The sequence below is a fragment of the Rhodovulum sp. HP10 genome, from assembly GCF_047553435.1.
Taxonomy (GTDB): Bacteria; Pseudomonadota; Alphaproteobacteria; order Rhodobacterales; family Rhodobacteraceae; genus Rhodovulum.
In genome coordinates, this window is record NZ_CP180201.1 from 4,062,814 (window position 1) to 4,104,297 (window position 41,484).

The 41,484-nt window shown below is 66.3% G+C and carries 51 protein-coding genes and 1 tRNA gene (1 of these 52 only partly in view); 31 read left to right on the forward strand and 21 right to left on the reverse strand.

Translation table 11 applies throughout. The features are described 5' to 3' along the window. From uppS to ACK8CO_RS19100, 10 genes are all read left to right on the forward strand, one after another. Nucleotides 1–62 carry the 3' end of a polyprenyl diphosphate synthase gene (uppS, locus tag ACK8CO_RS19055; RefSeq protein WP_369822774.1) on the forward strand. The gene continues 664 nt to the left of window position 1, outside the view, so only the last 62 of its 726 coding nucleotides appear in the window; its start codon lies off the left edge, out of view; its stop codon occupies nt 60–62. After that, nucleotides 62–856, forward strand: a complete 795-nt coding sequence (locus ACK8CO_RS19060; RefSeq protein ID WP_080616404.1) for a phosphatidate cytidylyltransferase — start codon at nt 62–64, stop codon at nt 854–856. The genes uppS and ACK8CO_RS19060 overlap by 1 nt, the downstream gene beginning before the upstream one ends. A 5-nt stretch (nt 857–861) precedes the next feature. After that, nucleotides 862–2,046 carry a 1-deoxy-D-xylulose-5-phosphate reductoisomerase gene (gene dxr / locus ACK8CO_RS19065; protein WP_414897667.1) on the forward strand — a complete coding sequence of 395 codons (1,185 nt, stop codon included), beginning with the start codon at nt 862–864 and terminating at the stop codon, nt 2,044–2,046. A 22-nt stretch (nt 2,047–2,068) separates the two neighbouring features. After that, the gene (rseP, locus tag ACK8CO_RS19070; RefSeq protein ID WP_080616402.1) at nt 2,069–3,406 is read left to right on the forward strand and encodes an RIP metalloprotease RseP; all 1,338 of its coding nucleotides are present in this window, start codon (nt 2,069–2,071) and stop codon (nt 3,404–3,406) included. A 332-nt stretch (nt 3,407–3,738) separates the two neighbouring features. Beyond that, complete coding sequence (gene bamA / locus ACK8CO_RS19075) at nt 3,739–6,051, forward strand: outer membrane protein assembly factor BamA (protein WP_414897668.1); 2,313 nt, start codon at nt 3,739–3,741, stop codon at nt 6,049–6,051. A gap of 4 nt (nt 6,052–6,055) precedes the next feature. Further along, the gene (locus ACK8CO_RS19080) at nt 6,056–6,724 is read left to right on the forward strand and encodes an OmpH family outer membrane protein (protein ID WP_414897669.1); all 669 of its coding nucleotides are present in this window, start codon (nt 6,056–6,058) and stop codon (nt 6,722–6,724) included. An 89-nt stretch (nt 6,725–6,813) separates the two neighbouring features. Further along, nucleotides 6,814–7,284 carry a 3-hydroxyacyl-ACP dehydratase FabZ gene (gene fabZ / locus ACK8CO_RS19085; RefSeq protein WP_080616399.1) on the forward strand — a complete coding sequence of 157 codons (471 nt, stop codon included), beginning with the start codon at nt 6,814–6,816 and terminating at the stop codon, nt 7,282–7,284. 5 nt (nt 7,285–7,289) lie between these two features. Further along, entirely contained in the window at nt 7,290–8,090 is an 801-nt protein-coding gene (gene lpxA, locus ACK8CO_RS19090; protein ID WP_080616398.1) for an acyl-ACP--UDP-N-acetylglucosamine O-acyltransferase, read from the forward strand. Continuing rightward, on the forward strand, nt 8,087–8,923 hold the full coding sequence (locus ACK8CO_RS19095) for an LpxI family protein (RefSeq protein ID WP_080616397.1): 837 nt from the start codon (nt 8,087–8,089) through the stop codon (nt 8,921–8,923). Before lpxA ends, ACK8CO_RS19095 begins: the two co-directional genes overlap by 4 nt. Then, a complete protein-coding gene (locus ACK8CO_RS19100; RefSeq protein WP_414897670.1) occupies nt 8,920–10,116 on the forward strand; it encodes a lipid-A-disaccharide synthase in 1,197 nt (398 codons plus the stop codon). The genes ACK8CO_RS19095 and ACK8CO_RS19100 overlap by 4 nt, the downstream gene beginning before the upstream one ends. A gap of 8 nt (nt 10,117–10,124) precedes the next feature. On the opposite strand, the gene ACK8CO_RS19105 is transcribed toward ACK8CO_RS19100, so the two are convergent. Together ACK8CO_RS19105 and mnmA are read right to left on the reverse strand one after the other, a co-directional pair. After that, nucleotides 10,125–10,601 carry a DUF2059 domain-containing protein gene (locus tag ACK8CO_RS19105; protein WP_196774227.1) on the reverse strand — a complete coding sequence of 159 codons (477 nt, stop codon included), beginning with the start codon at nt 10,599–10,601 and terminating at the stop codon, nt 10,125–10,127. A gap of 55 nt (nt 10,602–10,656) precedes the next feature. Further along, on the reverse strand, nt 10,657–11,814 hold the full coding sequence (gene mnmA, locus ACK8CO_RS19110) for a tRNA 2-thiouridine(34) synthase MnmA (protein WP_080616394.1): 1,158 nt from the start codon (nt 11,812–11,814) through the stop codon (nt 10,657–10,659). A 128-nt stretch (nt 11,815–11,942) separates the two neighbouring features. On the opposite strand from mnmA, the gene ACK8CO_RS19115 reads away from it, so the two are divergent. The 5 genes from ACK8CO_RS19115 to ACK8CO_RS19135 all read left to right on the forward strand — a co-directional run bounded on the left by ACK8CO_RS19115 (nt 11,943) and on the right by ACK8CO_RS19135 (nt 17,583). Then, nucleotides 11,943–12,227: a DUF1153 domain-containing protein gene (locus tag ACK8CO_RS19115; protein WP_080616393.1), complete on the forward strand. Its 285-nt coding sequence runs from the start codon at nt 11,943–11,945 to the stop codon at nt 12,225–12,227. A gap of 130 nt (nt 12,228–12,357) precedes the next feature. Further along, a complete protein-coding gene (gene ctrA, locus ACK8CO_RS19120) occupies nt 12,358–13,074 on the forward strand; it encodes a response regulator transcription factor CtrA (protein ID WP_080616392.1) in 717 nt (238 codons plus the stop codon). 75 nt (nt 13,075–13,149) lie between these two features. Continuing rightward, nucleotides 13,150–15,270 (forward strand): NAD-dependent DNA ligase LigA, encoded by a 2,121-nt coding sequence (gene ligA / locus ACK8CO_RS19125; RefSeq protein ID WP_414897671.1) that lies wholly within the window; start codon nt 13,150–13,152, stop codon nt 15,268–15,270. Next, on the forward strand, nt 15,267–17,354 hold the full coding sequence (gene recG, locus ACK8CO_RS19130) for an ATP-dependent DNA helicase RecG (RefSeq protein ID WP_414897672.1): 2,088 nt from the start codon (nt 15,267–15,269) through the stop codon (nt 17,352–17,354). The genes ligA and recG overlap by 4 nt, the downstream gene beginning before the upstream one ends. A 73-nt stretch (nt 17,355–17,427) precedes the next feature. Further along, nucleotides 17,428–17,583: a hypothetical protein gene (locus tag ACK8CO_RS19135; protein WP_414897673.1), complete on the forward strand. Its 156-nt coding sequence runs from the start codon at nt 17,428–17,430 to the stop codon at nt 17,581–17,583. Between the two features lie 221 nt (nt 17,584–17,804). Here the strand turns inward: ACK8CO_RS19135 and ACK8CO_RS19140 are convergent, their stop codons facing one another. Beyond that, a complete protein-coding gene (locus tag ACK8CO_RS19140; protein WP_080616389.1) occupies nt 17,805–18,620 on the reverse strand; it encodes a ferredoxin--NADP reductase in 816 nt (271 codons plus the stop codon). 155 nt (nt 18,621–18,775) lie between these two features. Further along, nucleotides 18,776–18,997, reverse strand: a complete 222-nt coding sequence (locus tag ACK8CO_RS19145; RefSeq protein ID WP_414897674.1) for a hypothetical protein — start codon at nt 18,995–18,997, stop codon at nt 18,776–18,778. A gap of 552 nt (nt 18,998–19,549) precedes the next feature. Here ACK8CO_RS19145 and ACK8CO_RS19150 point away from each other — a divergent pair. The 3 genes from ACK8CO_RS19150 to ACK8CO_RS19160 all read left to right on the forward strand — a co-directional run bounded on the left by ACK8CO_RS19150 (nt 19,550) and on the right by ACK8CO_RS19160 (nt 22,730). Next, complete coding sequence (locus ACK8CO_RS19150; RefSeq protein WP_414897675.1) at nt 19,550–20,548, forward strand: TRAP transporter substrate-binding protein; 999 nt, start codon at nt 19,550–19,552, stop codon at nt 20,546–20,548. 88 nt (nt 20,549–20,636) lie between these two features. Continuing rightward, the gene (locus ACK8CO_RS19155; RefSeq protein ID WP_080616387.1) at nt 20,637–21,332 is read left to right on the forward strand and encodes a TRAP transporter small permease; all 696 of its coding nucleotides are present in this window, start codon (nt 20,637–20,639) and stop codon (nt 21,330–21,332) included. Nucleotides 21,333–21,335: 3 nt separating this feature from the next. Continuing rightward, the gene (locus ACK8CO_RS19160) at nt 21,336–22,730 is read left to right on the forward strand and encodes a TRAP transporter large permease (RefSeq protein WP_080616386.1); all 1,395 of its coding nucleotides are present in this window, start codon (nt 21,336–21,338) and stop codon (nt 22,728–22,730) included. Nucleotides 22,731–22,867: 137 nt separating this feature from the next. Here the strand turns inward: ACK8CO_RS19160 and ACK8CO_RS19165 are convergent, their stop codons facing one another. Beyond that, nucleotides 22,868–23,323 (reverse strand): iron-sulfur cluster assembly scaffold protein, encoded by a 456-nt coding sequence (locus tag ACK8CO_RS19165; RefSeq protein ID WP_080616385.1) that lies wholly within the window; start codon nt 23,321–23,323, stop codon nt 22,868–22,870. 67 nt (nt 23,324–23,390) lie between these two features. On the opposite strand from ACK8CO_RS19165, the gene hisI reads away from it, so the two are divergent. Continuing rightward, a complete protein-coding gene (gene hisI, locus ACK8CO_RS19170; RefSeq protein WP_414897676.1) occupies nt 23,391–23,750 on the forward strand; it encodes a phosphoribosyl-AMP cyclohydrolase in 360 nt (119 codons plus the stop codon). Here the strand turns inward: hisI and gluQRS are convergent. The 4 genes from gluQRS to gyrA all read right to left on the reverse strand — a co-directional run bounded on the left by gluQRS (nt 23,747) and on the right by gyrA (nt 29,398). After that, entirely contained in the window at nt 23,747–24,577 is an 831-nt protein-coding gene (gene gluQRS, locus ACK8CO_RS19175) for a tRNA glutamyl-Q(34) synthetase GluQRS (protein ID WP_414897677.1), read from the reverse strand. The two genes, hisI and gluQRS, sit on opposite strands and share 4 nt — an antisense overlap. 42 nt (nt 24,578–24,619) lie before the next feature. Then, nucleotides 24,620–24,814, reverse strand: a complete 195-nt coding sequence (locus tag ACK8CO_RS19180; protein WP_080616382.1) for a hypothetical protein — start codon at nt 24,812–24,814, stop codon at nt 24,620–24,622. Nucleotides 24,815–24,878: 64 nt separating this feature from the next. Then, complete coding sequence (gene trmFO, locus ACK8CO_RS19185) at nt 24,879–26,222, reverse strand: methylenetetrahydrofolate--tRNA-(uracil(54)-C(5))-methyltransferase (FADH(2)-oxidizing) TrmFO (RefSeq protein WP_414897678.1); 1,344 nt, start codon at nt 26,220–26,222, stop codon at nt 24,879–24,881. A 416-nt stretch (nt 26,223–26,638) separates the two neighbouring features. After that, the gene (gene gyrA / locus ACK8CO_RS19190; protein ID WP_414897679.1) at nt 26,639–29,398 is read right to left on the reverse strand and encodes a DNA gyrase subunit A; all 2,760 of its coding nucleotides are present in this window, start codon (nt 29,396–29,398) and stop codon (nt 26,639–26,641) included. A gap of 195 nt (nt 29,399–29,593) precedes the next feature. On the opposite strand from gyrA, the gene ACK8CO_RS19195 reads away from it, so the two are divergent. Then, entirely contained in the window at nt 29,594–29,863 is a 270-nt protein-coding gene (locus tag ACK8CO_RS19195) for an usg protein (RefSeq protein WP_414897680.1), read from the forward strand. A 17-nt stretch (nt 29,864–29,880) separates the two neighbouring features. Here the strand turns inward: ACK8CO_RS19195 and ACK8CO_RS19200 are convergent, their stop codons facing one another. Further along, nucleotides 29,881–30,357: a disulfide bond formation protein B gene (locus ACK8CO_RS19200; protein WP_414897681.1), complete on the reverse strand. Its 477-nt coding sequence runs from the start codon at nt 30,355–30,357 to the stop codon at nt 29,881–29,883. Next, nucleotides 30,354–30,932, reverse strand: coding sequence for a YqaA family protein (locus ACK8CO_RS19205; RefSeq protein ID WP_080616376.1), 579 nt, complete (start codon nt 30,930–30,932; stop codon nt 30,354–30,356). Before ACK8CO_RS19205 ends, ACK8CO_RS19200 begins: the two co-directional genes overlap by 4 nt. Nucleotides 30,933–31,248: 316 nt before the next feature. Between ACK8CO_RS19205 and ACK8CO_RS19210 the strand changes: the two genes are divergently transcribed. Together ACK8CO_RS19210 and ACK8CO_RS19215 are read left to right on the forward strand one after the other, a co-directional pair. Beyond that, nucleotides 31,249–31,332: transfer RNA gene (locus ACK8CO_RS19210), tRNA-Leu, on the forward strand. Nucleotides 31,333–31,469: 137 nt separating this feature from the next. After that, nucleotides 31,470–32,441 carry a tyrosine-type recombinase/integrase gene (locus tag ACK8CO_RS19215; protein WP_414897682.1) on the forward strand — a complete coding sequence of 324 codons (972 nt, stop codon included), beginning with the start codon at nt 31,470–31,472 and terminating at the stop codon, nt 32,439–32,441. Here the strand turns inward: ACK8CO_RS19215 and ACK8CO_RS19220 are convergent. The 9 genes from ACK8CO_RS19220 to ACK8CO_RS19260 form a co-directional block, all read right to left on the reverse strand. Next, complete coding sequence (locus tag ACK8CO_RS19220; RefSeq protein WP_414897683.1) at nt 32,438–32,665, reverse strand: helix-turn-helix domain-containing protein; 228 nt, start codon at nt 32,663–32,665, stop codon at nt 32,438–32,440. The two genes, ACK8CO_RS19215 and ACK8CO_RS19220, sit on opposite strands and share 4 nt — an antisense overlap. Nucleotides 32,666–32,826: 161 nt before the next feature. Further along, entirely contained in the window at nt 32,827–33,345 is a 519-nt protein-coding gene (locus tag ACK8CO_RS19225; RefSeq protein WP_414897684.1) for a hypothetical protein, read from the reverse strand. Further along, on the reverse strand, nt 33,345–34,058 hold the full coding sequence (locus ACK8CO_RS19230) for a hypothetical protein (protein WP_414899050.1): 714 nt from the start codon (nt 34,056–34,058) through the stop codon (nt 33,345–33,347). The genes ACK8CO_RS19225 and ACK8CO_RS19230 overlap by 1 nt, the downstream gene beginning before the upstream one ends. Continuing rightward, nucleotides 34,055–34,315 (reverse strand): hypothetical protein, encoded by a 261-nt coding sequence (locus ACK8CO_RS19235; protein WP_414897685.1) that lies wholly within the window; start codon nt 34,313–34,315, stop codon nt 34,055–34,057. Before ACK8CO_RS19235 ends, ACK8CO_RS19230 begins: the two co-directional genes overlap by 4 nt. Beyond that, the gene (locus ACK8CO_RS19240) at nt 34,312–34,539 is read right to left on the reverse strand and encodes a hypothetical protein (RefSeq protein WP_414897686.1); all 228 of its coding nucleotides are present in this window, start codon (nt 34,537–34,539) and stop codon (nt 34,312–34,314) included. Before ACK8CO_RS19240 ends, ACK8CO_RS19235 begins: the two co-directional genes overlap by 4 nt. Then, nucleotides 34,539–34,691: a hypothetical protein gene (locus ACK8CO_RS19245; RefSeq protein WP_414897687.1), complete on the reverse strand. Its 153-nt coding sequence runs from the start codon at nt 34,689–34,691 to the stop codon at nt 34,539–34,541. Before ACK8CO_RS19245 ends, ACK8CO_RS19240 begins: the two co-directional genes overlap by 1 nt. Nucleotides 34,692–34,748: 57 nt before the next feature. Further along, nucleotides 34,749–35,006 carry a hypothetical protein gene (locus ACK8CO_RS19250; protein ID WP_414897688.1) on the reverse strand — a complete coding sequence of 86 codons (258 nt, stop codon included), beginning with the start codon at nt 35,004–35,006 and terminating at the stop codon, nt 34,749–34,751. A gap of 57 nt (nt 35,007–35,063) precedes the next feature. Then, the gene (locus ACK8CO_RS19255; RefSeq protein WP_414897689.1) at nt 35,064–35,336 is read right to left on the reverse strand and encodes a hypothetical protein; all 273 of its coding nucleotides are present in this window, start codon (nt 35,334–35,336) and stop codon (nt 35,064–35,066) included. Between the two features lie 240 nt (nt 35,337–35,576). Next, nucleotides 35,577–35,906, reverse strand: coding sequence for a helix-turn-helix domain-containing protein (locus tag ACK8CO_RS19260; protein WP_060833349.1), 330 nt, complete (start codon nt 35,904–35,906; stop codon nt 35,577–35,579). A 474-nt stretch (nt 35,907–36,380) separates the two neighbouring features. Between ACK8CO_RS19260 and ACK8CO_RS19265 the strand changes: the two genes are divergently transcribed. The 9 genes from ACK8CO_RS19265 (at nt 36,381) to ACK8CO_RS19305 (ending at nt 40,818) form a co-directional block, all read left to right on the forward strand. After that, nucleotides 36,381–36,662 (forward strand): hypothetical protein, encoded by a 282-nt coding sequence (locus ACK8CO_RS19265; RefSeq protein WP_042456636.1) that lies wholly within the window; start codon nt 36,381–36,383, stop codon nt 36,660–36,662. After that, nucleotides 36,659–36,796, forward strand: coding sequence for a hypothetical protein (locus tag ACK8CO_RS19270; protein ID WP_414897690.1), 138 nt, complete (start codon nt 36,659–36,661; stop codon nt 36,794–36,796). Before ACK8CO_RS19265 ends, ACK8CO_RS19270 begins: the two co-directional genes overlap by 4 nt. 60 nt (nt 36,797–36,856) lie before the next feature. After that, on the forward strand, nt 36,857–37,039 hold the full coding sequence (locus ACK8CO_RS19275) for a hypothetical protein (RefSeq protein WP_196760181.1): 183 nt from the start codon (nt 36,857–36,859) through the stop codon (nt 37,037–37,039). A 229-nt stretch (nt 37,040–37,268) separates the two neighbouring features. Further along, on the forward strand, nt 37,269–37,553 hold the full coding sequence (locus ACK8CO_RS19280) for a DUF2312 domain-containing protein (RefSeq protein WP_414899051.1): 285 nt from the start codon (nt 37,269–37,271) through the stop codon (nt 37,551–37,553). Beyond that, nucleotides 37,553–38,035, forward strand: a complete 483-nt coding sequence (locus ACK8CO_RS19285; protein ID WP_414897691.1) for a hypothetical protein — start codon at nt 37,553–37,555, stop codon at nt 38,033–38,035. Before ACK8CO_RS19280 ends, ACK8CO_RS19285 begins: the two co-directional genes overlap by 1 nt. Beyond that, on the forward strand, nt 38,032–38,667 hold the full coding sequence (locus ACK8CO_RS19290; protein WP_414897692.1) for a hypothetical protein: 636 nt from the start codon (nt 38,032–38,034) through the stop codon (nt 38,665–38,667). Before ACK8CO_RS19285 ends, ACK8CO_RS19290 begins: the two co-directional genes overlap by 4 nt. Nucleotides 38,668–38,942: 275 nt before the next feature. After that, on the forward strand, nt 38,943–39,515 hold the full coding sequence (locus tag ACK8CO_RS19295; protein ID WP_414897693.1) for a hypothetical protein: 573 nt from the start codon (nt 38,943–38,945) through the stop codon (nt 39,513–39,515). Continuing rightward, nucleotides 39,512–40,159 carry a hypothetical protein gene (locus tag ACK8CO_RS19300; protein WP_414897694.1) on the forward strand — a complete coding sequence of 216 codons (648 nt, stop codon included), beginning with the start codon at nt 39,512–39,514 and terminating at the stop codon, nt 40,157–40,159. Before ACK8CO_RS19295 ends, ACK8CO_RS19300 begins: the two co-directional genes overlap by 4 nt. Next, nucleotides 40,156–40,818: a hypothetical protein gene (locus tag ACK8CO_RS19305; RefSeq protein WP_414897695.1), complete on the forward strand. Its 663-nt coding sequence runs from the start codon at nt 40,156–40,158 to the stop codon at nt 40,816–40,818. Before ACK8CO_RS19300 ends, ACK8CO_RS19305 begins: the two co-directional genes overlap by 4 nt. 78 nt (nt 40,819–40,896) lie before the next feature. Here the strand turns inward: ACK8CO_RS19305 and ACK8CO_RS19310 are convergent, their stop codons facing one another. Beyond that, nucleotides 40,897–41,358, reverse strand: coding sequence for a hypothetical protein (locus tag ACK8CO_RS19310; protein WP_060834806.1), 462 nt, complete (start codon nt 41,356–41,358; stop codon nt 40,897–40,899). Between the last annotated feature and the right edge of the window lie 126 nt (nt 41,359–41,484).

Below are 41,484 nucleotides of genomic sequence, written 5' to 3' on the forward strand. Positions count from 1 at the left end.
TCGCCGAGATCGTCGGCAATTACGGCACGCGCGAGCGGCGCTATGGAGCGGTATTGAGCTGATGGCTTCGGGTGGGTCCTGGGAAGATCTGCTGCCCCGTCTCGGGTCGGCAGTGGTGATGGCGACCATTGGTATCCTGGCGGTCTGGCTGGGCGGGGTCTGGTTCACCGGGCTGGCGGCGCTGGTCTCGGGCACGATGGTCTGGGAACTGACGCGGATGATGGTGCCCGGCGCGGCCGGACGGCTGCCGATCCAGATGGCGCTGGTCTCGGGCGCCACGGTGATGGTCGCCTGGCTTCTGCCCCCCTATGCGGCCTTCCCGCTTCTGGCCATTCCCTGCGTGATCGGCGCCTGGCAACTGCCACGCGATCGCGGCATCTATCTGGCCTTCGCGATGGCGATGCTGGTCACGGGCTACGGGCTTGCGAGCTTCCGCGCCGATCACGGCATCGTCTGGCTGGTCTGGCTGATCCTCGTGGTGATCGCGACCGATGTTGCGGGATATTTCGCGGGCCGTTTCATCGGCGGGCCGAAATTCTGGCCGAAGGTCAGCCCCAAGAAGACCTGGTCGGGGATTCTGGGCGGCTGGTTCGCAGCGATGCTGATCGGTTTGATCTTCCTCAGCTTCACCACGGCGGGTCCCGATCTGCCCTGGATCTCGATGGCATTGTCCTTCGCCAGCCAGATGGGCGATGCCGCCGAAAGCGCGCTAAAACGCCGCGTCGGCGTGAAAGACAGCTCCTCGCTCTTGCCCGGCCATGGCGGATTGTTCGACAGGTTCGACGGTCTGCTGGGCGCCTCCCTGTTCATGCTTCTGGTGGCTCAGCTTGTCTATGTCCCTGAAGTGAGGTTCTGAACGGCATGCAAAGACGGCGGATCACCGTATTCGGTGCGACCGGCTCGATCGGCGAGAACACCATCGACCTTCTGACCCGGCAGGGCGGGGCCGGGGCCTATGATATCGTCGCGCTGACCGGCGGTCGGAACGTGAAACGCCTGGCCGAGCAGGCCATTGCGCTGAAGGCCGATCTGGCCGTGACCGCCTTCGACGACTGTCTGGACGATCTGAGGGCCGCCCTGGCCGGCTCGGAGGTCGAGGCGGCGGCAGGTCCGGCCGCGCTGATCGAGGCGGCTGCCCGCCCCGCCGACTGGTTCATGTCGGCCATCGTGGGCTTTGCCGGGCTGGCACCGGGGCTGCGCGCCCTCGAACATGGCACGACGCTGGCGCTGGCCAACAAGGAAAGCCTGGTCGCGGCCGGGCCCTTGCTGCTTGGGACTGCCAAGGCCCATGGGGCACGGGTGCTGCCGGTCGACAGCGAGCATTCGGCGGTGTTCCAGGCGCTGCTGGGCGAGGATGTGGACGCGGTCGAGCGGGTGATCATCACCGCCTCGGGTGGCGCCTTCCGGGACTGGCCGATCGAGGATCTGGCCGGGGCCACGCCCGAGCAGGCCTCGTCGCATCCGAACTGGTCGATGGGGCGACGCATCACCATCGATTCCGCCTCCATGTTCAACAAGGGCATGGAGCTGATTGAAACCAAGGAATATTTCGGGATCGCGCCTTCGAAGATCGAGGCTCTGGTCCACCCGGAATCCCTGATCCACGCCATGGTGGGCTATCGCGACGGCGCGATCATGGCCCATGTCGGACCGCATGACATGCGCCATGCCATCGGCTATGCGCTGAACTGGCCCGAGCGCCGGGCGCTCCCGGTCGAGCGGCTCGATCTGGCCAGGATCGGCCAGCTCAGCTTCCGTCCGGCCTGCGAGACGCGCTGGCCCGCGCTCAGGATTGCGCGCGAGGTGATGGAGGCCGGCGGCATGACCGGGGCGGTGTTCAATGCGGCCAAGGAGGCTGCGCTCGACGCCTTCCTCGCGCGCGAGATCGGGTTCACCCAGATGTCCGACGTGGTGGCCGCGGTCCTGGACCGGCTTTCCGCCGATACCGCTCTGATGAATTCGGAGCTCGACCTTGAGAACGTGCTGCGGGTGGACCATCTGGCACGGGAAGAGGCCGCGCGGACCGTCCGGTCGATGCCGAACTGAACCAGAACAAGGCTGGAAGTCATTGGATATCGCTTCGCTGTTTCCCTCTTTCGGGAATGCCGCCTTCACCATCGTCGCCTTCATCGTGGCGCTGTCGGTGATCGTCACCGTACATGAATACGGCCATTACATCGTCGGCCGCTGGACCGGGATCCGGGCCGAGGTGTTCTCGCTCGGGTTCGGGCCGGTTCTGGCCTCGCGGGTCGACCGGCACGGCACCCGCTGGCAGATCGCGGCACTGCCGCTGGGCGGCTATGTGCGCTTCTGGGGCGATTCCGACGGGGCCAGCGGCAAGGATGCCGAGGCCCTCGACGCGATGGATCCGGAGAAGCGGCGCCATACCATGCATGGCGCGCCCCTCTGGGCGCGGGTGCTGACGGTGGCGGCGGGACCGGTCTTCAACTTCGTGCTGTCGATCGCGGTCTTCGCGATGCTGGCCGTTGTCGGCGGGGTCGCGATCGAACCGCCGACGGTGGGCAAGCTGACCCCCTTGCCCGCCGAGCAATCCGCGCTGCGCGAAGGCGACACGATCCTGGCGCTCGACGGCCGCGCGACGCCCGATTTCAATGCCTTCTACGACGCCGTGGCACAGCTGCCGATGGACAGCGAAACCGCCTATCTTCTGCGCCGCGACGGCGTCGAGCAGGAGGTCGCGGGGCCCTATCCCTTCCCGCCGGTGGTCTCGGCGATCCAGCCGAAATCGGCCGCGAAGGAGGTGGGGCTGAAGGTGGGCGACGTCGTGACCGCCATCGATGGCCAGCCGATCCGCGCCTTCAGCCAGTTGCAGGACGTGGTGACCGCCTCGGAGGGCGCGCCGATCGATCTGACCGTCTGGCGCGATGGCGAGACGCTGAGCCTTTCGCTGACGCCAAAGCGGATGGACATGCCCAATGCCGAGGGCGGATTCGAGACGCGCTGGCTGATCGGGATGACCGGCGGGCTGGCCTTCGAGCCCGCGACCCGGATGGCGGGCCCGCTCGAGGCGCTGTCCTATGGCGCCGAGCAGCTTGGCTTCATCGTCCAGTCGAGCCTGTCGGGCCTTTACCACATGATCGCGGGCAAGATCAGCTCGTGCAACCTGTCGGGGCCGCTCGGCATCGCCGAATCCTCGGGGGCGGCGGCCAGTCAGGGCCTGGAGAGCTTCGTCTGGTTCATCGCCATGCTCTCGACCGCGGTCGGGCTTCTGAACCTGTTTCCGATCCCGGTCCTCGATGGCGGGCATCTGGTCTTCTACGCCTATGAGGCCGTGGTCGGCCGCCCGCCCAGCGACAAGGCGCTGAGGGTTCTGATGGCCGCGGGGCTCGCGCTGCTGATCGGGCTGATGGTCTTCGCGCTTACGAACGACATCTTCTGCCCCTGACAGCGCCCCGCCAGACAATGCGGGGGGCTGATCGGCCTCTCTCTCTCTCTCTCTCTCTCTCTCTCTGTGGCGTGAATAAGGCCTGCGGCGCAGGCGCAAGCGATGCGGATGAAACAGGCCCTGCGCCCATGGCGCGGGCCAGCTCCGGGCAGTGGACGAAGCGCGCCGGGGCGGCGGGGCGACAATCGCGCCCCGGGAGCGCGCTGGCTTTCAGGCCCTTGCTTTGCGCAAGGGGCGGCAATCTTCGGTCATTTTCCTGTCCTCGGCCTTTTGACAAAGCCCCGTCCGCGGGCTAGCAAGGCGGAAACAAAGCGTCACCTTGGGACGGGCACATGACCAAAGCTTCGCAGGGATTTCTCGGCACCGGGCCGGGGGCTCGAAACCTCGCCTTCTCGGCCGTCGCGCTGGCCGTCGGGCTCGGCGCGGGGCTGCCGCAGCTTGCCCTTGCGCAGAGCTACAGTTTTTCCAATGTGCGGGTCGAAGGCAATGAGCGGGTCGATGCCTCGACCGTCGCCACCTATGCCGATATCGCCAAGGGCGAGACCATCTCGGCCGCGCGGCTGAACGATGCCTATCAGGCCATTGTCGGCAGCGGTCTCTTCGAATCCGTCGAACTGGTGCCGCAGGGCGGGACGCTTGTCATCAAGGTGACCGAATACCCGACGGTGAACCGCATCAGCTTCGAGGGCAATGCCCGGATCAAGGACGAGGATCTGCAGAAGATCATCCAGTCCCAGTCGCGCCGGGTCTATTCGCCCGCCACGGCCGAGGCCGATGTCGCCGCCATCATCGCCGCCTATGAGCAGTCCGGTCGTATCGCCGCCACGGTCACGCCCAAGATCATCGAGCGGTCTGAGAACCGCGTCGATCTGGTGTTCGAGATCGTCGAAGGCGACGTGGTCGAGATCGAACGCATCTCCTTCGTCGGCAACCGGGCCTATTCCGAAGGCCGTCTGCGCCGCGCGCTCGGCACCAAGCAGGCCGGCATCCTGCGGCGCGTGATCCGCTCGGACACCTTCATCGCCGACCGGATCGAGTTCGACAAGCAGGTGCTGAGGGATTTCTACATGTCCCGTGGCTATGTCGATTTCCAGGTCCTGTCGGTCACGCCCGAACTGACCCGCAACCGCGACGCCTATCTGCTGACCTACAATATCCGCGAGGGGCAGAAATTCGATTTCGGCAGCGTCACCGCCAGTTCCGACCTGTCCGAGATCGACCCCGACGAGTTTCTGGCCGCGGCCAAGGTCTCGGAGGGTGATACCTATACCCCGATGGCGATCGAGAACACCGTCGTCCGGATGGAGCGGCTTGCGGTCCAGAAGGGGCTGAATTTCATCCGCATCACCCCGCGCATCACCCGCAACGACCGCGATCTGACGCTCGATGTCGATTTCGTGATCGAGAGGGGGCCGCGGGTCTTCGTCGAGCGGATCGATATCGAAGGCAACGCGACCACGCTTGACCGGGTGGTGCGGCGCCAGTTCCGCACCGTCGAAGGCGACCCCTTCAACCCGCGCCAGGTCCGGCAGACTGCGGACCGCATCCGCGCGCTCGGCTTCTTTGCGAATGCCGATGTCTCGGCGCGTGAGGGCACCAGCCCGGATCAGATGATCATCGATGTCAATGTCGAGGAACAGCCGACCGGGTCGCTTTCCTTCGGTCTGAGCTATTCGCAGACCGACGGGGCCGGGGCCGCGCTTTCGTTCAGCGAGAACAACTTCCTCGGCCGCGGTCAGTATCTGAGTTTCCGGATCGACACCGGCACCGACAACTCGACCTCGCGCTTCGTCTTCGCCGAGCCCGCCTTTCTGGGGCGCAATGTCCGGTTCCGCTTCGCGGCCACCTATGCCCAGACCGACAGCGGCAATTATGACAGCAAATACGCCACGCAGAAGATCGAGATCGCGCCGTCGCTCGAATTCCCGATCTCCGAGAATGGCCGGTTCGAGCTGCGCTATGCCATCGGCGAGAACACCTTCAAGAATTACAAGGGCTCGTCGAGCTACCTTCAGGCCGAGGCAGAGGATCCGGGACAGACCTATTCCAAGATCGGTTACGGATTCACCTATGATACCCGCCGCAGCGGGCTCGACCCGAATTCGGGCATCGTACTGAAGTTCAACCAGGACTATGCCGGTCTTGGCGGCGATCTAGAATTCATCGAGACCACGGCGCTGGTCGGCGCCCAGAAGATGGTCTGGAACGAGGAAGTCACTCTGCGCGCCGAACTGGAAGGCGGCGTGATGTCGATGCTCGGCAACTCGAAAAGCCGGGTGACCGAACGCTATTTCCTCAACGGCAAGATCCGCGGCTTTGACGGCAACGGTCTGGGTCCGCGCGATGGCAAGGAGGCGCTCGGCGGCAACATGTATGCCGTGGCGCGGCTCGAGGCCGAATTCCCGCTGGGCCTGCCGGCCGAATACGGCATCACCGGCGGCGTCTTCGCCGATTTCGGCTCTGTCTGGGGGCTCGACGATGCGGGTGCCATCGATGACAGCTTCCATCTGCGCTCGGCGGTCGGCGTTTCGGTGTTCTGGAAGACCCCGATCGGGCCGCTGCGCTTCAACTTCTCGAATGCGGTGATCAAGGAAGATTACGACAAGGTGCAGAACTTCGACTTCACCGTCTCGACGAAGTTCTGATCCGATGCGCGGCTGTCTCGCGGCGAATGTGCTGGCCGCACTGCTCGGCCTTGCCGCCTCCGGCGCCTTCGCGCAGGAGGATCGCCCGGTCTTCCTCAGCCCGATCCTGACGCTCGATCAGGACCGGGTGTTCGAGGACAGCAAGGCCGGGCAGGCCGTCGAGGAGGAGCTTCAGGCCGCGACCGCAGCGCTTGCCGCCGAGAACCGCCGGATCGAGGCCGAACTCGTCGCCGAGGAACGCGCGCTGACCGAGCGGCGCGCCAATCTGCCGCCCGAGCAGTTCCGGCCGCTGGCTGCGGCCTTCGACCAGAAGGTCGAGACCATTCGCGCGACCCAGGACCGCAAGGCCCGCGAGCTGACCCAGCGGCGCGAGGAAGAGCGGCAGGCGTTCTTCCGGAAGGCGCTGCCGGCCCTGGCCGAGATCGTACGCGAGCGCGGCGCGGTCGCCGTACTGGCGCGCGACGCGGTGATCCTGTCGGCCGGTCAGGTCGACATCACCGATGAGGCGATCGAGCTTCTGGACGAGCGTGTCGTTTTCACCCCCGATGAGGGGCATGCGCCGGATGCGGACGGCACCTCGCCATCGGATCCCGCACCGGAGGCTGGCGGAGAGCTGTCGGCAGACGCGCCGGCACCGGCGCCGCAGTCAGGCGCGACAGAAAGCGGGGATTAGCCCGGCTTGTCTCGGGCCGGGGGAGTTGTTACTGCGCTCTCTACCGCGTGATCAGTTTGCAGTCGCTTCCTCGCAAGGAGACATGTCCGATGTCCGACGCCCAGGCCCTTGAGGCTGATATCGACGAAATCCAGAAGATCCTTCCGCACCGTTACCCGTTTCTCATGATCGACCGGGTCACGGATATCATCCCCGGCAAAAGCGCCGTGGGCCTCAAGAACGTCTCGATCAACGAGCCGCATTTCAAGGGACATTTTCCCTCGAAACCGATCATGCCGGGCGTGCTGATCGTGGAGGCCATGGGGCAGACCGGCGGTGTGCTGGTCGGCAAGTCGGTGGATCTGGCCGATGACGACCTGCTGGTCTATTTCATGGGAATGGACAAGTGCAAGTTCCGCCGGATGGTCGTTCCCGGCGATGTGCTCGAGCTGCATGTGACGGTCAAGCGCGGCGGCTCGAAGAAGGTCAAGATCTGGAAATTCGAAGGTGTGGCCAAGGTCGGCGGCGAGATCGCGGCCGAGGCCGAATTCACTGCGATGATGGATATCAACCCGGAGTAATCCGCATGGCGATCGACCCCAGTGCGACGATCCACCCTTCGGCCATCGTCGAGGCGGGGGCCGAGATCGGCCCCGGGGCCGTCATCGGCCCGTTCTCGGTGATCGGGCCCGAGGTGCGTCTCGGCCCCGGCGTGGTGGTGAAAAGCCATGCCATCGTGACCGGACTGACCGAAATCGGCGAGGGGACGGAGATCTTTCCCTTCGCCAATATCGGCGACATCCCGCAAGATCTCAAATTCCGCGGCGAGAAGACCCGGCTGATCGTCGGCAGGCGCAACCGCATCCGCGAGGCGGTGACGATGAATACCGGCACCGAGGGCGGGGGCGGCATCACCCGGGTCGGCGATGACTGCCTGTTCATGACCGGCAGCCATGTCGGTCATGACGTCCAGGTCGGCAATGGCGTCATCATGGCCAATCACGCGGCTTTGGCCGGGCATTGCATCATCGGCGACAATGTCGTGATCGGCGGGCTGTCGGGCATCCACCAATGGGTGCGCGTGGGCGAGGGCGCCATCATCGGCGCGGTGACCATGGTCACCAATGACGTGATCCCCTTCGGTCTGGTCCAGGGGCCGCGTGGCGTGCTGGACGGGCTGAATCTGATCGGTCTCAAGCGCCGCGGCGTCTCGCGCGAGGAGATCTCGGCGCTGCGCGCGGCCTTCCAGGAGCTCGCGACCGGCGATGGCACCTTCCATGACCGGGCCGAGCGGCTTGCCGCTGCGACCGACAGCGATCATGTGCGGCAGATGGTCGATTTCGTGCTGGCCGAAACCGACCGCTCTTTCCTGACGCCGAAGCCATGACCGGCATTCCGACTGCCCTGATCGCCGGAAGCGGCGCGCTGCCCGCCCATCTCGCCCGCGCCATGGAAGCCGCGGGCACGCCCTTCCTGATCGCCCAGGTCGAGGGCTACGAAATGGCCGAAGCCGGGCACTGGCCGGTCGAGACCTTCGCGCTGGAGCGACTGGCGCTGCTGTTCGATCTGCTGCACGAGCGCGGCATGCGCCGGGTGGTGCTGGCCGGGACGGTGCACCGGCCCCGGCTCGAGCCCGAACGGATCGATCCGCGCACCGCGCAGATGCTGCCCCGCATCCTGCCGCTGCTGGCCCAGGGCGACGATGGCGCGCTGCGCGCGGTGATCGCTCTGTTCGAGGAGGACGGCTTCGAGGTCGTCGGCGCCGATGAGGTGGCGCCCGGGCTGCTGCCGCCGCCCGGTATCCCGACCGCGGCCCAGCCCTCCGAGGCCGACCGGCGCGATGCCGCGCGCGCGGCCGCCATCGTGGCGGCGCTTGGCGGCTCCGATCTGGGGCAGGGCGCGGTGGTGGCGCAGGGGCTTTGCCTCGCGGTCGAGACCCTGCCCGGCACCGATGCGATGCTGGCCTGGGTCGCGGATGTCGCGGGCGCCTGCCGCCCCGACCCCAAGGGCGCTAAGGGCGTTCTGTGCAAGGCACCGAAGCCCGGGCAGGAACGTCGCATCGATCTGCCTTCCATCGGCCCCGCCACGCTCGAGGCGGCGCATCGCGCCGGGCTTGCGGGGATCGCGGTCGAGGCCGGGGGCGTGCTTGTGCTCGAGCCGGACGAGACGCTTGCCCGGGCCGATGCGCTGGGGCTGTTCCTCTGGATCCGCGAGCCGTGACCCGGATCTTCCTGATCGCGGGCGAGGCCTCGGGCGATGCGCTCGGGGCGGCGCTGATGGCGGGGCTGCGCCAGATCGATCCAAAGGTCGCCTTCTTCGGCGTCGGCGGGCCGCAGATGGCGGCCGAGGGGCTGGAAAGCCTGTTTCCGATGGACGAGTTGTCGGTGATGGGCATTGCCGAGGTGCTGCCGCGCTATTCGGCGCTGATGCGCCGGATCAACCAATGCGCGGCCGAGGTGGTGCGGCTCTCGCCCGATGCGCTGATTACCATCGACAGCCCCGATTTCTGCCTGCGCGTGGCACGCCGGGTGAAGGCGCAAAGCCATGTGCGGACCGTCCATTACGTCGCGCCGACGGTCTGGGCCTGGCGTCCGGGGCGCGCCGGGCGCATGGCCGGGGTGATCGACCAGGTGCTGGCGCTGTTCCCGTTCGAGCCGCCCTATATGGAGGCCGCGGGGCTGCGCTGCGATTTCGTCGGCCATCCGGTCGTGGCCGCGCCGCGCGCGACTCCCGAAGACGCGCTTGCCTTTCGCGCCCGCCACGGCATTGACCCCGAGGCCCCGCTTTGTCTGGTGCTGCCGGGCTCGCGCCGGGGCGAGGTCGCGCGCCTGGCCCCGGTTTTCGGGCAGGCGCTGCAGACGGTGCTGGCCCAGCATCCCGAGCTGCGGATCGTGCTGCCCGCCGCCCCGGGCGTTGCGGAGCTGGTGGCCGGGCTGAGTGCCGGCTGGCCCGGCACGCCGCTGGTGATCGACCCGCGCGCCGATCCGGCGGGCGCGGCTAGGGACAAGCGGGCGGCCTTTGCCGCGGCCGATCTCGCGCTGGCGGCGTCGGGCACGGTCTCGCTGGAGCTGGCGGCCACCGATACGCCCATGGTCATCGCCTATGACATGAACTGGCTCAGCCGCCAGATCATCGGCCGGATGCTGCGGCTGCCGACCGTGACCCTCGTGAATATCGTCAGCGAGACCCTAGCCGTGCCCGAATTCCTCGGTGCCGATTGCCAGCCCGGTCCGATCGCCGCCGCACTTTGCCTTCTTCTGGAAGATCCGGCCTACCGGGCGCCCCAGCTCGAGGCGATGCGGCTGACGATGGAGCGTCTGGGGCAGGGCGGCGAGAAGCCGGGGCTGCGGGCGGCGCGCGCGGTCCTGGACGGGATCGACAGCGACCGCCGAGAGCCGCGCGGCACCCCCTGACGGCCTCGTCAGGGCTTTTCGATGATTCCCTGCATCTGCGACAGGACTTCGGGCATCGTGCTTTTCACCAGCTCGATGATCTGCGGCTGCTGCGCGTTCAGGATTTTCGGCAGTTTCTGCATGACCGAACGCCCCTCGGGCGTGGCATAGAAATCGCGCAGGGCCTCGATTTCGTCCAGTGTCATCAGGTCGGCCATCAATTCATCCTGCTCCAGCATCAGCGCGCGCAGGCGATCCGTATATATATCGTAATACAGGGTTTCTATCCGGCGGAGCTGCGATGTCGTGAGCCGGTTGCCCGAGGCCTCGATACTGGCGACGGTCGGGCGCCACATCGAGCGCACGATCTCCTCGAGATCCATGTCGGACACGGCGCGATGGACATAGTCATGCGCCGCCTCGAGCCTCTCGTCGCGGCTCGCGTCGGCCCAGAGGGGCGGGGCCAGAAGAGCCCCGACAAGAGCAGGGGCAAGCCAAGAGCGCATCCGTGTATCCTCCATTCTATCTGACCGGGGCAGGATGCATGTCGCGCATGGCGCCTCAACCCCGATTGTGACCGCGCCAGATCCAGCCGCCGCCCAATACCCGACTGTTGCCGGTTTCATACAGAACGCAGGCCTGGCCGGGACTGACCCCTTCTTCCGGTGTCAGCAGCTCGACCTCGGCCTCGGTGTCCGAAAGCGGGCGCAGGATCGCACTGCGCGGCGGGCGGGTCGAACGGACCTTGACCGACACCTCCCATTCGGGCTCTGCGTTCAGCGGCCGGTCGCCCAGCCAGTTGATCTCTCGCACCGGGACGATCCGGGTGGCAAGCATTTCCTTCGGCCCCACCACCACCTGGCGGGCGTCGACATCGAGCCGCACGACATATAGCGGCTCGTCGAGACCGCCGATGCCAAGCCCCCGGCGCTGGCCGATCGTGTAATGGATCACGCCGCGATGGCTGCCCAGCACCCTGCCATCGACATGGACGATGTCGCCCGGCTCGGCCGCGCCCGGGCGCAGCTTCTCGATCACCGAGGCGTAATTGCCCTCGGGCACGAAGCAGATGTCCTGGCTGTCGGGCTTGTCGGCCACCGGAAGGCCGTATTTCGCCGCGAGCGCCCTGGTCGCATCCTTGTTGGGCAGATGCCCCAGCGGGAAGCGCAGATAGTCCAGCTGGTCGGGCGTGGTCGAGAACAGGAAATAGGACTGATCGCGCGCCGGATCGGCCGCGCAATGAAGTTCGGGTCCGTTCGGCCCGATCTTGCGCTGGATGTAATGGCCCGTCGCCATGCAGTCGGCCTCGAGATCTCTGGCCGTCGCCAGCAGGTCGCGGAACTTCACGCGCTCGTTGCAGCGGATGCAGGGCACCGGGGTCGCGCCGGCAAGATAGCTGTCGGCGAATTCCTCGATCACCGCGTCGCGGAACACGTTCTCGTAGTCGAGCACGTAATGCGGGAAGCCCACGCTTTCGGCCACCCGCCGCGCGTCATGGATGTCGCGGCCGGCGCAGCAGGCGCCCTTCTTGGCCAGCGCCGCGCCGTGGTCGTAAAGCTGCAAGGTGATTCCCACGACGTCATAGCCCTGCTCGGCCAGCAGCGCGGCCACGACCGAACTGTCGACCCCGCCGGACATGGCAACGAGGACGCGGGTTTCGGATTCGGGCTTCGCAAAGCCCAGCGAGTTCAGAGGGCGCGCGGCGCCGTCGAGAGGCATCTTGGGAACTCCAGGGAACAAGTCTCGGACAATATAGGAAAATGCGAGATACTCTCAAGTCCCGCCTTCACCCTCCTTTAAGCAGGAAAACGCCACCCTCACGCCGGATTTGCAAGGGATAAGTAGGCATGTTCCTGAAACGCATCGATGGACCGCGCACCGTTAACCTGCCCGACGGCAGCACGATGAGCCGGGCCGATCTTCCTCCGGTTGATACGCGGCGCTGGGTGGCCAGCCGCAAGGCGGCCGTCGTCAAGGCGGTTGCCGCAGGGCTCATTTCGGAGGAGGAAGCGCTTGACCGCTATAAACTTTCTTGTGAAGAATTCGGTAGTTGGAAGAAGGCGGTGCGCGATCACGGCATCGCCGGACTGAAGGTCACATCGCTGAAATCCACACGTCGAACCGAGCCGTGAAGTGGATGAGTCAGATTGCGTATGGACAACCATAAATTGCAAATGCTAGGGTAAATATTAAGGTAACGTGCAATTAACCATTGTTCGTCAGGTTTCGACAAAGTCCACGGTACTTAACGGAGACCTAGCCATGCGCGTTCTGTTGGTGGAAGATGATCCGTCCACAGCGAAGAGCATCGAGCTTATGCTGACCCATGCCAACCTCAACGTCTATACCACGGACCTTGGGGAGGAGGGCATAGATCTCGCAAAGCTCTATGACTACGATTTGATTCTTCTTGACCTCAATCTGCCCGACATGAACGGGCATGAGGTCCTGCGCCAGCTGCGGCTGGCGAGAATCGACACCCCGATCCTCATTCTGTCGGGGGCCGCCGATACCGAGAACAAGATCAAGGGCTTCGGCTTCGGCGCCGATGACTACATGACCAAGCCGTTCCATCGCGAAGAGCTGGTGGCGCGCATCCATGCCATCATCCGCCGCTCGAAGGGCCATTCCCAGTCGGTGATCAGCACCGGCAAGATCGAGGTCAATCTCGACGCCAAGACGGTCGAGGTCGAGGGCAAGCCGGTGCATCTGACCGGCAAGGAATACCAGATGCTCGAACTGCTCTCGCTCCGGAAGGGGACGACCCTCACCAAGGAGATGTTCCTGAACCATCTCTATGGCGGCATGGACGAGCCCGAGCTGAAGATCATCGACGTCTTCATCTGCAAGCTTCGCAAGAAGCTGGCCCAGGCCACCGGCGGCGAAACCTATATCGAGACTGTCTGGGGCCGGGGCTATGTGCTGCGCGACCCCGAGCCGGATCAGGCCATGTCAGGCTCTTTCGCGCTCGGCGCCTGAGGCGGCGAACGCATCCGCTGGAAATCCGGCCGCCGGCCCCCTATCACTCTGCAAGGGGCAATGCGGGGGGTCGGAATGACCGACGAACGTCTAGTCGAAACGCTGTCGGAGAGCGAAGCGCGGGCAGAGCTGGCCCGGCTGGCCGAGGCCATTGCCAGGGCCGATGCCGCCTATCACCAGGAAGACGCGCCCACGCTGTCGGACGCAGCCTATGATGGGCTCAAGCGGCGCAATGCGGCCATCGAGGCCCGTTTCCCGGCGCTCAAGCGTCCTGACAGCCCGTCGGACCGGGTCGGGGCCGCCCCCGCAGAGGGCTTCGCCAAGGTCGCGCATGTCCGGCGCATGCTGTCACTGGCCAACGCCTTCGACAGCACGGATGTGGCCGAGTTCGATGCCCGTATCCGCCGCTATCTGGGCTTTGCCGATGACGCGGCACTCCTCTACACGGCCGAGCCCAAGATCGACGGGCTCTCGCTGTCCCTGCGCTATGAAGGCGGTCGGCTGGTTCAGGCGGCGACACGGGGCGATGGCGAGGTCGGCGAGAATGTCACCGCCAATGCCCGCACCATCGCCGACATCCCGGCGACACTGACCGGCGCCCCCGACATCCTCGAGGTCCGCGGCGAGGTCTATATGGCCCATGCCGATTTCGAGGCGCTGAACGCGCGTCAGACCGGGGCCGGGGCCAGGACCTTCGCCAACCCGCGCAATGCCGCCGCCGGCTCGTTGCGCCAGCTCGACCCCTCCGTCACCGCCTCCCGGCCGCTGAAATTCTTCGCCTATGCCTGGGGCGAGGTCTCGGCGCCCCTGGCCACGACCCAGATGGAGGCGATCGGGCGGCTGAAAACGCTGGGCTTTCAGGTCAATCCGCTGACGGTGCTCTGCGATGGCCCCGAGGCACTGGCCGCACATTACGCCGGGATCGAACAGCGCCGCGCGACGCTGGGCTATGACATCGATGGCGTGGTCTACAAGGTGAACGAGCTTGCCCTGCAGGAGCGGCTGGGCTTCCGCGCGACCACGCCCCGCTGGGCCATCGCCCACAAGTTCCCGGCCGAGCTTGCCTGGACCCGGCTCGACCGGATCGAGATCCAGGTCGGCCGCACCGGGGCGCTGTCGCCGGTGGCGCGGCTCCATCCGGTGACGGTGGGCGGCGTCGTGGTCTCGAACGCGACGCTCCATAACGAGGATTACATCGCGGGCCGCGATTCGAAGGGCAACGAGATCCGGGGCGGCAAGGACATCCGCGAGGGCGACTGGGTGCAGGTCTATCGCGCGGGCGACGTGATCCCGAAGGTGGCCGATGTCGATCTCGCGAAACGCCCCGAGGGCACGGCGCCCTACCGCTTTCCCGAAACCTGCCCGCAATGCGGCTCGGAGGCGATCCGCGAAGAGGGCGATGCGGTCCGGCGCTGTTCGGGCGGGCTGATCTGTCCAGCCCAGGCGGTCGAGCGGCTCAAGCATTTCGTCAGCCGTGGCGCCTTCGACATCGAGGGGCTGGGCGCGAAACAGGTCGAGGCGCTTTACAAGGATGGCTGGATCAGGGAGCCCGCCGACATCTTCGAGCTTGAGGCGCATTACGGCGAGGGCTTGCAGCAGTTGAAGAACCGCGAGGGCTGGGGCGAGAAATCCGCCACGAACCTCTTCGCGGCAATCGAAGCGCGGCGGACGATCCCGCTCGACCGGCTGATCTTCGCGCTCGGCATTCGCCATCTGGGCGAGGCTGCGGCCGATCTTCTGGCCCGCAACTTCCAGACATGGGAGGCCTTCGAGGCGGCGGTCACCCATGCCACCGTCGGCGAGGGCCCGGAATGGGAGGCGCTTTTGTCCATTGACGGGGTCGGCACGGTGATGGCTACCTCGCTGATCACCGCTTTCCATCAGGAGGCCGAGCGTGCCTCGATCGACCGGCTGGTCGCGCATCTGACGGTCGCGCCGGTGGCGCCTAGGGCGGCCGTCGACAGCCCCGTTGCGGGCAAGACCGTGGTCTTTACCGGCACGCTCGAGAAGATGAGCCGGGCCGAGGCCAAGGCGCGGGCCGAGGCGCTGGGGGCCAAGGTCGCGGGCTCGGTCTCGAAGAAGACCGATCTGGTGGTGCTGGGTCCGGGCGCCGGGTCGAAGGCCAAGAAGGCCGAGGAACTGGGGATCGAGACCGTCGACGAGGACGGCTGGCTGGCGCTGATCGAGGGCGCATGAGCGGTCGGCCCGATATCCTGTTCCTGCTGTTCGGGGCGCTTGATAAGCTTGACGGCATCGGACCGAAATCGGCCAAGCTGTTGGCGCAGATGGGCATCGAGAAGCCGCGCGATCTGATTTTCACGCTGCCCCATGCCGGCATCGACCGCCGTCCGGTCGAGACGGTCGCGGGCGTCGCGCCCGGCGAGGTTGCGACGGTCGCGGTTCTGGTCGGCGCCCATATGCCCGCCTCCGGCAAGGGCCGGCCCTACCGCATTCAGGTGCAGGATGCGGCGACGGCCTTTCAGCTGGTCTTCTTCCATGCGCGCGGCGATTACCTGTCGAAGATCCTGCCGGAAGGCGCGCGGCGGGTGATTTCGGGCAAGGTCGAGATCTTCGACGGCATGGCCCAGATCGTGCATCCCGATCACGTTCTGCCGCTGGACGAGGCCGCCGAGATCCCGGATTTCGAACCGGTCTATCCGCTGACCGCCGGGCTTACGCTGAAGACGATGACGAAGGCCGTGGCCTCGGCGCTGACCCGCGCGCCCGATCTGCCGGACTGGATCGACCCCGCGCTTCTGGCACGCGAAGGCTGGCCGGGCTGGCGCGCGGCGGTGACGGCCGCCCATGCGCCGCAATCCGCGCGCGACATCGCGGCCACCGCACCCGCGCGGCAGCGGCTGGCCTATGACGAATTGCTGGCCCATCAGGTCACGCTGGCGCTGGCGCGGGCCGATCAGCGTCGCGGCAAGGGGCGGGCAAGCCAGGGCGACGGGCTGCTGCGGCAGAAGGCGCTGGCGGCGCTGCCCTTCCGTCCGACCGGGGCCCAGAGCCGTGCGATGGCGGAGATTGCCGCGGATATGGCGGCCGAGGCGCGGATGACCCGGCTTTTGCAGGGCGATGTCGGCGCGGGCAAGACGCTGGTCGCGTGGATGGCGCTTCTGGTCGCGGTCGAGGCGGGCGGGCAGGGCGTGATGATGGCCCCGACCGAGATCCTCGCCCGCCAGCATCTGGAAAGCCTGTCGCCGCTGGCCGAAAGCGCGGGCGTGGGGATCGGGATCCTGACCGGCCGCGACAAGGGGCGCGAGCGCGAGACCAAGCTGGCGGCCCTGGCCTCGGGCGAGATCCAGGTGCTGGTGGGCACCCATGCGGTTTTCCAGAAGGATGTGGCCTTCCGCGATCTCAGGCTCGCCATCGTCGACGAACAGCACCGCTTCGGCGTGGCCCAGCGGCTGGAGCTTGGCGCCAAGGGGCGGGGCGTCGACATGCTGGTGATGACCGCGACCCCGATCCCGCGCAGCCTCGCGCTGGCGGGCTACGGCGATCTCGACGTCTCGGTTCTGGACGAGAAGCCGCCGGGCCGGACCCCGGTCAAGACCGCGCTGGTCTCGGTCGAGCGGATGGACGAGGTGGTGGCGCATCTGCAGAAGGCGGTGGCCGAGGGGCGGCAGGCCTATTGGGTCTGTCCGCTGGTCGAGGAATCCGAGGTCTCGGACCTGACCGCCGCCGAGGAACGCTTCAAGCGGTTGCGCGCGGTCTTCGGCGAGAAGGTCGGGCTGGTGCATGGGCAGCTGCCGCCCGCCGAGAAGGACGCCGCGATGCGCGCCTTTCAGCAGGGCGAGACCTCGGTTTTGGTCGCAACCACGGTGATCGAGGTCGGCGTGGACGTGCCCAATGCCTCGATCATGGTGATCGAGCGGGCCGAGGGCTTCGGGCTGGCGCAGTTGCACCAGCTGCGCGGCCGGGTCGGGCGCGGGGCGGCGGCCTCGACTTGCCTTCTGATGTATCAGGCGCCCTTGGGAGAGGCGGGGCGGCGGCGGCTGGAAATCCTGCGCGAGACCGAGGACGGGTTCCGGATCGCCGAGGAAGACCTGGCGATGCGTGGCGCGGGCGATCTGATCGGCACGGCGCAATCGGGCCTGCCGCGCTTTCGCATCGCCGATCTGGAACGGCAGGCGGGGCTGATGGCGGTCGCGCAAAGCGATGCGCGCAGGCTTCTGGCCGAGGATCCGGCACTTGCCGGGCCGCGCGGGCAGGCGGTGCGCGTGCTGCTCTGGCTGATGGAACGCGACAAGACGATTCGTCTTATCAAGGTCGGTTAAAGACCTGATTCGGAAGGCAAATCAAAATGTTCCTAAAAAGTTCTTTACAGGCGTCCCTGAAAATGAGAACAAAATGGCAACACCGATCAAACGGGAGCCCAAACCCATGCTGACCGAGCTGAAATCCGTTCTGAGCCGCTGTCGCGCCACGCTTTGGCAGGACGCCGCGGGAGCTGCTGCACTGATGGTTCTGCTGATCGCGGGGCTGCATCTGCCGGGCCTCGTCTGAGACTGTTCCCTCTGCCTGCTGTCCAGTGCCGGACCCGTCCCCGGGTCGTTTCGAAGTCTGCCTCTTCCGTGCGCCGGACCGCTTCCTGACCGCCGCCTCCTGCCCGGGAGTGCGGCGGTTTTTTTATCTCGCCGCGCGGATCTGTGGCTCCGGATACGGAAACGCCCCGCCCGGGGAGAGATCCGGACAGGGCGCATCTGAAGCTGCCTGATGGCGGGATGTCAGCCGACGAAGGCCTTCTCGACCACATATTCGGCAGGCTCGGAATTGGCGCCCTCATTGAGGCCCCAGCCTTCCATGATCGCCATCACGTCCTTGTTGAAATCGAGCGAGCCGCAGACCATGGCGCGGTCGGTGGCCGGATCCATCTGCGTGCCCGCGAGGCCGAGATCGGCGAAGACCTTGCCCGAGGCGAGGTTGTCGGTGACCCGCCCCATCCATTTCGAGGTCTCACGGGTGGTCGTGGGGTAGTATTTCAGCTTGTTGCCGACGAATTCCCCGATCAGCGGGTCTTCGGGCAGGCTCTCGACCAGCTGGCGCCCGAATTCCAGTTCCGCCACCTCGCGGCAGGTATGCATCATGATGACCTCGTCATACCGCTCATAGGTATCGGGGTCGCGCATCAGGCTGGCGAAGGGGGCGATGCCGGTGCCGGTCGCGAGGAACCACAGCCGCTTGCCGGGCAGGAGCGCGTCCAAGACCAGCGTGCCAACGGGCTTGGGCCGCAGGATGATCTCGTCGCCGGGCTGGATATGCTGCAGCTTCGAGGTCAGCGGGCCGTCCTGGACCTTGATCGAATAGAAGTCGAGCCCGTCATCCCAGGAGGGCGAGGCGATCGAATAGGCGCGCATGATCGGCTTGCCGTTATCGCCGGGCAGCCCGATCATCACGAACTCGCCCGAACGGAACCGCAGCGATTGCGGCCGCGACGTGCGAAAATAGAACAACCGGTCGGTATAGTGGCGGACCTCGGTCACGGTCTGCGCATCGGGCAGGGTTTTCTTGGCGGGCTCTGTCACGGCAGTCTGCTGGTTCATCAGTGTCACGTGACGGGGCAGATGCCCCGTTCCTCCTTCTAGGTGTCCTTCTCGGGCGGGAAAACCCCAATAGCGGCCTCAGGCAGGTCGCAATGCCGTTATCACCCGGCGGGCCAGGTTTTCGCCAATTGCGGTAGCCGCCACCATGACTCAAATCAAGCGGGAATGTCCGGGGCGAAACCATGCCGCATCACCGATAGGGACATCATGTCGTCCGCGCGGCCAGAGCAGAATGTCTTCCCGGCGGCGATACATTCTCCGGTGCAATCGCCTTTAGGTCTTTTGATATTTGGAAGAATATTAAAATCTGGCAAGGAAAAGATCAGACCCGGCAGATTGCAGTGCACGCGGTCTCTCTCGGTGACCTTTGCCGACATGCCTCTGGCCCGTCCGCGGCTGCGGTGCATCTCTGCCAGTGGCCCTCGCATGGCCGCAGGAGTGCGGGCTTCGCTCCGACACATCGATCTCACGGCGCCGGGCGATGGCGGGAGCGGAGGCGATATTGCCTCGAATACCGGTTGCCATTTCGACAATCCCGGTTTCCTGCCGCAGTCAAATCCGCAGCGCACCGAAGCGCGCCGGTTTCCGATTGCGCCTCGGCCCCGGCAGGATGCCCACGACCGCGCCACCGCAATTCCGGCGCCACGGACAGGGATTGCGGGGCTTTCGCGCAATTCGGCCAACTGCGGGATGCGGCGGCCGGTCGACGAGAAATCGCGCGTGACCGTTTCTGACCGGAGGAATGGCCGCAATCGACCGGCAAGGGCTTTGACAGGCGGGTTCCCAGGGGGGGGCGACTTTTGCGCGCAGTTCCCTAGTATAGGCAATTGGTTCCACTTGAGACTAGATGTATCATCGGCAATAAACCGGGCCTGCGTCCTCGAGGGGGAGGACGTCAGACACCAAAACAGATCTCAAGGGAGGATCGCATGAAAGCTCTGACTACCGCCGCCACGGCCATGGCGCTGACCCTGTCCGCCGGAGCCGCTCTTGCGGACTGCGATCCGGGCGAGACCGTGATCAAGTTCAGCCATGTGACCAGCGCGACCAGCCCCAAGGGGCTTGCCGCCGACCTGCTCGCCTCGCGGGTCAACAAGGAGATGGACGGCAAGGTTTGCATGGAGGTCTATCCCAACACCACGCTTTACGATGACGACAAGGTGCTGGAGGCGATGCTGAACGGCGATGTGCAGATGGCCGCGCCGTCGCTGTCGAAATTCGAGAAATACACCAAGAAGCTGCGGATCTTCGACCTGCCCTTCATGTTCAAGAACATGGACGCCATCGACGCGTTCCAGACCTCCGAGACCGGCGAGGCGATGAAGCAGTCGATGATGCGCCGGGGTCTTCTGGGGCTGGCCTTCTGGCATAACGGGCTCAAGCAGTTCTCGGCCGACAAGCCGCTGCTGCTGCCCGGGGATGCCAAAGGGCTGAAATTCCGGGTGCAGGCCTCGGACGTGCTGGTGGCGCAGATGGAGGCGCTCGATGCCAGCCCGCAGCCGATGGCCTTCTCCGAGGTCTATGGCGCGTTGCAGACCGGTGTCGTCGACGGCCAGGAGAATACCTGGTCGAACATCTACACCCAGAAATTCTTCGAGGTGCAGGACGGCATCACCGAATCCAATCACGGCGTGATCGACTACATGGTCGTGACCTCGGTCGAATGGTGGGAGGGGCTCGATCCCGAGATCCGCGACCAGCTTGCCACGATCCTGCAGGAGGTGACGGTCGAGCGGAACACCGAATCGACCAATGTCAACGAAGCGGCCAAGCAGGCGATCATCGAGGCGGGCACCACGGTGCGCACGCTGACGCCCGAGCAGCGTCAGGCCTGGGTTGACGTCATGAAACCGGTCTGGGCCCAGTTCGAGGCCGATGTCGGTGCCGATGCCATCGCGGTGGCGCAGGAAATCAACGAACAATACTGACGCTTTGTGACCGTGCAGGGCGGCGGCTTCCGTCAGGGGGCCGCCGTTCCCGGCGCGGTTTCGCCATGCCAGAGGGAGGCTTGGGGCGATGAGTGGAGCCTATCGGCCAAGGACCGCGCTGGGACGCGCGGTTCATGCCGTCGAAGAGACGGTGATCGCCCTTCTGCTGGGGCTCATGGTGCTGGTCACCTTTGTCAACGTGGTGCTGCGTTACGGCTTTAACGCGAGCCTGGTCTGGAGCCTCGAGCTGACGCTGACCCTGTTTGCCTGGCTGGTGCTGTTCGGCATCGCCTATGGCTTCAAGATCACCATGCACCTCGGCGTGGACGCAGTCCTCAACATGGTGTCGTCGCGAAGCCAGCGGCTGTTGTCGCTGGTCGCGGTGGCGATCTGCTTGGTCTATGCGGCGCTGATGATGAAGGGGGCCTGGGATTACTGGGCGCCCTTTGCCAACCTTCCGCCGACCACCGGGCACTGGTTCCCGACCGGCCTCAAGGAACTTAAGCCCTGGGATTATCGCGGCTACGTGCCGACCGAACGGATCCCGCTGCCCGAGATCCTGCGCGCGCCGCTGGAATATCTGTTCCTGCCCGAGGGCGAGGACCCTTACGAGAAACTCCCCATCGCCGTGCCCTATGCGATCATTCCCTTCGGCGTGGCGATGATGCTGTACAGGCTGGTCGAGGCGGCATTCCGGATCGTCACCGGCCGCCAGCAGGGGCTGATCGTCAGCCATGAAGCCGAAGACGCGGTCGAGGAAGCCGCCCGCGAGAAGGACGCCTGAACCATGCATGTCGTGTTGTTGTTTGTCATGGTTGTCGGGTTTCTCCTGATCGGCGTGCCGATCGCGGTCTCTCTGGGCATGGCCTCGATCATCTTCCTGCTGCTGTTTTCCGATACCTCGCTGGCCGCGGTGGCGCAGTCGCTCTATCAGGCGATGGCGGGGCATTACACGCTTCTGGCCATTCCCTTCTTCATCCTGGCCTCGAGCTTCATGTCGACGGGTGGCGTCGCGCGGCGGATCATCCGCTTTGCCATCGCCTGCGTCGGGCATATGCGGGGCGGGCTGGCCATTGCGGGCGTCTTTGCCTGCATGCTGTTCGCAGCGCTCTCGGGTTCGTCGCCCGCGACCGTGGTCGCCATCGGCTCGATCGTGATCGCGGCGATGCGCAAGGTCGGCTACAGCCGCGATTTCGCGGCCGGGGTGATCTGCAACGCGGGCACGCTGGGCATTCTCATCCCGCCCTCCATCGTGATGGTGGTCTATGCCTCGGCGACCGATGTCTCGGTCGGGCGGATGTTCCTTGCGGGCGTCATCCCCGGCACCCTCGCGGGCCTGATGCTGATGACCGCGATCTATGTGATGGCCCATGTCAAGGGCATGCCCAAGGGCGAATGGCAGGGCTGGGGCGAGGTCTGGGAAAGCTTCCGCGAGGCCTTCTGGGGGCTGATGCTGATCGCCATCATCATGGGCGGCATCTACGGCATTCCGGGCGTCGCCTCGGCCATCTTCACGCCGACCGAAGCCGCCGCGGTCGCCTCGGTCTATGCCTTCCTGATCGCGATCTTCGTCTATCGCGACATGGGCCCGCTGAAACCGCGGGACGGGCGCGGGCCCGTGGCGCTCTGGCAGAAGCCGCAGGCGCTTTTGACCGGCTTCATCCACCGCGACACGAGGCGCACGCTCCTCGATGCGGCCAAGCTCACGATCATGCTGATGTTCATCATCGCCAATGCGCTGATCCTCAAGCATGTGCTGACCGACGAGCAGGTCCCGCAGAAGATCGCCGGCGCGATGCTCGAGGCCGGTTTCGGCAAGATCATGTTCCTGATCGTGGTCAACGTGATCCTGCTGATCGGCGGCCAGTTCATGGAGCCCTCGGGGCTGATCGTGATCGTGGCACCGCTGGTCTTCCCGATCGCCGTCGAGCTGGGCGTCGATCCGATCCACCTCGGCATCATCATGGTGGTGAACATGGAGATCGGGATGATCACGCCGCCGGTCGGGCTGAACCTCTTCGTCACCTCGGGTGTGGCGGGCATGCCGATGATGCGGGTGGTGCGCGCAGCGCTGCCCTTCCTCGCGGTGCTTTTCGTGTTCCTGATCCTGGTGACCTATGTGCCCTGGATCTCGACCTGGCTGCCGACATCGCTGATGGGGCCCGAACTCATCACCCGCTGATCCGGTCGAGCGCAGGGACCTCGGTCCCGGCGCTCGGCCTTACGGGCTGCGCCGCGCCAGGGGCGCATCGTCCTGCCGGTTAGGGCCATTCGCGAACCCGAGGCTGCAATCTTCTCTTGGGGAACGGAGCCCGTGGCTCAGGCGCAGGAGGCTGCGGCCTCGGCCGCGTCGAAGGCATCGAGCGTGGCTTCGAGCGACAGCATGATCGAGGCATGGCGGTTCTTGTAGTCCCGTGCGGGCAGCAGCACCTCGAGCCCCTCGAAGGGGGCGGCGGGCACCGGGCCCTCCTGCTTCAGCATCGCGTGCAACTGGTCGCGCGCGGTCTCGATCTGGGCGCGGCTGCATCCGATGATGGCCGAGCCCACGACCGAGGCCGCGGCCTGACCGAGCGCACAGGCCTTCACATCCTGCCCGAAGCGTATGATCCGCCCGTCCCTGACATCGAGATCGACCGTGACCGTCGAGCCGCAAAGCGGCGAGCGCTTGCGCGCCGTGCCCATCGGCGCCTCGAGCCGGTCGAGATGCGGGATCTCGGCGGCGAGTGCCAGGATCTTCTGCGAATAGAGCTTGATCAGATCGTTCTGGGCCTGCATGGCGTTTCCTTCCCCGCGCATCTTTCCTAAATAACCCGCGCGCGCCCGAATTCAAAGGAGTTCCCGAATGGCCTTCGACCCAGCGAGCCTCACCTATAATGCGGACGGGCTGATCCCGGCCATTGCCCAGGACGAGGCCGGAACGGTGCTGATGATGGCCTGGATGAATGCCGAGGCGGTGGCGCGCACGCTGGAATCCGGGCGCGTCACCTACTGGTCGCGCTCGCGCCAGGCCTTCTGGGTCAAGGGCGAGACCAGCGGCCATGTCCAGCGCCTGATCGAGATGCGCGTCGATTGCGACCGCGACTGCCTGCTGGTGCTGGTCGAGCAGGCGGGCCCGGCCTGCCATACCAACCGCCGGAGCTGTTTCTACACCGCGATCCGCGACGGGGCCGAGGTCGAGATCCTGTCGCCGATGGCGGATTAAAGCCCGACCATGCGGCGGATGTCGGCAGGCGTTGCCCCCTCGGCGCGATAGGCGGCGATGGCACGGGCGTCGTCGCGCTTGGCCAGCCGCTTGCCGGCCGCGTCCAGGATCAGCCGGTGGTGGTGATAGGCAGGCGTCGGCAGGCCCAGCAGCGCCTGCAGCAGCACATGGATCGGGGTCGCCTCGAACAGATCCTCGCCGCGCGTGACCTCGCCGATCTGCTGGAAGGCGTCATCGACCACCACGGCCAGATGGTAGGAGGTACCCAGATCGCGCCGGGCGAGAACCACATCGCCCACGGTTTCGATCAGCGCGCGCGCGTCAAGCCGGTGCCGTCCCGGCTGTGCGGGCCCGGTCTCGGTGAAGCCGGGCAGGGCGGGGCCCAGCCGCTCGAGCGCCCGGGCCATGTCGAGCCGGATCGCGTCCCCGGGCCCGGCTTCGGCCAGCCTTCGCCCCCGGCAGGTGCCGGGATAGACCAGCCCGTCGGGCCCCAATACCGGCGCGCCCACCTGCGGTGCCGACAGGGCGGCGCGGATATCGCTGCGGCGGCAGCGGCAGGGATAGGTCAGCCCCATCGCCCCCAGCCGGTCGAGCGCGGCGCGATAGGCCGCGAGCCGCTCGGACTGGCGCAGCACCGGGCGCGGCCAGTCGAGCCCGAGCCAGGTCAGATCGTCATTGATCTGCGCCTCCCATTCGGGGCGTGACCGGGCGGTGTCGATATCCTCGATCCGCAGCAGCATCTCGCCGCGCCCGAACGCGGTCAGGGCCGCGAAGGCATGGCCCAGATGCAGGGGGCCGGTGGGAGAAGGGGCAAAGCGGGTGCGCATGGCGCCTTTGCTAGCTCGCGCCGGGGGCAAGGGCCAGAGTGCCTAAAGCCCCGCCCGGCGGTCTGCCCCGCGCTGAAAGATCAGGATCCAGGCCAGGATGATGAACATCGGATGGGTCAGCCCGCCCGAGAAGATGATCGCCGGGATCCAGATCACCAGCGTCACCAGCGCGACGAACCAGCGCCCGATCAGCAGGATCGAGAGCGGCGGCAGGAACAGGGCGAGAACGTAGAGCATCGGGCCTCGGCGGGTCGGGAGCGGTCGCGTCCTATATGGGGCGCGCGGCGCGAATGTGAAGCGCTCAGCCCGCCGCGCCCAGCCAGGCGGTCCAGTCCGCTTTGGCACGGTCGGTATAGCCCTTGTAGCGGTCGCGCCGCCCGCGCCGTCCGCCCTTCGGCCCCTCGACCGGCGGGAAGAGCCCGAAATTGACGTTCATCGGCTGGAAGGTCTTCGCCTCGGCGCCGCCGGTGATATGGGTCACGAGCGCGCCCGTCGCCGTGGTGGCAGGCACCGCGGGCAGGCTGCGGCCCTGGATCGCCGCCGCGGCCAGCCGCCCGGCCAGAAGCCCCATCGCCGAGGATTCGACATAGCCCTCGACCCCGGTGATCTGTCCGGCAAAGCGGATATGGGGCTTCGATTTCAGCCGCAATTCGGCATCGAGCAGGGTCGGCGAATTCAGGAAGGTGTTGCGGTGGATGCCGCCCAGGCGCGCGAAACGGGCATTCTCCAGCCCCGGAATCATCCGGAAAACATCGGCTTGCGCGCCGTACTTCATCTTGGTCTGGAAGCCCACGATATTGTAGAGCGTCCCCAGCGCATTGTCGCGGCGCAGCTGGACGATGGCATGGGCCTTGATGTCGGGCGCATGCGGATTGGTCAGCCCCACCGGCTTCATCGGACCATGGCGCAGCGTCTCGCGGCCGCGCTCGGCCATCACCTCGATCGGCAGGCAGCCGTCGAAATAGCCCGCCGTCTCACCCTCGTGAAATGCGGTCTTCTCGGCCGTCAGCAGGGCGTCAATGAAGGCTTCGTACTGGTCGCGGTCCATCGGGCAGTTCAGATAGGCGGTGCGCTCTTCCTCTGTCTCGCCCTTGTCATAGCGCGACTGGAACCAGGCTTTCGTGAGGTCGATGCTGTCGAAATGAACGATGGGCGCGATGGCGTCGAAAAAGGCCAGCGCCTCGGCGCCTGTCTCGGTGCGGATCGCCTGACCCAGCGCGTCCGAGGTCAGCGGGCCGGTCGCGAAGATCCAGTGGCCGTCCTCTGGAAGGGACGTGATTTCAGCATCTTCACGCCGGATCTTCGGGTGGTCCATAAGCCGGGTCGTGACGCCTTGCGAAAAGGCCTCGCGGTCGACGGCCAGCGCGCCGCCCGCAGGCAGGCGGTGGGTGTCGGCCATGTCCATGATCAGGCTGCCCGCCGCGCGCATCTCCCAATGAAGAAGCCCCACGGCATTCTGTTCGTCGTCGTCCGAGCGGAACGAGTTCGAACAGACCATTTCGGCGAGATCGCCGGATCTATGCGCGAAGGTGCCGGTCTTCGGGCGCATCTCGTGGATCACCACGTCGATCCCTGCCCGGGCGGCCTGCCAGGCGGCCTCGGCCCCGGCCATGCCGCCGCCGACGATATGAAGTGTCTCTGTCATGGCGCCCGATCTAGCTGGCAGCGGCGACGAAGGAAAGGGGCTCCGGCTTCGGCTGCATGCGGATGACGATCTTCTGGCGGTGCCAAACCAGAGGATGGGCACACCGGCGCCCGCCGGAACGCTGTCCGCTACCGCGGCGCGGATCGTGAGGCAGTCTGCGAAGCAATGGCGCGCTTCGCGCCAGGAAGGTCGCGCCCCCGTAAACCGTCAGGATCTTGCGCAAGGACGCATGCAGGTGGGCCATAAGGGGCAAATTGCAAAACAGCCCCGTGAGGGTCTTCATCCTGCGGTCGCGATTATGCGTCCTGAACGAAGGGAGGGATGTCAGGCAGGTCCGCGCCATCGACATGGCGCAAACACGCAGGATGCTTCGGGGGCATGCCGTCCTGAGGCAGCGGGGCGGACGCGATCCGGCCTTATTCGACCGACACGTCCTCTTCGTCCCCGTTTTCGCCCTGATCGGCAATCCGCGCGACCGAGACGACCTCTTCGCCCGTCGCCGCATCCAGCACCCGCACGCCGCCGGCCGAGCGCGAGCGGAAGCTGATCTGATCGACCGGCACCCGGATCGACTGCCCGCGCGAAGTGGCCAGCATTACCTGATCGTCCATCTCGACCGGGAAGGACGCGACCAGCGGGCCGCCGCGCAGCGCCTTGTCGATGGCCTGCACGCCCTGGCCGCCGCGGCCGCGCACCGGGTAGTCGTGGCTGGAACTGATCTTGCCTTGGCCGCGCGCGGTGATGGTCAGGATCAGATCCTCGGCCGCCGACATTTCGGCATAGCGCGCGGGCGAAAGCTGACCGACCTCGACCGCCTCTTCATCCTCGTCGGCTTCGCCATTCTCGTCGGTGACGCCCGCCATCAGCCGGCGCTGTTTCAGATAGGCCGCACGTTCGGCCGGATCGGCCGAGAAGTGGCGAATGACCGACATCGAGACCACGCTGTCACCCTCGGCCAGCCGGATGCCCCGCACCCCGGTCGAGTCGCGGCCCGAGAAGACCCGCACATCCGTGGTCGCAAAGCGGATCGCCCGGCCGGTTGCCGTGACCAGCATCACATCGTCCTGAGCATCGCAGATCGAGACATTCACGAGGCTGACCCCGTCGGGCAGCTTCATCGCGATCTTGCCGTTGCGCTTGATATTGGTGAAGTCCGACAACCGGTTGCGCCGCACATCGCCCGCCGAGGTGGCGAAGACGACCTGCAGGTTCTCCCACTCGTCCTCGGGCTCGTCGATCTTCATCAAGGCGGCAATCGATATGCCCATGCCGATCGGCAGGATATTGACGATGGCCTTGCCGCGGGCTGTGCGTCCCGCCTGCGGCAGGCGCCAGCATTTCAGCTCGTAGACCATCCCGTCGGTGGTGAAGAACAGAAGCTGGGTATGGGTATTGGCGACGAAAAGCGTGGTGACGACATCGTCTTCCTTGGTCGCCATCGAGGCGAGCCCCTTGCCGCCGCGGTTCTGGCTGCGGAATTCGGCGAGCGGCGTGCGCTTGATATAGCCGGACTGGGTGACGGTCACCACCATGTCCTCGCGCTCGATCAGGTCCTCGTCTTCCATGTCGCCCGACCAGTCGGCGATCTCGGTCCGGCGCGGCACCGCGAACTGTTCGCGCACCTCGCGCAGCTCGGTGCCGATGATCGCCATGATCCGTTCGCGCGAGCGCAGGATGTCGAGATAGTCCTTGATCTTGGCGGCCAGCTCTTCGAGCTCGTCGGTGACCTCCTTGACCCCGATCTGGGTCAGGCGCTGAAGCCTGAGATCGAGGATAGCGCGGGCCTGAATCTCGGAGAGGTTGTAGGTGCCGTCCTCGTTCATGGTATGGGTCGGGTCGTCGATCAGCTTGATGTAATCGGCGATCTCCTGGGCGGGCCAGCGCCGCTCCATCAGCTTGACGCGGGCTTCTGCCGCATCGGTCGAGGCGCGGATCGTCGCCACCACCTCGTCGACATTAGAGACCGCGACCGCCAGACCGCAGAGGATATGGCTGCGCTCGCGCGCCTTTCGCAGCTCGAACGCGGTGCGCCGGGCCACGACCTCTTCGCGGAAGGCGATGAAATGGGACAAGAAGTCGCGCAGCGTCAGGGTCTCGGGCCGGCCGCCGTTCAGCGCCAGCATGTTGCAGCCGAAGGAGGTCTGCATCGGGGTGAAGCGGAACAGCTGGTTCAGCACCACATCGGGGGTCGCGTCGCGTTTCAGCTCGATCACGACCCGGACGCCGACCCGGTCGGATTCGTCCTGCACATGGGCGATGCCCTCGATCCGCTTGTCGCGGGCGGCCTCGGCGATCCTCTCGATCATCGTCGACTTGTTCACCTGATAGGGGATCTCGTCGATGACGATCGCGTAGCGGTCCTTGCGGATCTCCTCGACCCGGGTCTTGGCCCGCAGGATGACCGAGCCGCGCCCCTCGAGATAGGCCTTGCGCGCGCCGGACCGGCCGAGGATCAGCCCGCCGGTGGGAAAGTCGGGGGCCGGGATGTACTGCATCAGCTGTTCGCTGGTCAGGTCCGGGTCCTCGATCAGCGCCAGCGTCGCATCGACGACCTCGCCCAGATTATGCGGCGGGATGTTGGTGGCCATGCCGACGGCGATGCCGCCCGCGCCGTTGACCAGCATGTTGGGGAACCGCGCCGGCAGGACCGTCGGTTCCTTGTCCTTGCCGTCATAGTTGTCCTGGAAGTCGACCGTATCCTTTTCGATATCGGTCAGCAGCGCCTGCGCCGCCTTGGCCATCCGGACCTCGGTATAACGCATGGCCGCGGCATTGTCGCCGTCCATCGAGCCAAAGTTGCCCTGACCATCCAGAAGCGGCAGCGACATCGAGAAGGGCTGTGCCATCCGCACCAAGGCGTCGTAAATCGCGGAATCGCCGTGCGGGTGGTATTTCCCCATCGTGTCGCCCACCGGCCGCGCCGACTTGCGGTAGGGCTTGTCATGGGTGTTGCCGGTCTCGTGCATCGCGAACAGGATCCGGCGGTGCACCGGTTTCAGCCCGTCGCGCAGGTCCGGGATCGCCCGGCTCACGATCACGCTCATCGCGTAATCGAGATAGGATTTTTGCATCTCCTTCTCGATCGCGATGACGGGACCGTCATATCCGGGACGCTCGGGCCCCTTACCAGAACCGTTATCGTCTTCGTTTTCGGGGGTGTCCGGCGTGTCGTTCAACTTGGGACCCGGCCTTTCGGGGAAATTCCAGATATTGTTGGAGGAACTTTATCAGAAGCTTCATGTTGGGTGCAACCGCAGACCGACCCAGGATCTGGCAGCCCCCCGGAAAGAGTGCCAACATCCTGTTTTCATTGAAAATCAACCTTGCTCTGGCAAGCTGATCACATCCCGCAGCGACAGGAGGGCTCAGACATGTCGCTTTCCGAGACCGAGCTTATGCTCAGGGGCTACGGCCTCACCACAGCCGAACTGTATTACCGCATGCCGGATTTCAGGAACGTTCTCAACAGCTTCATCTGGCAGGACTACGATCTTGCCCCCGATCATCCGCGGCTCTTCAAGTTCATCGAGTTCTGGCAGGAGACGATCGAGGGGCCGCTGCATTCGGTGAGCTTCACCCACAGAAAGAGGATCTCCTCGGGCGAATGGCGCAATGTCGTGGGGGAATTCCGGCTGAACTGAGCCTGGCAGCGCGGCGGTCAGGTGCGGCCGCGCGCCAGGGCCATCGCCCAGACCACGACCAGGACGGCCGAGAGGAGCACGTTGTAATTGGCCATGGTCAGCCCGAACAGCTCCCAGGCGATCCGGTCGCACAGCACGACGGGCTGGACGAGGCTGGGGTTCAGGATCTGCTCGGGGGTCATCTGAGACAGGCTCGGCCCGCTGCCGGTACAGGAGGACGGCCCGGTCCACCAGTGCCGCTCGACCCCCGAGTGATAGACCCCAAGCCCGGTCGAGACCGCCATCGTCACCATCCCGCTCAGCGCCAGCATGCGCCCGCCGATCGCCACGGCCAGCAGACCGAGGATCGGCGCCACGGCATGCGGCCAGCGTTGCCAGAGGCAGAGCTTGCAAGGCGCAAGCCCGCCCAGATGCTCGAAGCCGAAAGCCGCCAGAAGACTGGCTGCGGAGGCGCCCGCCGCCAGCAGGATCAGTTGGTTGCGCGTTGCCGTCACAGGAACCTCACTGCATAGAAGCCGCCAATCAGCAGCAGAACGAAAAGCGTGAAGAGAAGCCCCAGATACTTCTCGATGAACATGCGTATCGGGGCGCCGAACTTCCACAACAGCGCCGCGACCAGGAAGAACCGGATCCCCCGGGCAATCAGGCTTGCGACCAGGAAGATGCCGAGATTGAGGCCGGTCGAGCCCGACAGGATGGTGATGACCTTGTAGGGAAAGGGTGTGACGCCGGCGATCAGCACCGCCCAGGCGCCATAGTCGTTATAGCGCGCGCGGAACTGCTCGAAATAGGCGTCCTTGCCGTAGAATTCGAGCACCGGGCGGCCGATCTGGTCGAAGAAGGCTCCGCCGATGCCATAACCCGCCAGCCCGCCCAGCACCGAGCCCGCCAGCGCCACGCCGGCAATGGCGAATGCGCGCGAGGGCCGCGCCAGGATCATCGGCACCATCAGCACATCGGGCGGGATCGGGAAGATCGAGCTTTCGATGAAGGCCACGATGAACAACGCCCACATCGCGTTCCGGCTGTCTGCCAGCGACAGCGTCCAGTCGTAAAGGCGTCGGATCATTCTGGCCCCCGGCAAGTCTGGCGCCCAGAAGCCATGCAAGGGAGGCGGCGTCAAGCGGGGCCGGCTGCTGCTGACGGACGATTGACCGTTCCGGATGCGCGCGCTAGAGGATCGGACAGGATCTGGCAAGGAGCCGGATGATCCGCGGCGGAAGGCCCCGGATTTCCTGCCCGGCAAGGCGAATCGTTTTCACGCCGCCGCGCTCTGTCCGATCCGCGCCCGGGGCAGAACCGGGCCCTTCGCGCCGGACCGAGCCCGACGGCGTGATGGTTTTGACAGGGTTCCGCTCCCCGGGAGGACTGGCGGGGCGACAGGTGCGGGTGTGGCGGAATGGTAGACGCGAGGGTCTCAAACACCCTTTCCGCAAGGAGTGTCGGTTCGAGTCCGACCACCCGCACCAAATATGCACGCCGCTGAATTAGGCCTGCGCGAAACTGTGTGAAATCAAAGACTTTTGGCGAATTTCAGGGGCATGCGGTTGCATCCGATGTGCATCGCCGGGCATTGTATTCCCCACAATTCGCGCATGGTGGGGAAATGGCCAGCATCACACGGCATGGAAAGGGCTGGCGCGCGCAGGTCGCGCGTCGCGGCGAGCGGCGATCCAAGGTTTTTGCCTCCAAGCGTGAGGCCCAGGACTGGGCCGCGCGGCAGGAACACCTGATCATGAATGCCAACGTGATCGCAGCAGATCAAGCCTTCGGTAAGCTCCTGGAGCGCTATGCCCGTGAGGTCAGCCCGACCAAGCGGGGAGAGAGGTGGGAAGTGGTCAGGCTAAAGCGCCTTGGCCGCGACGATCTGGCCAAGATCCGCCTGCGCGATCTGACCCCGCAACACATTGCGGACTGGCGCGACCGCCGGTTGCTCGATGTGGCGCCGGTGTCGGTCAACCGCGAATTGTCATTGCTGAGCGCAGTCTGCGAGGTGGCGCGCCGTGAATGGGGGCTGCTGCAATCGAATCCGATCCGGGATGTGCGCCGCCCGCCGGACCCCCAGCCGCGCAACCGCCTGCCAACGGATGACGAGATGAAGCGCCTGGCCTTCGTCGCCGGGCCTGATCTGACCCGGGCCGGGGCGCGTGCCTTTCACGCCTTTCGCTTCGGCTGCGAGACGGCGATGCGCGCGGGTGAAATCTGTGGCCTGACCCGGGAACGGATCGACTTTACGACCCGAGTTGCCCATCTGCCGATGACCAAGAACGGGCACTCCCGCAACGTTCCGCTGACCCGCGCGGCGGTGGATCTGCTGCGGCAGCTGCCACGGATGGATCCGGTATTTGGCATGACGGCCGGCCGGCTCGATGCCAACTGGCGCAAACTGCGGGCTGCGGCGGCTGTCGAGGATCTGCATTTCCACGACAGCCGTGCCGCCGCGCTCACCAAGCTATCGCGAAAGGTGGATGTCATGACGCTGGCCAAGATCAGCGGTCACCGCGACCTGTCGATCCTGCTGAATGTCTATTATCGCGAGGATGCCGCCAGCATTGCGCAGCGGCTGGATGAGGCTTAACCCAGCCTCACCATGCGCGCGCGGCCGGATCCGCGCGCCTCGATCTCTCCGGCGGCGATTTTGCGGCGGATGGTCGAGGCGGTACAGCCCAGACGGGCCGCAGCCTCGTGCACGGTCAGCCATTGCGGCGGCGGCGCGATCTTGGCCTCGATCCTGTCCAGGCGGGCCAGCACTTCGGCCAGCGCGGCGGCATCGACTGCGATCAGTTGCTGAGCGTTACGCATCGGCGACGTTATCCCTCATCTTACCGTCAAGCAGACGACCTGCGTCTCTCTTTCCGATGTGGCGACCGTCGTTTGCCGGGCTGTCCTCACATCCGGCCGAGACGATGTTGCAGTCAGCGAGCCGGTTCCGGGTCCCGTAAACCCATGCAACCTTGCTGATTTCAACCATCAGCCTTTCCTTCCTTCATCGCGCAATCGACCAGCTCGGCGATGGCGTCGCGGAACGCCTTGTCGGCGGGGTTTTCGGTGGGCTTGGGCAGGGCGTCGTCCGCATAGCAGATCCCGCCGCAGGACAGATTGTCGGTCACCCGTGCGCCGCAGGCGGAGCAGATCCGGGGCTCTGCTTGCGGTTGCCCGGCCTCCGGATCGCCCAGCAGAAGCCGCTCCGCGCGGCGCGGGTCATTGGCCAGGCGCAGCCGCCAGCAGAGCTTGACGGCGGCCATCACGCCCGCGCGGTAGCGCAGATCCTCGCCGAGCTCGGCTTCGATCAGTTCGAGCCCCCAGCGCAGCGCGCGCTCGATATCGGGTGCCCAGCTTCCGCCCAGAAGCGAGCTGCGGATCAGGTCGCGGCCGAAGAGCCGGATCATGTCCTTGCCGTCCCGGCGGATCGTCAGCCGGGCCTCGGCCGGGGTCGCTTCGGCCTCGAAGCAGCCGAAGCTGCGGGTGAAGATCTCGGCCATCAGGCGGCCTCCTTTCCTGCTTGCCCGCCCCATTGCTCGGCCGCAGCGGCGGCGAGACCTTCGAAGGTGCGGGATCTGATCTTCCATCTGTCGGGTCCGGGCGGGGCCCGGTGGACCGCGCTCCAGCGCTTGTGCGCCTCGGTGCCGGGCGCGGGCGGGGTCAGCCGGTTGGTGGCGCTCAGCGGCGCGAGCCCGCGCAGGTAAAGCCCCGTGGCCTTGAAGACCGGCTCGCCGAACCACCAAGGCTGCACGATCTGGGGTTTGGGCAGATCGGCCGGCAGCCGCGCGCGGCCGTGGCGGTGCATCACCGGGTTCTCGACCGCGACACGCGGGATCGGGGCGCGCCAGCAGGCCGAGAACAGCGCGGCGCCCTCGTCGAGCAGCCGCCACATGATCGCGCGGCGGGCCTCTTCGGACAGGTCCGGCCAGGCTGCGCGCTCGTCGGGGCGTGCCTCGGCCGGGGCGTTGGTCGGCGGCACATGCAGCCAGCGCACGCCCGAATTGCAGAGCCGGGTGCAGGGCGGATGCATGACGGCCAGCAGATCCCAACCCAGATCCAGCACCTCGCGGATATCGCAGATCATGTGCCGGTTGCTGGCGTCCTCGGCGGGCAGCAGGTCGCAGGACCAGACATCATGCCCGCGCGCGGCGAAGGCCCGGCGCATCACGCCCGAGGTCTCGCAGCCGATCAGGATCCGGAGGGAGTGCATCAGTCGAAGGGACAGAGGCGGGTGGCCGCCTCCATCCAGTTTTGAGCGGCCTCGGCCTCGTCGCGGCCGGTGGCGGTCAGCCCGAAGAGCTGGATCTCGTAGAAGGCCACCCGGCCGGGCAGCGTCGGGATCTCGATCCCGTGGCGGCGGAGCGCGCCGCGGATGGCGGCAAGGCGTGTCTCGGGGGTGGCGCCCCGCCATTCGGCGACGAAGGCGGCCAGCGCGTCGGGCGGCGGGGCGATGGCGTCCATGATGCTCATGCGGCACCGCCTGCCCGGGCCTGTTCGGCCAGGGCGCCGAGGGTGACGGCCCGGCCCTGCAGCCGCTCGGCCCGGGCGAAGGCGGCGCGGGCGAGCAACGGCTTGCCGTCCCGCGCGCTCGATTTGGCGGCGACGCGGGCGGTCTGGGCCTCGATGCGGGCGGCGGTCGCCTCGGCCGCGAGGCGGTCGGCGATCTGCGAGGCAATGGTGAGGATCGCGGCCATCAGAGGCTGGCCTCCGCGATCCGGGCCAGCATGAGCCCGCCCCAAGCCGAGCCGACGAAGGCAAGGCCGATGAACAGGCCGAGCAGCGCATCGCGCCAGGTGCCGAAGCCGTAAGTTGCAGGAAGGTCAGGGATTTTGAGCATGCGGGGCATGGTGTCCTCCGGGTCTGGGCATGGGATGCCCGCCCGCGCGGGGCGGGGCACCGATGCTCAGGCGGTGATGTGGCGGCAAGCGCGCATCACAGCGTCCTCGGCGTGGGTGTTGGCAAGCGAGAGGTCGCGAGAGCCGAAGCGGTCGCCCTGCGGATCGGTCCCGCCGATCTCATGCAGCTTGGCGATGAACGCCGCGCCCATATCCTTGATGTCCTGCATCTGGGATTTCTCGGCGTCGGTCAGGGCGCGGTACTTGTGACGCACAGCATTGTTGGTCGTGCGGCTGTCGCTGGTGCTGTCGATCTGCTCGGGCATCATGTCCTCCTTTTCTGAGCATGGGATGGGGGCTGACATGCAGCCCCGCACCGATGCTCAGGGCTCGGAGCTTTCGCCGCCTTCGCCTTCGCTGCCCTCGCTCGGGTCGGAGGCGGCGCGGTCGCGGTCATTGCTGGTGGGGGCGACGTAATAGATGCAGCCCGGCGCGTGAGAGCGCTGGAAGGCATTGGTGCCCGGGATCGGTGCGAAACAGCCCTGGCTGTCGGCCGAGGGCTGGCGGATCGCCCGCAGATCCTCGGTGGTCTCGGTCGCGGCGAGCGCAGGTGCCGCCAGCAAGGCCAGTGCGCTGACGGTTAGGATGGTCTTCATGGATCTCCCCTTTCACAGTTGCGGTGAGGGGATAATCAATAGGATGTTTCCTATTGTCAACGGCTGAACAAGGAAAAATCCTATTTCCACCCGACTGGGCGCATGCGATGCAGCGCCCCGGACGCGCTTAGCATACGGGTAGGGTTATGATTTCAGACGCAGAAATGAGGATTGTTCTGAGCCAGCTGACACGGCTGCAGAAGCTCGTGGTTCTGCATGAGGTTCGAAAGGCGCTACTGACTACACATCAACAGAAAAAGCGCGAACGACAGCAAGAATCCTCGATCTCTCGGAGGTCGGCAGACACCTGATTGCCTCCATGATTTCGTTGTCGAGGTCATGATCTTCTGGCTCGGAGAAGAGAGAGCTGAAGGGAACTTCCAGTCCTTGGGTCGCAATCTTGTAAAGCGTGTCCAGGCGGGGGTTCCTGCTCTTGCCCTTGAGGATGTCGTAAACGGCCGTTGGGTTCAAACCCGCTTTGCGAGCTACCTCAGCGGCATTGGTGCCGCGCTTGGCCATGGCGGCCTCAATGTTGCTTGCTACAAGCATCGTGATCGCTTCGCGCTCCATACGCTAGGGAATATCCTATCGTGGCCCGATGCCGCCAATAGGAAGAATCCTCATTGGAGGACTTGCGTAGTGTTAGGAAACTTCCTAATCTCACTGCCATGCCCCACGAACCCAAAATCCCCCACAAAGATCTGGTCGCCGAGATTGACGCCTTCTGCGAGGCCGCCGGAATGTCCAGGTCGCGATTTGGTGCCGCCGCAGTGCGCGATCCACGGTTTGTCTTCGATTTGGAAGACGGACGGGAGTGCCGCAGCAAGACGCTCAACGCTGTTCGCAACTTCATGCGCACGCATCCCACGCCCACGGGGGGCGCCGTCTGATGCCGCGTTCACTACGTTCTGGCGGTCACGCGCCGCCCCGCTTCTGCTTCGATCACTCATTTTCCGTTCCGGAGGAACCTTCATGCTGACCGCGTCCGCCCCTCCGATTTCAAACCCAAACCCTTTCGCACGGATCAACCATACGGGGGCCGCCATGCAAAAGTCCTTCCAGAAGTTCCGCGACCCGCAGGAGCGGGAGCGGAAATGGTTCGCCTCGCTGCTTTGGCGGTCATTCCCCGAGGCGACCAGCGAGGCTCAGCTCGCCGATCTCGTGGCCGAGGCGCTGAACACGGCGCATCGGCCGGTGAACCCGCGCACGGTGCGGAACTGGCTGCGCTCCGAGAACGCGCCGGGGCTGCATTACGTCGTCGCGGTGCTGGCGCTTGCGGGCGCCGAGACCGTCTTCGAACTCTTCGACCCGGAGCAAACGGCATGACACTGGCAACTCGGATCTACTGGCGTATCGCCGGACGCTTCAACCAGCTGCGCGCGGGCCGGGCCCGCGCTGCAGCCCGCGTCTTCGAGGCGCGGGCCGAAAAGTTTTTGGCGCGTTTCAAGGGGCGCGCGTGATGACGACGCGGAGCGACATCGCGGCCGTCCCCCAGGCATCAGGAGCAGAACATGGGACTTATGGAAATGCTGGCCCTCATCCTCTGCATTCAGGTCTCGTTCGGCCTGATCTTTCTGGGCGCCCTCATCTGGGGCATGCGGCACATGGCCGAGACCAGACGCCGCCTGGAAGCGGAGGCGGCGGATTTCGACAGGCAATTCGACAGGGCATATACACGCATTCGCAGGACGCAGCTCCAGTAACGCCCCGCCGCAACTGCTTGCGCCATAGCCTTCGTCCCGCCTACGCAGCCCGGCCGGACGCCGGACACCTCCCTGACGACGGGCCGGGCGGCCCGTCCTTCCCCCTCGGGCTGTCCGGCCCCTTCGGGGAGGATTCAGCATGACCGCGCCGCAGGATGCCACGGTGACCCTGACCGGCCCGAACGGGGCGACGACCGGCCCGATCCCGCTCGACGCCTTCACCGCCGGGATGCGGGCGCCGATGAAGGAGACCGCGGCGGACGAAGCGGTGCGGGAGAAGACCTACCGGGTGGCGGCCGACGAGTTGCGCGGCTTCATCGAGCGCTTCGAGACCCTGGCCGAAGAGAAGGCCGCCCTCGGCGATCAGCAGAAGGTGGTGATGGCCGAGGCCAAGGCCCGCGGTTACGACACCAAGGCGCTGCGTCGGCTCATCGCGCTGCGCAAGCGCCATGCCGATGACATCGCCGAGGAAGAGGCGGTGCTGCAGCTCTATCGCGAGGCCCTGGGGATGTGATGGCCGCGCGGATTCACACCGACCTGACGATCCGCGGCACGACCTATCCGGATGCGGCCAGCGCCGCCCGGGCGCTGGGGGTGACCCCCGAGGCGATCCGCTCGGCCGCGCGCAAGGGGCGGCTCGATCTGGTGGGGACGGGCCGCAAGGGGCTTGCGCCGATGCCGGTGCGGATCCGGGGCGAGGTCTTTACTGACGCCCATGCCGCCGCCGCCCGCTTCGGGGTGACGCCGCAAGCGGTCTGGCGGGCGATCTGCGATGGCGATCCCGACCGGATCGGCCGGTCGCAGCGCCGCCCCGGGCGCGCCCCGAAACCCTTCGAGATCGGGGGCCTGCGCTTCGCCTCGCAACGCAAGGCCAGCCGGGCGCTGGGGTTCTCGGAGGATTATCTCTCCCATGCCCTGACCCGGGGCGGCCGCGCCGCCCGGGAACGCATTCTGGCCGCAGCCATGGCGCTGGCGGCGAAAGGGGTAACGCCATGACACTTGCCGCCTCCCGTCTTCGTCCGGTCGATGCCGCCGAGCTGCCCGATTATCCGCTCGGCCCCGAGGACGACCTGAACGGCCATTACTTCATGACCTGGTATCACCGCGAATGGCTCAACAGCGAGATGCGGCTGAAGGGCACCGAGGAATGCCGGGCGCTGTATTTCGACCTGATCTGCCTGTCGCAGGACCAGAAGCCGGTCGGCACGCTGCCCGACGATCCCGAGCAGCTGGCCAAGCTGCTGGCGGTCGATGTGGCGCGGCTGCGGCGGCTGAGCGAGATGGAATACGGGCCGCTTCACCACTGGCAGCCCTGCCGCTGCGGCGACCAGATCCGGCTGATGCACGGCCGGGTCACCGCCATGGTCCTCGAGGCGCTGTCGCGCAAGCATGACAACCGGGCGCGCAACGAGGCGGCGAACGCGGCCAAGCGGCGCCAGCGGCTGCGCTCGGCCGTGGCCGGGCTCCATCCCGAGCTGGCGCAGAACGACGCCGCCATCCTCTGGATGGATGACTGGCTGGTCGAGCAGGGCTGCGGCTATCGCGGCTCGGCCTGGGTCGAGCGGGCGCTCGCCGCCTGGTCCAGCCACATGTTCGACGTTAACCGGGCCGCACGCGCGCGCGAGTAACTTCCAGACTGTCCGCAACTGTCCCGAGGACAGTTCAGGGACAGTCTCGGACAGTCTCAGACTGTCCTGCACGACAGGGACATAGACAGAGAAAAGGACAGGAACATGGACGGTTCGCGTCGGTCTGACAGGGCAGGACCTGTGGATAACCCCGAAAGGGCAGAGAAAGGGGCGGGACTGTCCCGAACTGTCCGCAACTGTCCCGCAAATGTCCGCCGGACAGTGTCGGGACAGTCCTGAGGCGGTCGGGCAAGGCAGAGAGAAAGGAGGCGGAGATGGACGCGAAGGATCAGGCCGAGGGCGAGAAGCGGGTGCGGGCGCTGCTGGTCGAGCCCCTGCTGCGGCGGGGGCTGGTGAAGCCGGGCGCGATGACCAAGGCGCAGTTCGAGGAGATGCTGGCGGATCTGGCCAAGCGGCTGGCCTATATGAGCGCGCCGAACCTGGCCGCGCTCGAGGAGATGGCGGCGGCCCAGCCCGGCGGGCGCGACCGCGACCGCTTCCCCATCGCCAATGCGATCCTGAAGGCAGCGGCGCAGATCCAGCCGCCGGCCGACGATGCCTCGCCGCTGATCCGGGCGGTCTTCGCGCATGCGGTGGGGCGGCAGGCGCTGGCCGAGGGCTGGGCGCCCGAGCTTCTGGACGATCTGCGCCGCACCCGGCGCTGGCCGGGCAGCTATGCGCTGGGGCAGATCCGCCAGGCCGCGGGCGAGGCGCTGCGCCGCCACGCGCATCTGGCGGGCGCGGATCCCGCTCACCTCTCCCCGGCCGAGGCGGGCTGGCTGCGCGAGCGCGATGCGCGCCTCGCCCGCTGCCGCAGCATCGCCGATCTCGCGGGGGCCTCGGCATGAGCATCCGGGCGATCAAGGGCAAAGGCGTGAACCGGGCGCGGGTGGTCTGCGATGGCTGCGGCCGCGAGGAGGTCGTGACCTGCAACTACCTGCATCGACCCGGCAGGGTCTGGGTGCCGGACGCGGGGCAGATAAACCGGAAGATGACCGGGCAAGGCTGGGCCGAGGTGAAGGGCAAGCTCCACTGCCCGGCCTGCGAAGCGAAACGAAAGGCGACAGGCATGGCAAAGACGACGACGGCACCGGCTTCGAACCCGGATGGGGCGTTGCGGCAACCGACCCGGGCACAGAAGCGCGAGATCATGGATCTGCTGGAAGGGGTCTATGACACCACGGCGGAACGCTACCGGCAGGGCGACACCGACGCGACGGTGGCCGAGGTGCTGGGGGTGATGCCGGGCTGGGTGGCCGAGATCCGGGATGCGTTCTTCGGTCCCGATGGCGGCAACGAAGACATCGCGGGAGCGCTCGGCCGGATGGAGGCGCTGGAACGCGACATGCGGGCGGTTGCCGAAGAGGCAGCACGGCAGCGGGCGGCGGCCGAGAAGAAGCTGGCCGAGCTGTCGGTTCTGAAAGTCGAGCTCGACCGGATCCGGGGTGCGGTGGGTCCGCGGGTGCTGCGCAAGGCCGGGGTTGCGGCATGACGGCGGCGGCCCGGGTGAGGGTGCCGCCCGCGCCGCGCAGTCGCCGGGCGATGCCGGTGCGCGCGGCCCTGGAATGGGCCTTCGGTACCGAATGCGCCCGGCTCGATCACGACGAGATCGAAGCGGTCGGCGGCACCGGCTGGCGCCCCTTCGGCATGGAATACGTGGCCCTCGAACGCGCCCGGCTGGGCACGCGCGTCGACACGAGCCGCGGCCGGCCCCGCCCGCATGACGATGCCGAACTGATCGCAACCGTGGTCCGGAACGTGCTGCCCTGGTACGCGGCGACGCTGGTCGCCGATCTCGCCCGCGCGGGCCGCACCCCTGACTGGATGCCCGATGCCCGCCCGCGGCTGAAACCGGAGGACTGGACTGTGAACCGTTGGGGCCGCCACCCGAAGACGGCGGATGCGGCGACGCTCGGGGTTGAGGGCTGGCAGCCGATCCCGCGCCGGAACAGGAAGGGCGCGCTGGTCAACGACGCGGTGCGGTTCACACCCTGCCGGTGGGACCCGACGCCCGCGCAGATCGCCGCGGCGCGCCGGGCCTGGCTCGATTGGTGGGGCTATCTGCTGGCGGTGCAGGCGGCGCTGAAGGGCGCCGACCTGTCTCGGATTCGCGTCACCGGGGACATGCCGCCTATGCGGCCTTGGGGGTGAGGGCCTGTATACCTGCCGACGATGACTCTTTTGGTTCAACTCGGCAGGCTGTGACGCGACCCCGGTCCTCGGTGTCAGTTACTTGCGTTCGACAATAACTACTTCGCGGCGCCCCCCGAGGGACAGGATCAAGCCAATCAGAAGAAAGATTGCCCCCATTATAAGGCCGATGAAGGCCGCCATCCCCGTCATGGCAACACCAGCAAGGCCTGCGCCAATTGCCGAGGCCGCATCGACTTCTTCGCCACTCGTGGACGCCATGGTATCCGATGCGACGCGTCCGGACAGAAGGAAGGTGGAAATAGGAAGGGCAAATGTCGATGCGCCCAACAGCAAGAACCCCCGGCCGAAGGCGCGACGTATGGTCGGTGCGAATACGCCCAGAAGGGCGCAAAGTGCGACCACCCCCAGCATCACAAAGTTTGTGCTGTCTCCGTCTTCCGAAGAGAACGCAGCAAGCGCCGGAGACAACGCAAGAACAGATGCGATCCCGAATACAGCACCGATGATGAGGCGGAAAAATGCGCTGATGAATTTCATGGGTTTTGTCCTCTGCTTACTGTCATGACTATAGCACAGCTTGTGTTGATCACATTTGCGCTCACCTGCGTCACCGGCGAATTGCCACGGTTGTACTCGGCGTCCTGCTCAGTCTCCCGGAAACTT

Bases quoted from the DNA above. Each gene is read 5' to 3' on its own strand.
- ACK8CO_RS19060 (WP_080616404.1), top strand. From the start codon at position 62: ATGGCTTCGGGTGGGTCCTGGGAAGATCTGCTGCCCCGTCTCGGGTCG.
- dxr (WP_414897667.1), top strand. From the start codon at position 862: ATGCAAAGACGGCGGATCACCGTATTCGGTGCGACCGGCTCGATCGGC.
- bamA (WP_414897668.1), top strand. From the start codon at position 3,739: ATGACCAAAGCTTCGCAGGGATTTCTCGGCACCGGGCCGGGGGCTCGA.
- ACK8CO_RS19080 (WP_414897669.1), top strand. From the start codon at position 6,056: ATGCGCGGCTGTCTCGCGGCGAATGTGCTGGCCGCACTGCTCGGCCTT.
- fabZ (WP_080616399.1), top strand. From the start codon at position 6,814: ATGTCCGACGCCCAGGCCCTTGAGGCTGATATCGACGAAATCCAGAAG.
- lpxA (WP_080616398.1), top strand. From the start codon at position 7,290: ATGGCGATCGACCCCAGTGCGACGATCCACCCTTCGGCCATCGTCGAG.
- ACK8CO_RS19095 (WP_080616397.1), top strand. From the start codon at position 8,087: ATGACCGGCATTCCGACTGCCCTGATCGCCGGAAGCGGCGCGCTGCCC.
- ACK8CO_RS19105 (WP_196774227.1), bottom strand. From the start codon at position 10,601: ATGCGCTCTTGGCTTGCCCCTGCTCTTGTCGGGGCTCTTCTGGCCCCG.
- mnmA (WP_080616394.1), bottom strand. From the start codon at position 11,814: ATGCCTCTCGACGGCGCCGCGCGCCCTCTGAACTCGCTGGGCTTTGCG.
- ACK8CO_RS19115 (WP_080616393.1), top strand. From the start codon at position 11,943: ATGTTCCTGAAACGCATCGATGGACCGCGCACCGTTAACCTGCCCGAC.
- ctrA (WP_080616392.1), top strand. From the start codon at position 12,358: ATGCGCGTTCTGTTGGTGGAAGATGATCCGTCCACAGCGAAGAGCATC.
- ligA (WP_414897671.1), top strand. From the start codon at position 13,150: ATGACCGACGAACGTCTAGTCGAAACGCTGTCGGAGAGCGAAGCGCGG.
- recG (WP_414897672.1), top strand. From the start codon at position 15,267: ATGAGCGGTCGGCCCGATATCCTGTTCCTGCTGTTCGGGGCGCTTGAT.
- ACK8CO_RS19135 (WP_414897673.1), top strand. From the start codon at position 17,428: ATGGCAACACCGATCAAACGGGAGCCCAAACCCATGCTGACCGAGCTG.
- ACK8CO_RS19140 (WP_080616389.1), bottom strand. From the start codon at position 18,620: ATGAACCAGCAGACTGCCGTGACAGAGCCCGCCAAGAAAACCCTGCCC.
- ACK8CO_RS19145 (WP_414897674.1), bottom strand. From the start codon at position 18,997: ATGTCGGCAAAGGTCACCGAGAGAGACCGCGTGCACTGCAATCTGCCG.
- ACK8CO_RS19150 (WP_414897675.1), top strand. From the start codon at position 19,550: ATGAAAGCTCTGACTACCGCCGCCACGGCCATGGCGCTGACCCTGTCC.
- ACK8CO_RS19155 (WP_080616387.1), top strand. From the start codon at position 20,637: ATGAGTGGAGCCTATCGGCCAAGGACCGCGCTGGGACGCGCGGTTCAT.
- ACK8CO_RS19160 (WP_080616386.1), top strand. From the start codon at position 21,336: ATGCATGTCGTGTTGTTGTTTGTCATGGTTGTCGGGTTTCTCCTGATC.
- ACK8CO_RS19165 (WP_080616385.1), bottom strand. From the start codon at position 23,323: ATGCAGGCCCAGAACGATCTGATCAAGCTCTATTCGCAGAAGATCCTG.
- hisI (WP_414897676.1), top strand. From the start codon at position 23,391: ATGGCCTTCGACCCAGCGAGCCTCACCTATAATGCGGACGGGCTGATC.
- gluQRS (WP_414897677.1), bottom strand. From the start codon at position 24,577: ATGCGCACCCGCTTTGCCCCTTCTCCCACCGGCCCCCTGCATCTGGGC.
- ACK8CO_RS19180 (WP_080616382.1), bottom strand. From the start codon at position 24,814: ATGCTCTACGTTCTCGCCCTGTTCCTGCCGCCGCTCTCGATCCTGCTG.
- trmFO (WP_414897678.1), bottom strand. From the start codon at position 26,222: ATGACAGAGACACTTCATATCGTCGGCGGCGGCATGGCCGGGGCCGAG.
- ACK8CO_RS19195 (WP_414897680.1), top strand. From the start codon at position 29,594: ATGTCGCTTTCCGAGACCGAGCTTATGCTCAGGGGCTACGGCCTCACC.
- ACK8CO_RS19205 (WP_080616376.1), bottom strand. From the start codon at position 30,932: ATGATCCGACGCCTTTACGACTGGACGCTGTCGCTGGCAGACAGCCGG.
- ACK8CO_RS19215 (WP_414897682.1), top strand. From the start codon at position 31,470: ATGGCCAGCATCACACGGCATGGAAAGGGCTGGCGCGCGCAGGTCGCG.
- ACK8CO_RS19220 (WP_414897683.1), bottom strand. From the start codon at position 32,665: ATGCGTAACGCTCAGCAACTGATCGCAGTCGATGCCGCCGCGCTGGCC.
- ACK8CO_RS19225 (WP_414897684.1), bottom strand. From the start codon at position 33,345: ATGGCCGAGATCTTCACCCGCAGCTTCGGCTGCTTCGAGGCCGAAGCG.
- ACK8CO_RS19235 (WP_414897685.1), bottom strand. From the start codon at position 34,315: ATGAGCATCATGGACGCCATCGCCCCGCCGCCCGACGCGCTGGCCGCC.
- ACK8CO_RS19240 (WP_414897686.1), bottom strand. From the start codon at position 34,539: ATGGCCGCGATCCTCACCATTGCCTCGCAGATCGCCGACCGCCTCGCG.
- ACK8CO_RS19245 (WP_414897687.1), bottom strand. From the start codon at position 34,691: ATGCCCCGCATGCTCAAAATCCCTGACCTTCCTGCAACTTACGGCTTC.
- ACK8CO_RS19250 (WP_414897688.1), bottom strand. From the start codon at position 35,006: ATGCCCGAGCAGATCGACAGCACCAGCGACAGCCGCACGACCAACAAT.
- ACK8CO_RS19255 (WP_414897689.1), bottom strand. From the start codon at position 35,336: ATGAAGACCATCCTAACCGTCAGCGCACTGGCCTTGCTGGCGGCACCT.
- ACK8CO_RS19260 (WP_060833349.1), bottom strand. From the start codon at position 35,906: ATGGAGCGCGAAGCGATCACGATGCTTGTAGCAAGCAACATTGAGGCC.
- ACK8CO_RS19265 (WP_042456636.1), top strand. From the start codon at position 36,381: ATGCAAAAGTCCTTCCAGAAGTTCCGCGACCCGCAGGAGCGGGAGCGG.
- ACK8CO_RS19270 (WP_414897690.1), top strand. From the start codon at position 36,659: ATGACACTGGCAACTCGGATCTACTGGCGTATCGCCGGACGCTTCAAC.
- ACK8CO_RS19275 (WP_196760181.1), top strand. From the start codon at position 36,857: ATGGAAATGCTGGCCCTCATCCTCTGCATTCAGGTCTCGTTCGGCCTG.
- ACK8CO_RS19280 (WP_414899051.1), top strand. From the start codon at position 37,269: ATGCGGGCGCCGATGAAGGAGACCGCGGCGGACGAAGCGGTGCGGGAG.
- ACK8CO_RS19285 (WP_414897691.1), top strand. From the start codon at position 37,553: ATGGCCGCGCGGATTCACACCGACCTGACGATCCGCGGCACGACCTAT.
- ACK8CO_RS19290 (WP_414897692.1), top strand. From the start codon at position 38,032: ATGACACTTGCCGCCTCCCGTCTTCGTCCGGTCGATGCCGCCGAGCTG.
- ACK8CO_RS19295 (WP_414897693.1), top strand. From the start codon at position 38,943: ATGGACGCGAAGGATCAGGCCGAGGGCGAGAAGCGGGTGCGGGCGCTG.
- ACK8CO_RS19300 (WP_414897694.1), top strand. From the start codon at position 39,512: ATGAGCATCCGGGCGATCAAGGGCAAAGGCGTGAACCGGGCGCGGGTG.
- ACK8CO_RS19305 (WP_414897695.1), top strand. From the start codon at position 40,156: ATGACGGCGGCGGCCCGGGTGAGGGTGCCGCCCGCGCCGCGCAGTCGC.
- ACK8CO_RS19310 (WP_060834806.1), bottom strand. From the start codon at position 41,358: ATGAAATTCATCAGCGCATTTTTCCGCCTCATCATCGGTGCTGTATTC.